57 protein-coding genes and 1 pseudogene (1 of these 58 running past the window's edge) are annotated in these 57,671 nt (G+C 38.9%); 42 read left to right on the forward strand and 16 right to left on the reverse strand.

Translation table 11 applies throughout. The annotated features are described in order from the left end of the window. The 13 genes from DS031_RS19110 to DS031_RS19170 form a co-directional block, all read left to right on the forward strand. On the forward strand, positions 1-287 hold a 287-nt coding region (locus DS031_RS19110), incomplete at its 5' end, for a transposase (protein ID WP_245947550.1). Between the two features lie 379 nt (positions 288-666). Further along, positions 667-1,503 carry a YitT family protein gene (locus tag DS031_RS19115; RefSeq protein WP_113807678.1) on the forward strand — a complete coding sequence of 279 codons (837 nt, stop codon included), beginning with the start codon at positions 667-669 and terminating at the stop codon, positions 1,501-1,503. A gap of 96 nt (positions 1,504-1,599) precedes the next feature. Beyond that, positions 1,600-1,788 carry an alpha/beta-type small acid-soluble spore protein gene (locus DS031_RS19120; RefSeq protein ID WP_113807680.1) on the forward strand — a complete coding sequence of 63 codons (189 nt, stop codon included), beginning with the start codon at positions 1,600-1,602 and terminating at the stop codon, positions 1,786-1,788. 176 nt (positions 1,789-1,964) lie between these two features. Next, a complete protein-coding gene (locus tag DS031_RS19125; protein ID WP_142675802.1) occupies positions 1,965-2,288 on the forward strand; it encodes a DUF2680 domain-containing protein in 324 nt (107 codons plus the stop codon). A 344-nt stretch (positions 2,289-2,632) separates the two neighbouring features. Continuing rightward, entirely contained in the window at positions 2,633-3,679 is a 1,047-nt protein-coding gene (locus tag DS031_RS19130; protein WP_113807683.1) for a LacI family DNA-binding transcriptional regulator, read from the forward strand. 335 nt (positions 3,680-4,014) lie between these two features. Next, complete coding sequence (locus DS031_RS19135; protein ID WP_113807685.1) at positions 4,015-5,253, forward strand: ABC transporter substrate-binding protein; 1,239 nt, start codon at positions 4,015-4,017, stop codon at positions 5,251-5,253. Positions 5,254-5,418: 165 nt separating this feature from the next. Beyond that, the gene (locus DS031_RS19140; RefSeq protein WP_245947556.1) at positions 5,419-6,255 is read left to right on the forward strand and encodes a carbohydrate ABC transporter permease; all 837 of its coding nucleotides are present in this window, start codon (positions 5,419-5,421) and stop codon (positions 6,253-6,255) included. After that, a complete protein-coding gene (locus tag DS031_RS19145) occupies positions 6,255-7,076 on the forward strand; it encodes a carbohydrate ABC transporter permease (protein ID WP_113807687.1) in 822 nt (273 codons plus the stop codon). The genes DS031_RS19140 and DS031_RS19145 overlap by 1 nt, the downstream gene beginning before the upstream one ends. 98 nt (positions 7,077-7,174) lie before the next feature. Beyond that, on the forward strand, positions 7,175-9,364 hold the full coding sequence (locus DS031_RS19150; RefSeq protein WP_113807689.1) for an alpha-galactosidase: 2,190 nt from the start codon (positions 7,175-7,177) through the stop codon (positions 9,362-9,364). Between the two features lie 100 nt (positions 9,365-9,464). Next, positions 9,465-10,463 carry an L-glyceraldehyde 3-phosphate reductase gene (gene mgrA / locus DS031_RS19155; RefSeq protein WP_113807691.1) on the forward strand — a complete coding sequence of 333 codons (999 nt, stop codon included), beginning with the start codon at positions 9,465-9,467 and terminating at the stop codon, positions 10,461-10,463. 70 nt (positions 10,464-10,533) lie between these two features. Then, positions 10,534-11,487, forward strand: coding sequence for a sugar ABC transporter substrate-binding protein (locus DS031_RS19160; protein WP_113807693.1), 954 nt, complete (start codon positions 10,534-10,536; stop codon positions 11,485-11,487). 813 nt (positions 11,488-12,300) lie between these two features. Beyond that, complete coding sequence (locus tag DS031_RS19165; RefSeq protein WP_245947551.1) at positions 12,301-13,956, forward strand: GMC oxidoreductase; 1,656 nt, start codon at positions 12,301-12,303, stop codon at positions 13,954-13,956. 39 nt (positions 13,957-13,995) lie between these two features. Beyond that, the gene (locus tag DS031_RS19170) at positions 13,996-14,769 is read left to right on the forward strand and encodes a hydroxypyruvate isomerase family protein (protein ID WP_113807697.1); all 774 of its coding nucleotides are present in this window, start codon (positions 13,996-13,998) and stop codon (positions 14,767-14,769) included. 138 nt (positions 14,770-14,907) lie between these two features. Here the strand turns inward: DS031_RS19170 and DS031_RS19175 are convergent, their stop codons facing one another. Both DS031_RS19175 and DS031_RS19180 read right to left on the reverse strand, forming a co-directional pair. Next, positions 14,908-16,527: a GMC oxidoreductase gene (locus tag DS031_RS19175; RefSeq protein ID WP_113807699.1), complete on the reverse strand. Its 1,620-nt coding sequence runs from the start codon at positions 16,525-16,527 to the stop codon at positions 14,908-14,910. 18 nt (positions 16,528-16,545) lie between these two features. Then, the gene (locus DS031_RS19180; RefSeq protein ID WP_113807701.1) at positions 16,546-17,316 is read right to left on the reverse strand and encodes a ThuA domain-containing protein; all 771 of its coding nucleotides are present in this window, start codon (positions 17,314-17,316) and stop codon (positions 16,546-16,548) included. Positions 17,317-17,498: 182 nt separating this feature from the next. On the opposite strand from DS031_RS19180, the gene DS031_RS19185 reads away from it, so the two are divergent. From DS031_RS19185 to DS031_RS19200, 4 genes are all read left to right on the forward strand, one after another. After that, positions 17,499-18,986 (forward strand): spore germination protein, encoded by a 1,488-nt coding sequence (locus DS031_RS19185; RefSeq protein WP_113807703.1) that lies wholly within the window; start codon positions 17,499-17,501, stop codon positions 18,984-18,986. Between the two features lie 25 nt (positions 18,987-19,011). Beyond that, complete coding sequence (locus tag DS031_RS19190) at positions 19,012-20,169, forward strand: Ger(x)C family spore germination protein (RefSeq protein WP_113807706.1); 1,158 nt, start codon at positions 19,012-19,014, stop codon at positions 20,167-20,169. A gap of 3 nt (positions 20,170-20,172) precedes the next feature. Next, positions 20,173-20,415, forward strand: coding sequence for a hypothetical protein (locus DS031_RS19195; RefSeq protein ID WP_113807708.1), 243 nt, complete (start codon positions 20,173-20,175; stop codon positions 20,413-20,415). Positions 20,416-20,502: 87 nt separating this feature from the next. Then, the gene (locus tag DS031_RS19200; protein ID WP_181833252.1) at positions 20,503-21,618 is read left to right on the forward strand and encodes a GerAB/ArcD/ProY family transporter; all 1,116 of its coding nucleotides are present in this window, start codon (positions 20,503-20,505) and stop codon (positions 21,616-21,618) included. A 194-nt stretch (positions 21,619-21,812) separates the two neighbouring features. On the opposite strand, the gene DS031_RS19205 is transcribed toward DS031_RS19200, so the two are convergent. The 5 genes from DS031_RS19205 to DS031_RS19215 form a co-directional block, all read right to left on the reverse strand. Next, positions 21,813-21,995 carry a YolD-like family protein gene (locus DS031_RS19205; RefSeq protein ID WP_113807713.1) on the reverse strand — a complete coding sequence of 61 codons (183 nt, stop codon included), beginning with the start codon at positions 21,993-21,995 and terminating at the stop codon, positions 21,813-21,815. A 263-nt stretch (positions 21,996-22,258) separates the two neighbouring features. Beyond that, on the reverse strand, positions 22,259-22,393 hold the full coding sequence (locus DS031_RS24520) for a hypothetical protein (RefSeq protein WP_281269147.1): 135 nt from the start codon (positions 22,391-22,393) through the stop codon (positions 22,259-22,261). A gap of 342 nt (positions 22,394-22,735) precedes the next feature. Then, positions 22,736-22,984, reverse strand: a complete 249-nt coding sequence (locus tag DS031_RS19210) for an HPr family phosphocarrier protein (RefSeq protein WP_113807715.1) — start codon at positions 22,982-22,984, stop codon at positions 22,736-22,738. A gap of 41 nt (positions 22,985-23,025) precedes the next feature. After that, on the reverse strand, positions 23,026-23,172 hold the full coding sequence (locus DS031_RS23880) for a hypothetical protein (protein ID WP_181833253.1): 147 nt from the start codon (positions 23,170-23,172) through the stop codon (positions 23,026-23,028). Positions 23,173-23,175: 3 nt separating this feature from the next. Then, positions 23,176-23,424 (reverse strand): hypothetical protein, encoded by a 249-nt coding sequence (locus tag DS031_RS19215; protein WP_113807717.1) that lies wholly within the window; start codon positions 23,422-23,424, stop codon positions 23,176-23,178. Positions 23,425-24,011: 587 nt separating this feature from the next. On the opposite strand from DS031_RS19215, the gene DS031_RS19220 reads away from it, so the two are divergent. The 5 genes from DS031_RS19220 (at position 24,012) to DS031_RS19240 (ending at position 30,450) form a co-directional block, all read left to right on the forward strand. Continuing rightward, positions 24,012-25,667: a BCCT family transporter gene (locus DS031_RS19220; RefSeq protein WP_113807719.1), complete on the forward strand. Its 1,656-nt coding sequence runs from the start codon at positions 24,012-24,014 to the stop codon at positions 25,665-25,667. A 613-nt stretch (positions 25,668-26,280) separates the two neighbouring features. Further along, a complete protein-coding gene (locus DS031_RS19225; RefSeq protein ID WP_113807721.1) occupies positions 26,281-27,372 on the forward strand; it encodes a GerAB/ArcD/ProY family transporter in 1,092 nt (363 codons plus the stop codon). Between the two features lie 199 nt (positions 27,373-27,571). Continuing rightward, positions 27,572-28,336, forward strand: coding sequence for a hypothetical protein (locus tag DS031_RS19230; protein WP_113807723.1), 765 nt, complete (start codon positions 27,572-27,574; stop codon positions 28,334-28,336). Between the two features lie 137 nt (positions 28,337-28,473). Continuing rightward, complete coding sequence (locus DS031_RS19235; protein WP_113807725.1) at positions 28,474-28,968, forward strand: hypothetical protein; 495 nt, start codon at positions 28,474-28,476, stop codon at positions 28,966-28,968. A gap of 384 nt (positions 28,969-29,352) precedes the next feature. Continuing rightward, positions 29,353-30,450, forward strand: coding sequence for a GerAB/ArcD/ProY family transporter (locus DS031_RS19240; RefSeq protein WP_245947554.1), 1,098 nt, complete (start codon positions 29,353-29,355; stop codon positions 30,448-30,450). Between the two features lie 182 nt (positions 30,451-30,632). Here the strand turns inward: DS031_RS19240 and DS031_RS19245 are convergent, their stop codons facing one another. Further along, entirely contained in the window at positions 30,633-31,637 is a 1,005-nt protein-coding gene (locus DS031_RS19245) for a DUF3231 family protein (RefSeq protein ID WP_113807727.1), read from the reverse strand. 419 nt (positions 31,638-32,056) lie between these two features. Here DS031_RS19245 and DS031_RS19250 point away from each other — a divergent pair, with 419 nt between their 5' ends. Then, positions 32,057-32,518, forward strand: coding sequence for a CBO0543 family protein (locus DS031_RS19250; RefSeq protein WP_113807729.1), 462 nt, complete (start codon positions 32,057-32,059; stop codon positions 32,516-32,518). Positions 32,519-32,711: 193 nt separating this feature from the next. Here the strand turns inward: DS031_RS19250 and DS031_RS19255 are convergent, their stop codons facing one another. The 3 genes from DS031_RS19255 to htpX all read right to left on the reverse strand — a co-directional run bounded on the left by DS031_RS19255 (position 32,712) and on the right by htpX (position 35,650). Next, positions 32,712-33,440: a ZIP family metal transporter gene (locus tag DS031_RS19255; RefSeq protein WP_113807731.1), complete on the reverse strand. Its 729-nt coding sequence runs from the start codon at positions 33,438-33,440 to the stop codon at positions 32,712-32,714. A gap of 96 nt (positions 33,441-33,536) precedes the next feature. Then, the gene (locus DS031_RS19260) at positions 33,537-34,583 is read right to left on the reverse strand and encodes a M14 family zinc carboxypeptidase (protein WP_181833254.1); all 1,047 of its coding nucleotides are present in this window, start codon (positions 34,581-34,583) and stop codon (positions 33,537-33,539) included. 185 nt (positions 34,584-34,768) lie between these two features. Then, positions 34,769-35,650, reverse strand: coding sequence for a protease HtpX (htpX, locus tag DS031_RS19265; protein WP_113807735.1), 882 nt, complete (start codon positions 35,648-35,650; stop codon positions 34,769-34,771). A gap of 259 nt (positions 35,651-35,909) precedes the next feature. Between htpX and DS031_RS19270 the strand changes: the two genes are divergently transcribed. Continuing rightward, complete coding sequence (locus tag DS031_RS19270) at positions 35,910-36,254, forward strand: DUF3291 domain-containing protein (RefSeq protein WP_113807737.1); 345 nt, start codon at positions 35,910-35,912, stop codon at positions 36,252-36,254. 41 nt (positions 36,255-36,295) lie between these two features. Here DS031_RS19270 and DS031_RS19275 read toward each other — a convergent pair whose 3' ends face one another. Beyond that, entirely contained in the window at positions 36,296-36,628 is a 333-nt protein-coding gene (locus DS031_RS19275) for a hypothetical protein (RefSeq protein WP_113807739.1), read from the reverse strand. A 334-nt stretch (positions 36,629-36,962) separates the two neighbouring features. Between DS031_RS19275 and larE the strand changes: the two genes are divergently transcribed. The 18 genes and pseudogenes from larE (at position 36,963) to DS031_RS19365 (ending at position 55,866) form a co-directional block, all read left to right on the forward strand. Continuing rightward, positions 36,963-37,784 (forward strand): ATP-dependent sacrificial sulfur transferase LarE, encoded by an 822-nt coding sequence (larE, locus tag DS031_RS19280; protein ID WP_113807741.1) that lies wholly within the window; start codon positions 36,963-36,965, stop codon positions 37,782-37,784. Between the two features lie 17 nt (positions 37,785-37,801). Next, on the forward strand, positions 37,802-38,569 hold the full coding sequence (gene larB / locus DS031_RS19285) for a nickel pincer cofactor biosynthesis protein LarB (RefSeq protein ID WP_113807743.1): 768 nt from the start codon (positions 37,802-37,804) through the stop codon (positions 38,567-38,569). A gap of 14 nt (positions 38,570-38,583) precedes the next feature. Continuing rightward, positions 38,584-39,840 (forward strand): annotated as a pseudogene (gene larC, locus DS031_RS24295) (nickel pincer cofactor biosynthesis protein LarC). A gap of 227 nt (positions 39,841-40,067) precedes the next feature. Continuing rightward, on the forward strand, positions 40,068-41,843 hold the full coding sequence (locus tag DS031_RS19300) for a sigma-54-dependent Fis family transcriptional regulator (protein WP_113807747.1): 1,776 nt from the start codon (positions 40,068-40,070) through the stop codon (positions 41,841-41,843). Positions 41,844-42,229: 386 nt separating this feature from the next. After that, positions 42,230-43,537 carry a four-carbon acid sugar kinase family protein gene (locus tag DS031_RS19305; protein ID WP_113807749.1) on the forward strand — a complete coding sequence of 436 codons (1,308 nt, stop codon included), beginning with the start codon at positions 42,230-42,232 and terminating at the stop codon, positions 43,535-43,537. Positions 43,538-43,569: 32 nt separating this feature from the next. Beyond that, positions 43,570-44,604: a TRAP transporter substrate-binding protein gene (locus tag DS031_RS19310; RefSeq protein ID WP_113807751.1), complete on the forward strand. Its 1,035-nt coding sequence runs from the start codon at positions 43,570-43,572 to the stop codon at positions 44,602-44,604. A 65-nt stretch (positions 44,605-44,669) separates the two neighbouring features. Continuing rightward, complete coding sequence (locus DS031_RS19315) at positions 44,670-45,161, forward strand: TRAP transporter small permease (RefSeq protein WP_113807753.1); 492 nt, start codon at positions 44,670-44,672, stop codon at positions 45,159-45,161. Further along, positions 45,158-46,435, forward strand: a complete 1,278-nt coding sequence (locus tag DS031_RS19320) for a TRAP transporter large permease (RefSeq protein WP_113807755.1) — start codon at positions 45,158-45,160, stop codon at positions 46,433-46,435. Before DS031_RS19315 ends, DS031_RS19320 begins: the two co-directional genes overlap by 4 nt. Positions 46,436-46,459: 24 nt before the next feature. Then, entirely contained in the window at positions 46,460-47,458 is a 999-nt protein-coding gene (gene pdxA, locus DS031_RS19325) for a 4-hydroxythreonine-4-phosphate dehydrogenase PdxA (protein ID WP_113807757.1), read from the forward strand. A 99-nt stretch (positions 47,459-47,557) separates the two neighbouring features. Continuing rightward, positions 47,558-47,689 carry a sporulation histidine kinase inhibitor Sda gene (gene sda, locus DS031_RS19330; protein WP_342767267.1) on the forward strand — a complete coding sequence of 44 codons (132 nt, stop codon included), beginning with the start codon at positions 47,558-47,560 and terminating at the stop codon, positions 47,687-47,689. A 39-nt stretch (positions 47,690-47,728) separates the two neighbouring features. Then, on the forward strand, positions 47,729-48,976 hold the full coding sequence (locus DS031_RS19335; RefSeq protein WP_113807761.1) for a nickel pincer cofactor-dependent isomerase, group 22: 1,248 nt from the start codon (positions 47,729-47,731) through the stop codon (positions 48,974-48,976). 131 nt (positions 48,977-49,107) lie between these two features. Then, positions 49,108-50,268, forward strand: a complete 1,161-nt coding sequence (locus tag DS031_RS19340) for a CapA family protein (protein WP_113807763.1) — start codon at positions 49,108-49,110, stop codon at positions 50,266-50,268. A 510-nt stretch (positions 50,269-50,778) separates the two neighbouring features. Beyond that, the gene (locus DS031_RS19345; protein WP_113807765.1) at positions 50,779-51,639 is read left to right on the forward strand and encodes an STAS domain-containing protein; all 861 of its coding nucleotides are present in this window, start codon (positions 50,779-50,781) and stop codon (positions 51,637-51,639) included. A gap of 188 nt (positions 51,640-51,827) precedes the next feature. Continuing rightward, positions 51,828-51,971 carry a hypothetical protein gene (locus DS031_RS23885; protein ID WP_181833255.1) on the forward strand — a complete coding sequence of 48 codons (144 nt, stop codon included), beginning with the start codon at positions 51,828-51,830 and terminating at the stop codon, positions 51,969-51,971. 138 nt (positions 51,972-52,109) lie between these two features. Further along, entirely contained in the window at positions 52,110-53,540 is a 1,431-nt protein-coding gene (locus tag DS031_RS19350) for a SulP family inorganic anion transporter (protein ID WP_113807767.1), read from the forward strand. 52 nt (positions 53,541-53,592) lie between these two features. After that, positions 53,593-54,012 (forward strand): universal stress protein, encoded by a 420-nt coding sequence (locus DS031_RS19355; RefSeq protein WP_113807769.1) that lies wholly within the window; start codon positions 53,593-53,595, stop codon positions 54,010-54,012. 210 nt (positions 54,013-54,222) lie between these two features. Continuing rightward, positions 54,223-54,870: a hypothetical protein gene (locus DS031_RS19360; protein WP_113807771.1), complete on the forward strand. Its 648-nt coding sequence runs from the start codon at positions 54,223-54,225 to the stop codon at positions 54,868-54,870. Between the two features lie 237 nt (positions 54,871-55,107). Next, complete coding sequence (locus DS031_RS19365; protein WP_113807773.1) at positions 55,108-55,866, forward strand: STAS domain-containing protein; 759 nt, start codon at positions 55,108-55,110, stop codon at positions 55,864-55,866. A 46-nt stretch (positions 55,867-55,912) separates the two neighbouring features. Here the strand turns inward: DS031_RS19365 and DS031_RS19370 are convergent, their stop codons facing one another. The 4 genes from DS031_RS19370 to DS031_RS19385 all read right to left on the reverse strand — a co-directional run. Beyond that, on the reverse strand, positions 55,913-56,155 hold the full coding sequence (locus DS031_RS19370) for a hypothetical protein (RefSeq protein ID WP_113807774.1): 243 nt from the start codon (positions 56,153-56,155) through the stop codon (positions 55,913-55,915). A gap of 89 nt (positions 56,156-56,244) precedes the next feature. Next, positions 56,245-56,499: a hypothetical protein gene (locus DS031_RS19375; RefSeq protein WP_113807776.1), complete on the reverse strand. Its 255-nt coding sequence runs from the start codon at positions 56,497-56,499 to the stop codon at positions 56,245-56,247. A 103-nt stretch (positions 56,500-56,602) separates the two neighbouring features. After that, positions 56,603-56,881 carry a hypothetical protein gene (locus DS031_RS19380; RefSeq protein WP_113807778.1) on the reverse strand — a complete coding sequence of 93 codons (279 nt, stop codon included), beginning with the start codon at positions 56,879-56,881 and terminating at the stop codon, positions 56,603-56,605. A 139-nt stretch (positions 56,882-57,020) separates the two neighbouring features. Further along, on the reverse strand, positions 57,021-57,671 hold the 3' portion of the coding sequence (locus tag DS031_RS19385; protein WP_113807780.1) for an ArgE/DapE family deacylase. The gene runs 648 nt beyond the window's last position; only the last 651 of its 1,299 coding nucleotides appear in the window; the start codon falls outside the window, past its right edge — the gene reads right to left on this strand; the stop codon is at positions 57,021-57,023.

Here is a 57,671-nt window from a genome sequence, read left to right on the forward strand (position 1 = left end):
CGTTTGGAAAGCTGTCTGCCCTTCTTGTCTATAAACTAAAAGCAAGAGGCATTACGATTGAAAAAGTTGACGAGCATTTTACGTCCCAAACATGTGCTGTTTGTGGAAACCGCAAAAAAGTCAGTGAGCGAACGTATCAGTGTCCATGCGGGTATAAAGAACATCGGGATCTTCATGGGGCAAGGAACATTCTCACCAAACAGCTGTATGGGAAGATGATCGATTATCCGCTCCATGATCCCATGTATGTAAGACCCACGTATCTACGACCTGCAGTTTCAGCTTAAGAAGAACTTTTTCTGCTGAAAGGAAGTAGTAGACGGGCAGAACCGCCCCTTGTTCGTTGTGAAACGCACAAGTTGCCTACGGTGGCAGTTTTCTGTCGGGAGACACGAAACGGAAAAACCACTATCCTGAAAAGGGATGTTTGGTTCTAAGAACAAAGGCAGTGTTGATGACACTTGTTCCAGCTGGGACGGCTTTTGGACTTGGGAACTTCAAACAGGAAACCCCTTCCTCAAGCGCGAAGCGGTAGGGAGGGGAGGTTCATATGAAAGCCGATCTTGTAAAATAGTTTAGATGCTTCATTGGATTAAGTTTGCTAAAATAAAGAAAGTGAAAAATTAGCAAGCGAACTTATATAAATGATACATAGTTGGAGGACATATGAGTAAAATAGTTGATTATTTCTTTTTAACAATCGGATCGATTATTGTCGCAGGAGCACTGGAATTAATTCTTGCGCCAAACGGCTTAGTAGACGGAGGGGTAACCGCACTTGCGATTATGTCGAATTCGTTATTTGATGTACCGATTTGGATGGTGTTTCTCGGCTTGAACATTCCGATTTTACTGTTTACGGCGCGCGATGTTGGCAAACAGTTTGTGTTTCGGACGCTGTATGCGAATGTGGTCACTTCGATTGGGTTAATTGTTTTTAAGCCAATTCCGGCGATTACAACGTCAGAGCTGTTAATTGTGTTATACGGCGGTTTGATTTTAGGGCTTGGCATTGGGATTGTTGTGAAATTTGGCGGTGCGATTGATGGCACAGAAATGCTTGCGATTTGGTTTAACGGTCATTTTCGGATTCCAATTACAACCTTTCTTTTAGCCGTTAATTTAGTGATTTTCACTGTTGCTGCGTTTGTTTATACGATTGAACATGCGATGTTTTCGCTTGCCGTCTTTTATATTGTCACGAAAATGATTGATTTTGTAATCGACGGCTTAAATCAAGGGAAATCGGTAATGATTATTTCGAACACACCTGAAAAAATTGGGGAGAAGATTATTAACGATTTAAACCTGAGTGTGACGTATCTGCACGGAGAAGGCGGCTATTTAAAAGAAAACAAAAAAATTATTTACTGCATTACAAACCGCTTTACATATCCAAAATTACGAGAAATTGTTCTTGAAGTGGATCCAACCGCGATTTTGGAAGCTTCTTATGTAACCGAAACATCAGGGTTAAAGAAGCAAAAGGGAGCAAACGCTTAGGTGCAATTTTCCACGTGTAAAAGAACGCTTTAAAACGCATTGTAAGAAAGAACAGCTTTTTTGCTGTTCAAAACCCGATAAGGAAGTGAGTCGGTCATGGCAAACAGAAACAAGTTGTTAGTACCGGGTGCAGAAAATGCGATGAACAAAATGAAAGAGGAAATCGCAAATGAGTTTGGTGTTGAACTAGGCGCTGACACAACGGCACGGGCAAACGGCTCTGTAGGCGGCGAGATGGTGAAGCGGATGATCAAACTCGCCGAACAAAGCATGACTGAAAAATAGGTTGGGTTTAGAAGAGGTCCTTTAAAGGGCCTCTTTATTTTTTGAAAGATAAGAAAGTATAGATGGTGGTGAGCAAGGCGCTTTCGCTTTTCTTATGGAAAAGTTTGTTGTATGAAACACTTCCAATCCACAAACACTAAAGCGAAAATTAGTGAAAGGAGGGATTTCATTTGAAGATGTCTTGGAAGAGCGCAGCAGCGGCACTCGTATTAGCGGTGTCATTACTCGGTGTTACGCCTGCTTTTGCAGAGGAACCGCCTGCTAAAGCAGAAGAAAAAGCGGTACAGCTCACAGAGGAGCAAAAGCAGGAACTCGCTGAAATGCACAAAAACATGATTGAAGGAAAGCGCGCGTTAATCGCTAAGTATGTCGAGTACGGGATGATCACAAAGGAAAAAGGCGACAAAATCATGGCTCACATGGAAGAACGCTACACGAAAATGGAAGAAAATAATTTCATTCCAAAATGGGATCATCATAAAAAGCGCGACTGCAAATAGTGCAAATTGGGGTCAGACCCCGCAAAAAGACATCCACCCTATTTTGTCCATATAGAGAGGACATGATAGGGTGGATCGTTTATTTTACTTTGTTTTACTATTTATTTTACTAAAAAAGGAGGCTGTGAATGATTTCAGTTGGATTAAATTGCACTTAAATGAATGATTTTTAGATTTTTACAAAAAAATTATAAAAATTCATGAAAAGTATTGCGCTTTCATCTAACTTTTGATATATTTTACTTAGATATTTTAGTAAAATTTTTACTAGGAAAACAAACAAATAAAGTGAAAAAAGAGTAAAAAAATTATTTTACTTAAAACCAAGATGGACTGGTGATTAGATGGCAACGATTAAAGATATAGCAAAGGAAGCAAATGTATCAATTGCAACTGTTTCGAGGATTTTAAATAATGATGAAACACTCTCTGTTTCAGAGGATACGAGAAAGCGCGTTTTTTTAGTTGCAAAAGAGCTTCAGTATAAGCCTTTACGAAAGCGCAATCAAAAGCAGCAAACAATTCATAAAAAGGATGACCATTTTAAGATCGGTTTGTTGTTAGCATATTCACAGCAGGAAGAAGTGAATGATCCTTATTATTTATCGATTCGCCAAAGCATTGAGAAGAAGTGCAGTGATGAATCAATTACAATTTCAAAGATGATCCGCGTTCCAGATCATTTAACAGCAAAAAGTTTAGCTGGATTAGATGGTGTAATCGTTGTTGGCGGAATTTTATCGGAAGAATTAAACATGATTTATGAAGAGACAAATAATATTGTGTTTGTTAGTTATGCACCTAAAGGGGAGGAACTTGATTTTGTTGTGTCCGATCTTAGGAAAGCGACAGAAGCGGTAATTGATCATTTGCTGGCACTCGGTCATCAAAAAATTGGTTTTGTTGGCGGTGAAACGATTATTAAAAAAATTAACTCTGATGAAATTGTTCGCATTAAAGATGGCCGTCACGAAGCATACGAAAAAAAACTGAAAGAACTAGGTTTATATAACCGAGACTCTGTGTTTATTACAGACAGTGATTGGAGTACAGCGAACGGCTATGATTTAATGAAACAAGCGATAGAAGCAGGGGATCTCCCGAGCGCTTTCATTATCGCAAGCGATCCGATGAGTATCGGTGCCCTGCATGCATTAAATGAAGCAAACATTCGTGTTCCAGAAGAGGTGGCAATTGTAAGCTTTGATGATATTGACGCAGCAGCCTTTTTAAATCCGCCCCTTTCAACTGTAAGAGTTCATACAGAAGAAATGGGAAGAATGGGTGTAAACTGCTTGTTAGACCGAATGAAAGGCAGAAAGGTTCCGGTTCAAGTGATTATTCCGACAAAGGTGATTGTACGTAAGAGCTGCGGTGGCAACACTGCGTAAGTCTCAAATCATGGACTTTGTTAATTAAATAAATTAATTTGGGGAATCTATAACTTTAAGGAGGTGGTTTCACGGCTTCTAGTTATACCGAAATCAAACAAGGGGATTACTTTTCATTGTACAGCGCGAAAGAAAAAAAGAAAAAGTCTCCAAAGCAGCCACTCTGGAGACAACGGAAGTAAAAAAATTGTTTCATTTCTATTATACACAAAAAAGTAACGAAAACACATTGTTATTTACAAAAAGCTGCTTTAGAAAGTCATATTCCTATTGATTTGTTTTTGTAAGCGTTAACGGGTAAATCTTTTACTTTAATGAAACTGGGGGAATTTTAGATGAAAAAAGCATTATCACTTGTCTTATCAGGGACATTAGCATTATCAGCATTAAGCGCGTGTGCAGGCGGCGGTGAAGAGTCTGCCGGCGGTTCTGGCGATAAAGTAAAAATTGAATTTTTACAATATAAATCAGAAGCAAAAGATACATTTGATGATTTAATCGCAAAGTTTGAAGAAGAAAATCCAACTATTGATGTGGTACAAACGAATCCACCTGATTCAGAAACGGTTTTAAAAACGCGTGTTGCAAAACGTGATATTCCAGATGTAATGGGAACTGGATTAAACGCAGTCTTTTCAGAGCTTACAGATGCTGGTGTATTCCAAGATGTAACGGGAGATCCTGCGCTTGATAACATTCAGCCGGCATATGTAGAGATGATGAAAGATGTAACAGGAAAAGAAGAAGTGTATGGCTTCCCATATGCGGCAAACGCGGATGCGGTGATTTACAACAAAGCCATTTTTGAAGAACTTGGTCTTGAAGTACCAAAAACATGGGACGAGTTTATTGCCGCTGCTGAAACGGTAAAAGAAGCGGGCAAAATTCCATTTTACTTTACATTTAAAGATTCTTGGACAACGCTACCTGCCTTTAACGCACTTGCTGTGAATACAACAGAAGAAGATTTCTTTAAAAGGTTACATGCAGATAAGACAAGCTTTACAGAAGATTATCAAGAGGCGACAGAAAAATTTGTGAAGCTGTTAGACTATGGTCACAGTGAAAACTCTGGTAAAGCATATCCAGATGGAAACGTAGCATTTGCCAATGGTGAATCTGCAATGTATTTACAAGGAATTTGGGCGATTACGGAAATTAAAAAAGCAAATCCTGATATTGATCTAGGTGTATTCCCGTATCCTGCGGAAAATCCTGAAAATACGAAATTAGTATCTGGTGTTGACCTGCTTCTTTCCATCTCATCACAAACAGAGCACCCAGAGGAAGCGAAAAAGTTTATTGAGTTTTTATTAGATCCTGAAACAGCACAGCAATATATTGAAGAGCAAAAAGCCTTTTCAGCAGTACAAGGGGTAGAACAAAATGATGCCGCATTTGAAGGATTAAATGAAATGTTTGAAAAAGGTGCCCTTGTGGACTTCCCGGATCACTATATCCCGCCTGCAGTTGGTCTTGATAAACTTCTTCAAGAATTAACACAGAAAAAAGATGTGGATGCATTCTTGAAAAACTTAGATACAGAATGGGAAAAAGTACAAAGTCGTAATTAAGTTTTGGAATGTTGAAAGAAATTGGGTATATGCTCAATTTCTTTCTCCCTAGTTAAAGGAGGCTCCAACATGAAAGAAAGCACAGTTGGTACGATGAAGAAAAGCGGTACACGATCAAACAGCAAAAAAACAAAGAAAAAGAAAATTAGTTCAGCATTTTATTTAATGACTCTACCGGCAGTTTTATTATTTGCACTGTTTCACACGTTTCCGGCATTACAAGGGATTTATTATTCATTTACAAACTGGAACGGTTTAAGTCTTACGTATGATTTTATCGGGTTTAAAAACTATATTGCTCTTTTCCAAGATGCAAATGTATTTAACGCCTATTGGTTTACTTTTAAGTTTGCGATTGTTTCTACCATTTTAGTCAATGTGCTCAGCTTAGCGATTGCACTTGGCTTAAATTCAAAAATTAAATTTAAAAACTTTTTTCGAGGGGTTTACTTTTTACCGAACGTTTTAAGTATTTTAATTGTCAGCTTTATTTTTAATTATTTATTTGGCAATGTATTTCCGATGTTAGCTGAAAACGTTGGCATTGAGTTTTTAGCAAAAAATATTCTTGGTAATGAAAACTTAGCTTGGCTTGGAGTCGTGATTGTTGCGGTATGGCAGGCTTGTGCGTTTAACGTGATTTTATATTTAGCGGGTCTACAAACCGTTCCGGGCGAGCTTTATGAAGCATCAAGTTTGGATGGTGCGAATAAATGGCAGGAGTTTTGGCATATTACGTTTCCGATTATTGCGCCGTTTTTTACAATTAACATGGTGCTTGCGATGAAAAACTTCTTAATGGTATTTGATCATGTGATTGCCTTAACAGGCGGTGGTCCGGGTCGTGCGACAGAATCGATTTCACTATTAATTTATACAGGCGGATTTCAAGGCGGAGAATTTGCGTATCAATCGGCAAACTCTGTGATCTACTTTATCGTCATTGTCATTATTTCAGTGACCCAAATTAAATTTTTACAAAAACGGGAGATGGATATGTAATGAGTAAAAAAGTAAATTGGACATCAACAGCGTTTATTGCCGCAGGTTCGTTATTTGTCTTTTTCCCTTTGTATATTGCGATCGCGATTGCTTTAAAATCACCGCAGGAGCTCGCAAACTCTGTACTGGCGCTGCCGACAGGGCTGCATTTTGAAAACTTTACACGGGCGATTGAAGCAACGAATTTCTTTAATGCCTTTAAAAACAGTGCATTTATTACGACAGCGGCTGTTGTCTTTACGGTGCTAACGAATTCAATGGTTGCCTATGCCATTACACGGAATATGAAGAACAGCAAATTTTTTAAGTTTCTTTACTTTTACTTTGTGAGCGCCTTGTTTATTCCATTTCCGATTATTATGCTTCCAATCGTGAAGCAAACGACGATGTTTGGGATGAACAACCCGCTTGGACTTGTGTTTTTATATATCGTTTATGGAGTTGCCTTTAACACATTTATTTATGTTGGTTACATTCGCTCGATTCCAAAAGAGCTTGAAGAAGCAGCCATTGTTGATGGATGTACAACATGGGGCGTGTTTTGGAGAATTATTTTCCCGCTTTTAAAACCAATTAATGCAACGGTTGGGATTTTAACATGCTTATGGGTATGGAACGATTTTATGCTTCCGTTAATTATTTTAAACGACCAAGACCATATGACGCTGCCGCTTGTGCAGTATGTGTTTCAATCGGAATTTGGCACAGATTATAACTTAGCGTTCGCATCTTATTTAATGGCACTTGCACCGATGGTCATTGTGTATTTATTCGCGCAAAAATGGATCATCAGCGGTGTGACACGCGGTGCGGTGAAATAAGAGGGGGTCATTTTTTAGGGGTCTGACCCCGCAAAAAGACATTTACCCCAAAATGTCCGTATGGAGAGGACAATATAGATGGAGTGGAGGAAACTACTATGGGAATAAGATTTGATAAAGAAAAAGAGATTTTTCACCTGCAAGCAAAAAATACGAGCTACGTAATCAAGCTTCTTCATTCAAAGTATGTGTGTCATATGTATTGGGGAAGAAAGGTTCGTGACTATCATGAGCCGGATGCACTAAGATTTTTAGACCGGGCGTTTTCAGGAAATCCAAATCCAGAAGACCGCACGTTTTCATTAGATACACAGCCGTTTGAATACCCGGCATACGGAAATACCGATTACCGTGCGCCTGCGTATCAAATTCAGCTTGAAAACGGCTCAACGATTACCGATTTACAGTACAAATCACACCGCATTACAAAGGGGAAGCCGAAATTAGAAGGGCTTCCGGCGACATATGTTGAAAGCGATGAAGAAGCAGAAACACTAGAAATCGAATTAGAAGATTCATTGATTGGGTTAAAAGTATTTTTATCGTATACCGTGTTTGAAAACTTTAACGCGGTTACAAGATCAGTACGTTTTGTGAATGAAGGCGATAAAAACTTAAAAATTTTACGAGCGCTCAGTACGAATGTTGATTTTCGTGATGATGAGTTTGATCTTTTAACACTTCCCGGTGCATGGGGAAGAGAGCGTTATATTGAAAGGCGTGCCCTGCAGTCAGGCGTGCAGTCGGTTGAAAGCCGCAGAGGCTCAAGCAGTCACCAGCAAAATCCATTTATTGCCCTGCTTCGTAAAGACACAACAGAGGATCACGGCGAAGTGTACGGTTTTAACCTTGTTTACAGCGGCAGTTTCTTAGCGCAGGCTGAAGTTGATCAGTTTCATACAACGCGCGTTTCAATCGGCATTAATCCGTTTGATTTTAGCTGGCAGCTCGGGTGCGGGGAAGCGTTTCAAACGCCGGAAGTTGTTCAAGTATATGCTGCAAATGGTTTAGGTGAGATGTCAAGAACGTATCATAAGCTGTACCGCACGCGCTTATGCCGCGGCGAGCACCGCGATAAAGAGCGTCCAATTCTTATTAATAACTGGGAAGCCACATACTTTGATTTTAATGCTGAGAAAATTGAAGAAATCGCTTCTGCCGGTAAGGAGCTTGGCATTGAGCTGTTTGTGCTTGATGACGGCTGGTTCGGAAAGCGTGATGATGATAACACCTCACTTGGCGACTGGTTTGTTGACCGCAATAAACTGCCAAATGGGTTAGAAGATTTAGTCGGTCGTGTTCGCAAGATGGACATGCAGTTTGGCTTATGGTTTGAACCGGAAATGATTTCTGTTGAAAGTGAATTATATAAAAAGCATCCAGATTGGTGCCTGCACGTACCAAACCGCACTCGTTCAGGATCACGAAATCAATTAGTGCTTGATTACTCACGCCCGGAAGTATGCGCGGCCATTACAAAAATGGTATCTGACATTTTAGCGAGTGCCCCGATTACGTATGTAAAGTGGGATATGAACCGCAATATGACAGAAATCGGTTCAGCGGCGCTTCCTCCAGAACGCCAGCGTGAAACGGCACACCGCTATATGCTTGGACTATATGGCGTGCTTGAAGAAATCACATCAAAATTTCCACACATCTTATTTGAAAGCTGCTCAGGCGGGGGCGGACGTTTTGATCCAGGCATGCTTCATTATATGCCGCAAACATGGACGAGTGATAACACGGATGCGATTTCACGTTTGAAAATTCAGCACGGCACAAGCATCGTGTATCCGGTAAGTGCAATGGGGGCGCACGTATCTGATGTACCGAACCATCAAGTCCACCGCTATACATCACTTGATATTCGCGGTGATGCGGCGATGTCAGGGAACCTTGGCTATGAGCTTGATTTAACGAAATTAACGAATGAAGAAAAAGAAGTGGTTAAAAAGCAGGTTGCTTCCTATAAAGAAATTCGCAGTCTTGTTCAGTTCGGCGAGTTTTACCGAATTTTAAGTCCGTTTGAAGGAAATGAAACAGCATGGATGTTTGTGTCTGAAGATCAAGAGGAAGCCTTTGTATCATACTTCAGAGTGCTCGCCGAACCGCAGGCACCGCTTAAAGTAGTGAAGCTTAAAGGTCTTGATCCAGAGAAACAATACGAAGTTGTAGAGCTTGGTAAAACATACGGCGGTGATGAGCTGATGCATATTGGCATTAATGTCCCTGACTTCCAAGGTGATTTCCAAAGCTTTGGTTGGTGTTTAAAAGAAGTGCATTAATAGGGGGCTGACCCCGCAAAAAGACATTCACCCCAAAATGTCCATCTGGAGAGGACGTTTTGGGGTGAATCCATCTATATTGTAAAAAGGGGAGAGAAGAATGAATTGGATAGCAAATGAAAACCGATATGAGAAGATGACGTATAACAGGTGCGGTCATTCAGGGTTATTACTTCCGGCGATATCATTAGGGTTATGGCATAATTTCGGCGGTGTAGATAGTTTTGAAAATGGGCGTGCAATGCTTCGAAAAGCGTTTGACCTTGGGATTACTCATTTTGATCTTGCCAATAATTACGGTCCGCCGCCAGGTTCTGCGGAAGAGATGTTTGGCGAGATGTTAAAGAAAGATTTCGCATCATACCGCGACGAAATGATTATTTCAAGTAAAGCAGGCTACCGGATGTGGGACGGGCCTTATGGTGAATGGGGTTCAAAGAAGAACTTAATCGCAAGCTTAAATCAAAGCTTGAAGCGAATGAACTTGGATTATGTTGATATTTTTTATTCACACCGTCCCGATCCGGACACGCCAATTGAAGAAACAATCGGTGCCCTTGATTTAATTGTGCGGCAGGGAAAAGCATTATATGTTGGAATTTCAAGCTATAATGCTGAGCAAACTGAAGCTGCCGTTAAAGTGGCGAAAACCCTCGGCACACCGCTCGTCATTCATCAGCCGAATTATTCGATGTTTAACCGCTGGATTGAAGACGGCCTCCAGGATGTGCTCGTGGAGAATGGAATGGGCTCGATCGTCTTTTGTCCATTAGAGCAGGGGCTTTTAACGAATAAATATTTAAACGGTATTCCTGAAGGATCACGAGCTTCGAAAGCAGGGAGCTTCTTAAGTAAAGAGCAGGTTACAGAAGAAGCTGTTCAAAAAGTGAAAAAATTAAATGAAATCGCCAAAGAGCGCGGTCAAAGCATTACCCAGCTTGCTCTATCATGGGTATTAAGAGAAGGGCGCGTGACTTCCGCATTAATTGGTGCAAGCCGTGCGAGTCAAATTGAAGAAAATGCTGCCGCCCTACAAAATCTTACTTTTACAAAAAAAGAGCTCGACCGCATTGAAGCGATTTTAGCTGGTAAATGGTAGTACATCTTTTCGCTTCATTGTATTCCCGTTATAATATACCTAGCATCTAAAGAGAAAGAAGCGATAAATGATGAAACGGAAATGGCTGCTTTTAGTGCTTAGCATCATACTTCTTGGAGCAGTGGCCGCATCATGGCTGTATAAGAAAGAAGAGGAGTCCCCGAAAGTTGTTGTTGTGTTAAAGTCATTAGATTCGGAATATTGGAAGGTTGTTCAGGCAGGAGCGGAAAAGGCGTTCCATGACTTTCACGTTGATGGAGAAGTGATCGCACCTCAGTCTTTATATTCAATCTCAGACCAAAATCATCTATTAAGAAGTGTGCTCAAGCAAAATCCTGATGCCCTTCTTTTTGCACCGACTCATCCTTCTGAATCTATACCGGTATTAGAAGAATATAAGAAAAGAAACATTCCTGTCCTATTTGTGGATACAGCTGCTGATTGGGGCGGAGAAACAACATTTATTGGGACAGAGAATACGGTTTTAGGCTACAAAGCAGGAGCATTATTAGGAACAATGCTGCACCCAGGAGAGAAAGCAGCCCTTCTTCATGGCGACTTATCCGATCCTGTGAGTAGGGATCGAATTAGCGGTGCAGAAAGGGCATTAAAGAATGTCGGAATTGAAATAACCGTCAATCAGCGGGCATATGATGTTTTTTGGAGAAGGCTGCCCGTTATGGAAAGTATTTTAGAATGGCATCCTGATGTGAAAGGTGTATTTGCGACAGATGATTCGTTAGCGCTTGATGCCTTAAAAGCGATCGAGAAAAAAGGATTAAACATTCCAGTAATCGGAACAGACGGCATGAAGGAAATAGTTCATTATGTAAAAGATGAAACACTCGGTGCAGCGTTAGCACAAAATCCTTATGATATGGGCTATATCGGTGTGCAGCAAGCACTAAAGGCAATCAATGGAGAAGTCGTTTCAAAACGGATTGACAGCGGTGTTGATATTATTACGAAAGACAATGCAGAAGATAAATTAGAGTTTCTAAAAAAAGTATTGCATTTAAAGTAAGGAATTTTACCAAAGTTTTGATCTTGTTATTGAGGTTAGGCAGCCTGTTTCTTTATTTAAAAAAACAGGCTTTTTGTATTTCAAAAATGCTCAATTTTTTAAAGGCTTAAAGTGTAAGGAGATGAAGTCAAGCGCTTAGGATAACACGAAAGCATAAGATTTAAACAACAAAACTACGGTTGTCAAAATCTCTTTAACGAAAATCTAAATTTCTCTAATCTCCAAAAGATTTATTGGCTTAATAAGTTATTTTCCCGATAAATGGAACATATAAGAAAATAATTCATTTTATGAATACTCCCGCCACTTAATTTTCTAACGAAAATTTGAAGTGGGGGTTTCTAACGTATCGAATATTTCTGAACGCTTAACGCTAGTGGAGTTGACACATTGGCGATCTAAATACGCCCAACTCCTCTATCCCATCGGTCTTGCCTTTGGGACTTCTTTTAATAAGCCTACTGCACCATTTTCACACGTTGTGCTAGTCATGTATCACGCATCTTCGGCTTCTCTAGGCTTGAACATTTTACGCAGCAGAGCGTCTTTTCCTGCTACAACCTTATATGTTCAGTTTTCAATGAGCATGTACAAGGATGTACAAGGATGTACAACTATTATTATATCATTTATTACGTACTTGTGTTCGTAATAAATGATGGAAATTCACCCCTCCCTACTGATTGGGCTATCGCCCTTCACATTCCTTGAGGAAGGGGTACTCTTTCCAAAAACGATAGACTGCATCATTATGAGATGAGAAGAGAATTTTCAAAACGACTAAAACTGCCATTGAAAGGATAGATGAACAGGATGAGAATTTATATTGCTCATAATGAGGATACACTGCGAACGATTGCGCAAAAATTCACCATTTCTGTAGATGATCTGCTTGCATGTAATCCGACGATTGAACATCCAGACCTTAACGTGGCAGGCAGGCAAGTTCGTTTTCCATCGTCTTCTTTACAACAAGCGATTCCTTCTTGCGATGTCACTGATATTTTAAACCCTGGAGAGTATTTGGATCATTGGATTCCGCTCACTCCGATCGAGGAGATGGCTCAAAAAGACTATGATGTAATTATTGTGGGTACAGGAGCTGGAGGGAGTGCAGTTCTTTGGAGATTATGTGAACAATGGCAAAAAAGCGGTAAGCGAATTGCAGTTGTTGAAGCTGGTGATCTGTTTCTTCCAACTCATGCGCAAAATATCCCAACCTTAAACGGTAATCGCAGAGATCGTTTTTTTAGGAACCGTAAGTTTTGGAAACCTGTACCCACAGCAAATGCGAACATTATGGGTGATCTTTCTCTTCTTCCATCAGCCCCTCACTATTTTGAAGAATTTATTGCTTTAGGCGGAAGAGGGATGATTTGGGGCAATGCTGTTCCTGAGATGCATCCCGTTGATATTGCGAAGTGGCCCGTTTCTTTGAAAGAGATGACCCGCTACTATACGATTGCTAAACAGGTAATGAATGTTTCATCAGATTACGGCAAAGATTCTTCCTTAACAGAAGTGATCTTAAACCGCCTCGTCAATAACGGTTTTCCTGAAGCTGTGCCTCTTCCACTTGCAGTTGATTTGCAGCCAACAAAGTACGGCTATATTCATTCCAATGTTTTTTTTAGTTCGATGGATTTTTTTGCATGGGCGTTAAGCTTTGGCAGCTTCGATCTTGCCGTGAAAGCTCGAGCGATTAAAGTGCGTACTGAAAAAAATAAGGCTGTTGGCGTAGAGGTCATGACTCGAGATAAAAAGACATATCATCTGAGGGGTAAAACCGTCGTATTATCCACAAGCACATTTGAGACACCGAGAATTTTACTATCTTCCGGCATCCCTGGAAAAGCGATTGGCCATTATTTAACAACACATTCTAGAATTGATAGTCAAGCAGCCTTTGAAACCACTGATTTCCCAGAAATATTGGGAACAGCTGATGTATTGGTCCCCCGCACGGCAGAAAGGGACTATCAAATTCAGATTGGCTATTCTCACTATTTGTATGAGTTAAAGCCTATACGTAACAATGTGCTCGTATGGTTTGGGGCTTCCGGTCTCGTCGAATCACGTTATGAGAATTATGTCGCGTTAAATCGAGAAAACATTGATGAATATGGTGTTCCTAGACTAGAAGTTCATTTTTCCTATAGTGTTAAAGACGAGAAGCTGCTCCACAAAATGACAGAAGGAGTAAAGCAGGCGGCAGGGGCCGCACAAGGAGTGATCACATCGCTTTGTTCACTCCCTCCTGGTCTTGTCTATCATGAGATGGGAACGTGCCGCATGGGAACTGATCCTGAGACATCTGTTACAAATCCGTACGGTCGCGTGCACGGTGTTCAAGGCCTTTATATAGCTGACAACAGCGTAATCCCGACGAGCGGCGCGGCCAACCCTACGCTTACAACAATTGCTTTAGCGATCCGAACTGCAGATTATTTAATGAAACAATTTCAATAAATACAAATCAAAAATTTTTCTTAGAAGGAGAGCATCACCATGAACTTTTCTGTCAATATTGAGTCGGTGTACTCAAATCAACCTTTTATTCGAAGCATGGAAGAGATTAAACGTTTAGGGTTTCATGCCTTTGAATTTTGGAGCTGGTGGGATAAAGATTTATATGCCATTAAAAGGGCAAAGGATATCCTTCAGCTTCAAGTGTCAAGCATTGTTACAAAATTTATTAGTTTAACAGACCCTTCAAAAAGACAGGAATATGTGCAGGGTGTGAAAGAAACAATTGCTGCAGCTAAACTTCTCGGTTGTCATATTATCGTGTCTCAAGTAGGTCAAGAAATTGAGGGAGTACCTCGCGAAAAACAGCATCAAAGTATTGTCGAAGGATTAAAAGCGTGTGTCCCTTTTTTAAAGCAGGCAGGAATCATGTTAGTGATTGAACCGCTTAATACACTTGTTGATCATAAAGGCTACTACTTATACAGCGCGAAAGAAGGCTTTCAAATTGTTAAAGAAGTTGGTAGTCCTTATGTAAAAGTGCTGTATGATATTTATCATATGCAAATTATGGAAGGTAATATTATTTCAACGATTACTGAAAACATTGATAAAATTGGTCACTTTCATGCCGCTGGGGTGCCGGGCAGACATGAACCGTATACGGGCGAGCTTTACTATTTAAATATTTTTAAAGCAATTCAGTCAACAGGGTTTAACGGCTATATAGGCCTTGAATATTGGCCGCTTGAAAATCCAAGCTTAAGTTTAATGAAATTTTTAAACTGGGGTCTGACCCCGCAAAAAGACAAATAACCTATTTTGTCCACGTGAAACGGACATTGGCAGCAGAAAGAACCACGTTAAAAAATAAGCATCTACCTCTTAGAGGTAGATGCTTATTAAAAGGGGGAATACATAATTAGCTTTACCAGTTAACTAGATTGATATTCATTATGAATCTAAATTTCTGGTAATATAATCTGCCGTTCGAATGGCAAGCGCAACAGTCGTTAAGGTTGGATTGGCGGCGCCTGTGTTCGGTAAAATGCTGTTGTCGGCTGCATAAAGGCCGAGTATGCTGTGAATTTGCCCATAGCGGTTCGTTGATGATGTGAGGGGATCATCGCCCATACGGCACGTGCCCATTGTGTGATAATCACTTCCAGGCGCGCTTAAACAAAGTTCAGGCGGCTTTTCTGCACCTAATATTCGGGCAGCTTTAATAAATCGCTTCGTTAAGCTGTTTAGTATTGACAGGTCTTTCGGACTAAAGGAAAAATCAACTTGTATTTCCGGCACCCCGTATTCATCTTTCTTATTTGGATCTAGAAAAAGCTTATTTTCATAACGGCCTTCCACTCTGCCAAATGAGTATGTTTCAACATGACGTTCAGTACCTTGCTCGATTGTTTTATATCTCTCAGAAATTTCAATTTGAATTTGAGATGGCTCGCTGTCGGTTTGCGGAATGGATAGGTCAATTAGTCCTAAGCTGCTTCCACCACCGTTTGTCGGCTGCTGAATTTCAAAACTTGATCGTAAAAAAGAATGAAGGGTTAAATAATGACCAATTGCTTCTCCTTTAATTCCAGAAGCAAGCAGCAGTCTTGGTGTTTCATAAGCGTTTGCTGATAAAATCACATTTTTTGCTGTTAACTCATATGCTTTTTTGTCAGGCGTCATCACTTTAATGCCGGTCACTTTTTTTCCATCGTTAAGAATTTGGACGGCTCGCGCGTTAACGGCTAAATCAAATGAACGGTGCAGTAATGCGGAACCTAAAAACGAAATGGAACTAAAATTAACAACCGGACCAAATTTAGCAGGCTCAACATTTGTTGCTCTTGGGATTACGGATGCTTCAGGAAAACCTCCCTGCCATAGGCGGGTAAGAAAGGAGTAGGAAAGCGGATAAAACGGCTTTTGGACGGTCATCATCTGTTCAGCAATATTATAATAAAGATCCAATTCTCTCTTTTCAATCGGATAATTGCTCCATTCAGACATGTGCATGCGTGGGCAGGCCCGGCCCCAAAACAAAGTCAGTCCGCCAAGAGCAATCACTTCTCTCGCCCCCGGTAAGTCGGGAAGGAATTTACCAATTGGTGTTGATATTTTAGGGTTTAAAAAATAATTATTGAATTTACCTGCTAAAGTTGGAAGGTTGGCTGCATGGGTTTGAAGCAGAATCGGACCTGCTTCAACCACACCAATTTTTTTGTTCGTATTCTTGAGCTGTTCACATAACCTCCAAACCGCTGCCCCGCCTCCTGCTCCTGTTCCAACAACAAGCACGTCATAATCCGTTTCCGCCATTTCATCCAGCGAAGTGAGTGGAATAAAATGATCTTGGAATTGTTCTGGGATTTGCGGCGCACAGGGGGGAAGGCTTGGAACAGGTCTTTTAGAAGTGTTTTGAGAGGAAGAAGGAAGCTTTACTTTTTGCCCGCCGATGTTTCGATTGGTGCTTGAGAGGTGTGGATTGAGAGAGACAAGCTTTTCAACTGCAACACGATGCTTTTTTGCAATTGTACGAAGTGTTTCGCCAGCAGCCGCCGTGAAAATTTTCATGGTCTTTTCACCCCTTTTTTACAGCGTGTCTTTCTTGCGGTTAATAAGTGGTTTTAACTCACCAAAAGTTGGTGCTGCACCATGCGGAGAGGCCGCCCACTTTACCGCATTTGCGATGACTTGTAAAATCTCTTTATGATAATAAGTAGGATGTGTTTCATGTCCCGGTTGAAAATAAAAGATTTTTCCGAGCCGCCGGTAAAACGTACAGCCGCTCCTGAAAACTTCCCCACCGTCAAACCAGCCGATAAACACGAGTTCATCCGGCTCTGGAATATCAAAAAATTCGCCATACATTTCTTCTTCTGGGAGATTGATATAAGGACCGATATCCGCTGTAATCGGATGTGCGGGATTGACAACCCATAATATTTCCTGATCACCAGATTCCCGCCAGTTTAATGCACACGTTGTCCCCATTAACTTCTTAAATATTTTTGAAAAATGTCCAGAATGAAGCACAATCAACCCCATTCCATTAAGCACTCGCTCATATACTCTTTCCACAACGGCATCTTCCACTTCCTCGTGCACTTCATGTCCCCACCAAATTAACACATCCGTATCATTTAGTACGTTTTCTGTTAAGCCATGCTCAGGCTGATCGAATGTAGCGGTTTGAATTTGGAAACCATATGGCTTAAGACCGTCAGCGAGCGCTTTGTGTATGCCGTTTGGATAAACGGCAGCGACTTCAGGATTTTTCCGTTCCGCAATATATTCATTCCAAAGCGTTACCTTAATTGTTTTTAGTTCAAAAGATTGCTCTCCAATTGTAATTTTGACCATTGTACCCTCCTTTCATTTTCAATAAAATATTCATGTTTTAAGACAATATATGTGTTGTGCTTTAAAAAAATAATCGTGGGTTTAGCAGATTTAAAAGGCAGGGTTCGAAATCGAATGACCGATCACGAATATGTCTTTAACTTTGATCCATACTAAATCAAAAGAGAAAAGAGGTCATCGTCATGTTTACATATCAAACTGCAAAGATTTCAAAAACGTTATCCGAAAACCGCAAACGGTTAGAAGACGTTTTTTCTAATTGTGAAGATCTCAACATCTTTCCTTGGCAATATGGACCAGATTTGACACATACCGCTCTTTCTATTTTTTTTGGGACATTAGTACAGGATAAAAAGTTAAATTTCATGAAAGAATCGATGCAGGATTTGGTTCCGCATGAAGTTGGCCCAGCAACGATTGTTACACCAGAAGATGTGATAAAATTTTTCGGACGCCATGGTGTATCTGCTCAAAACGCTGTTCTTGTTGATAGCTTTAATCAGGCTGTGGACAATATTTTAAAAGGACATATTGTAATTTTTTTTGATGGTTGGGACAAAGTTTTATCCTATGCCCAAGCGCATCAAGTTGAAATGCGGCCAGTTAGTGAACCTGTAACAGAATCCGTTGTGAAAGGTCCGCGCGAAGGGACTGTTGAACAGCTGGAGAGAAATATTGGGCTGCTGCGGTCACGATTAGCGAATCCCCATTTTAAAATTGAGAAATTTAGAGGCGGGGGAGCTACAAAGGCGGAGATTGCCGTTGGTTATCTTGAGGGAACGGTTGATGCGGAAACCTTAACTGAATTCAAAAAAAGAATGAATGCTGCTAAAGAAGGAGACATTTTAGAAACAGCATATATTGAAGAATTGATTGAAGACTCAACCTATTCACCATTTCCTCAATATCGCTCTACTGAACGTCCCGATGTAGCGGTTGCCAGCTTATTGGAAGGGAAAATTATCGTCATGGTCCAAGGTACGGGAACGATTTTAATCTGTCCTGGATTATTCATTGAATTTTTTCAAGCAAGTGAAGATTATTATCATCGTGTCATCTTTTCATCATTTATTCGTTTGTTAAGAATAGCAGGTTTTTTCATATCCTTAACATTACCGAGTGTTTTTATTGCGTTAACTACTTTTCATCCTGAACTGATTCCTACGAACCTTTTAATGACTGTTCTTGACACGAGAGAAGGTCTCCCTTTCCCGGCTTTTATTGAAACATTAATTATGATTTTTTTCTTTGAATTACTTCGAGAAGCAGGAATTCGATTACCAAGGCCAGTTGGATCTGCGGTAAGTATTGTTGGAGCATTAATTATTGGTGATGCTGCCATTAATGCTAATATCGCATCTCCGGCTATTGTGATTTTAGTTGCATTAACTGGGATTGCTTCTTTTGCGATGCCTCAATATAGTATCTCCATCAGCATACGTCTTCTTCAATTTCCATTGATGATTTTAGCTGCTGTATTGGGTGGGTTTGGGATCATGATTGGTTTCCTGCTCATTATGTTACATCTAACGAATTTAAGATCATTAGGACAGCCTTATTTTAGTCCGCTGACTCCGTTCAGGCCGAAGCAGTTACTTGATGTTTTCGTTCGGGCACCAATTAAAACATTGTGGCATTCCTTACGAAAACGAGAGATGCGTAAAATCTAAATTTTTTAAGAAAGTATGGTAGATCATGAAGTGGATCGTCATGAAAGCTCTGCTCCTTATTTGTTTATTAATTGGTTTAACAGGATGTTGGAACAGTAGGGAATTAACCGATTTTGGTTTTATAATGGGCGTGAGTTTAGATCAAACAGAAGAAGGAAGCATTGAAATAAACGCGCAAGTCTATTCACCATTAGAAACGATAGGAGGAACAGGGAGCAGCGATAAACCGGCATATACCAATGTTAAAACGGTAAGTAAAAGTGTTTTTGACGGAATTCGTGATTTAACTAAATATTTAGGACGTAAAGCCCAGTGGAGCCATATGAGGGTTATTTTAATTGAGGAACAGTTTGCTAAGGAACACGATATAGGAGAAATTCTTGACTTCTTTTATCGTGATCATGAAGTACGGCTTACTTCGCTTGTTATCATTACGGAGGGAAAAGCTGCTGATTACTGGAAGTATGAACCGTTTATCGAGCGAACAATGAGCCAGCAATTAAGGACGATGATAGAAAGCGCGTTTAATGCTTCTGGAAAGACAATAAGTGCCCTTCTGTTAGATATCGCGATGCAGTTAAACAGTAAGGTAAAAGCTACATTGATTCCGTATATTAAAACAACGGATGAACAACCAACAATGACATATAGCAGTGGTACTGCTGTTATTAGTCAAGGGAAAATGGTTGATTATCTAACACCAAGCGATGTTCAGAGCGTTTTGATGTTAACAGATAAATTTAAAGGAGGGACTATTGAGTTTTCCTGTATGGATAAAGAAATTGAAAAAAAGGAATCATTAGAAACGTTATCTGTTCAAACGAAAGTATCTCCTAAATTTACCGATAATCCCCCAACTATTAAAATGTTGACCAAAATAGAGGGGATGGCTGGTGAACTAAGCTGTACTTCAATAACAACTAAAGAAGACCTAAAACAATTGGAAAAACATATTGAGCAGCAAGTAAAAGAGAAGCTGGAAGAAGTAATCAAACGTTTACAGGAAAAGAAAGTTGATATAATCGGTATCGGAAACAAACTTTATCAACAGGATCCTGCCTTGTGGAAAAATTGGGAGAAAGATTGGGATAACATTTTTGCTAATATTCAATTTGGAATAGATGTTGAAGTTACTGTTAAAGGGACAGGCATGCTGCTTGGTGAAAAAGTAACGGAGGAATAACTGTTGTTTGAAAAAGTGCTTTTTCTCGTTATCTTATACTTTGGAATGTTGTGCTATGATCTTCCGAAATTAAAACAAAAAAATCGTCCGGAACGTATCGTTTATGCCATGCTGATGGTTCCGTTACTTTACTTAAGTCTCATTTATGTGCTCGATTTAGCATGGCCAACACCTAATAAGCTCGTGGACTTCTTTTTTTCAAAGCCGGCACAGAAAATTGTTGAAATCATAAAAGTCACGATGTAAGCAAGCTGGATACGTCAATAACGTGGAAACGAAGAAGTAAGTGAGATGTGGAAGCTATGGTTTCTTATCCAAAAGGAGCGGTTAAAAATGAAGAAGGAAAAAACGATAAGTTCTGGACAAATGGCCTGTTTATTTCTCTCTTTTATACTTGGCTCAGCAATTATTAATATTCCACAACCTTTAGTACAGGCGGCTAATAATGGAGCATGGCTGTCCGTCATTATAGCAAATGGACTTGCAATGTTTTTATTAGCATGTGTCTTTTATTTGTATCACAAAAACCCTAATTTTAATTTAATTGATTGCAGTCAAAAGATGCTTGGAAAATGGATCACTTTAGGTATTTTCATTCCAATTTTATTCTTACTTTTTTTAAACCTTTCTTATATTGTTATTGATATAGGGGGTTTTTTTGCAAATGCAATGATGAGGGAAACACCTGTTTATGTTTTTCATGTTCTCATTTTATTCGTTGCAGCGCTAACAGCAAAAGCTGGTATCGAAGTAATGGCTAGAATGTTTGTTGTGCTTTTATCTTATGTCATTCTTTTTTCAGTTATAGTACTAGTATTGGCTCTGCCATATTATCATGTGGAGAATCTCCTGCCTGTTTTTCCAGAAGGAGTGAAACCAGTTGTTCACGGTACATATATCACGTTTAGTTTCCCGTATTCTGAACTAGTTCTTTTTTCGCTTTTGCTGCCATTTGTACACAAGGAAAAGGAAAAATCATTGAAAAAAAAGATGTTTTTAGTTCTTGTGATCCACGAGTTTTTGTTAATTAGTGCTATTCTTTGTACGATTATGGCTTTAGGATCGCTCGCAGGTACTCTTAAATTTTCACTGTTTCAACTAGCGCGTTTAATTAATATAAGGGAGATTATTACAAGAATTGAGTCTTTTATTGGAATTGCCTTAATTGTTGGTTCCTATATGAAAACGACCATTATGCTGTTCATATTGAAAGAGACACTAGTGAAAGTGTTCAAATTGAAGGATGACCGGATTATTATTTTTCCTGTTGCGTTTACATCCCTGCTTCTTACACTGACGATGTATGAGACTGACATCGAGTTTGGGGAAGCTGTATTCATTGTTTGGCCGCTGTTTATTATGACTGTTGTTGTTCTTCCTTTTCTTATTATTACAGCTATCGCCCTTTTCAGAGGGAAGAAGATCGAAACAAATCATGATAGCTATTAGCTAAGCTAGTGTTTCTTATTAAAATGATGCAAGTTTTTAATAGTGCTTTTCTTTTTCAGAGAGTTAAATATTTGTTTTCTAACTTACAGTTATATTATGGTGAATATTGCCATTATAAGGGCAACTGCGGCACCATCTTTGCTGACAGTTCGACAGCCGCCGCTGCTCCTTATTTTCTCTACATACGAATATAGCTAGGAAATCTCTAGAATTCCAGATAAGCTGATCGATAATATCTTTTCTTGTTGATCTTTTAAAAAGATAGTTTGTTCGGCTAAATTAAGTTTAAGAATATGGCCTTTACATTTTTGTGAGATACCATCTTTATAATAGTTAATTGTAACTAAGCGTTTTTCTGTTAATCCTTTTAAAATCATAGCGTGTTTCTCCTTTGATGAAATGATTTATTTTTAAATGAATTTTTTTATAAATTGATAAGACTGGCTTTTTATCTTTCATAAAGTTAAAAATTTATTTAAGTTAAGCGCTTACCCTTTTGTTATTAAGGATAGTATACGCTTACATTTGCAGTTATGTCAATATAAAAAAGGGGTCTGACCCCACAAAAAGACATTAACCCTAAAATGTCCACATGAAGAGGACGTTTTGGGAAAGCGGTAAATCACTTCGTACCACGGCATTAAGGTGTTAAATAGTCTTTCATTTCCCCTGTTTTCGGGTTTACAACATACCAGCCTCGGGTTGCGGTTTGGTTGTCGACGATATCATAGACATGGATTAAATACTCCCCATTGACGCTGTGATCGTATTCCACATGAACGCTCTTGTTGTTCGTTAGCCCCAGCTTATAGCGGACAAGCTGCTCAGCTTCTATTTTTGTAAGTGTTCTTCCTTGGTCGCCATTGCCGAGATTGATTAATTTTAAATGTTTGTAATCCTTCCAAACATTTTTGTGAGGCGTTTGTCATCCAATTCCCCTTTTTACTATTACATTATTCAGGAAGGATTTCGATATTCAATGGCGATTAAAAGCTTTTTTTGGTCTAAGTGTAAGGATCAGTTTTAGCTGTTTTAAAATAAGTAAAAATAAAAATGCTTGGGATTCGTACGATCCCAAGCATCATGTCATCCTTTTATAAAAAATTTGAAGTAGGTCCTAACATTCAATACAAATTTGTTTTAACGTTTCTAACGCTTGTTCAGAATCTGTTCCTTTTGCGCGTAAACGAATTTGTCCAGTTATACCGTTTAACGCAGCGGCACTTAAGATACTTTTCGCATTAATTAATTTTTGGTCCAGCACAATTAAAATATAGCTGTCAAACTGATTTGCTTTTGAAACAAGTTTTAAGATTTTCTGATGATCAAAATGTTTCGTCATTAAACACGGGGTCGTTAATTCCATTACAATCGCCTTCCTTTACGATTTAATTAAATGGGATTAAACTATTTTCCGATATATTTTGTTAAAGCGATAATGAGCATCCATTTTTCTTCACAATGTTCATCTTGAAACTCGCTTATTAATTTTCTAATTTTCTTAATTAACCATTCTTGATCAATTGGTGAATCTAATTTAATGAAATAACTCATTGTTTAGATGAATCCTTTCTCACAGTCTCTATGGTGAAGATAGCTTATTCCGCATGCAGTGCAGTAAACTTCTTTCCGCCAAAAGTCACTAAAGGAATATCTGTGTTTGGGCTGTTTCATATTGAAAATTTCATCAGCAATTACCTGCATTTTCAAAAATGAAGCAAGAGGAGAGAGGTTGGAAGGGACGTCAGTAATGGTGACTTTCGTGCCGCTTCCATGATGAATTTCATAAGAAGTTAAACTTTCCATCATAAAGCACTCCTTTTAATCGTAATGGTTTCACCTTACATTTTACACCTTTAATGTAAATCCATCGTTAAGGTTGTGTTACAAATAAATATTAAAAATTTGGATAGGAAGGATGTTCGGTGCTTAGAAGAAATGTTAAAAGGATTTTTAGTTTTTTATGAAAAGGACTAGACAAATGAATAAGGGAATAATAACGAGGGGGTTTGATGTATTTTTTTGGAGGAAATCTAACAAAATATAGGTATTTAGAGTAAAAATGGAATTTATTTTGGTGATGTAAGTTTATTTTAACAGAAAAACATCCTCATAAACGTACTCAATGGAATGTTTTATAACATGTAAATGATTTGAATGTTATCTTCTTTTAAAAACGTGAGCACTTCTACTTTTACCAAAGAGGCGTCTGACCCCGCAAAAAGACATTCACCCGAAAATGTCCACGTGGAAAGGACGTTTATTCGTAATGGCCGCTTATAGAGTGAAAATCGCTTCTTCTCGCATAATATCTTCTTTAATCGCTTAACATAAAACTGTCTTTTATGATCATTTATTTTATCAGTATACAAGCGATGAAGGAGTAGGTAAAAATGGATAAACAGCGATTAATTGATTGGCCGACGTTTTTAGGGGCGGTTATTTTACTATTAGCGGTAACGGTTCCACTTGTCGTATTTCCTGAACGAGGCAAGGAAGTTGTGGATGCCGCCAATGTGTTTGTGACAACAAATTTTGGTGTTCTTTATTTGCTTGTAGGACTAGGGATTTTCTTTTTTCTCGTGTATGTGGCGTTTAGTGATAACGGCAGAGTAAAGTTAGGGGAAAAAGGTGAGCGTCCGCAGTTTAATAATTTTTCTTGGGCAGGGATGCTGTTTTGCGCAGGAATCGGTTCTAGTATTTTATATTGGGGAACAATTGAGTGGGCGTATTATTTTCAAGGTCCGCCGTTTGGGATTCAGCCGGGGACAAGAGAGGCGATTGCGTGGGCAAGTACGTACGGTATTTTTCACTGGGGTCCGATTGCGTGGGCGATTTATACCCTGCCGGCGCTTCCGATCGCTTATTTTTACTATGTAAGAAAAAAGCCAGTTCTCAAAGTAAGTGAAGCAACACGTCCGTTAATTGGCCGTCTTGCTGATGGACCGCTCGGAACGATTATTGATGTTTTATTTATGTTTGGCTTAATCGGCGGTGCTGGTACGACGCTTGCGCTTGGAACGCCGATGATCGCAGAAGGTGTCCACAGCTTAACAGGCATTGAACCGAACATGGTACTAAAAACAGTTATTTTAGCGATCGTCACAGCTGTTTTTGCGATTAGCGCATATTCAGGACTTAAAAAAGGAATTAAAGTGTTAAGTGATGTGAATTTATGGCTGTCGATTTTCCTATTAGCATTTGTGTTTATATTAGGACCAACCCGCTTTATTACCGAAACAACGACAAACAGCATCGGGCTTTTGTTAGATAACTTTTTTCATATGAGTACGTGGACAGAGCCGTTTAATGCGCTCGGACCGTATGAGCGGACTGGTTTTCCGGAATCATGGACTGTTTTCTATTGGGCATGGTGGCTTGTATATGCCCCGTTTGTTGGCTTGTTTATCGCAAAAATTTCACGCGGCCGCACGATTCGGCAAATGATTATCGGCACGATGTTTTACGGGACATTTGGATGCTTATTGTTCTTTGGAATTATGGGCAACTACGGTATGCACCTGCAGTTAACCGGGCAGTATGATGTCATTAATGTATTAAATACAACCGGAGCACCGCAGGCCATTATCGGAATTATTAGCCAGCTCCCGCTTGGAGCGTTAATGATCTTTATTTTTACAATTTTAGCGATTATTTTCCTAGCGACAACGTTTGATTCCAGTTCCTATATTTTAGCGTCGGTTGTTCAAAAAACGGTTGAAGATGAACCACAGCGCTGGAATCGTTTATTTTGGGCATTTGCACTTTGCTTAATGCCGCTCGTCTTAATGTTTATCGGCGGACTGGGAACACTGCAAACCGCAAGTATTGTCGGCGGCTTTCCGCTTTTATTCATTATGATTATGCTCGGCTGGTCATTTATGAAAGCATCAACAAGTGATATTCAAGCATCTGAGCAGTACAAACCAAAAACGATTAACTTAAATTACAAAAAAATTCTTGAACGCTTGAAACGACGAAAGCGGGAAGAAAAAGATCATCAATTAGGACCGGTTGATGCTCACTTTGAAGGCAATAAAAATAAATAAGTATAAGAGGTTGTCTTAACAGGGTAGAACCTAGCGAGACAGCCTCTTATCTGTATAACTGATTTAGAATAGGAAAGAATGAAGGAATATGTAAGGTTTTCTAATCTATCATTTTTGGAAAGAGTACCCCTTCCTCAAGGAATGTGAAGGGCGATAGCCCAATAAGTAGGGAGGGGGTGAATTTCCATCATTTATTACGAACACAAGTACGTAATAAATGATATAATAATAGTTGTACATCCTTGTACATCCTTGTACATGCTCATTGAAAACTGAACATATAAGGTTGTAGCAGGAAAAGACGCTCTGCTGCGTAAAATGTTCAAGCCTAGAGAAGCCGAAGATGCGTGATACATGACTAGCACAACGTGTGAAAATGGTGCAGTAGGCTTATTAAAAGAAGTCCCAAAGGCAAGAACGATGGGATAGAGGAGTTGGGCGTATTTAGACCGCCAATGTGTCAACTCCACTAACGTTAAGCGTTCAGAAATGTTCGATACGTTAGAAACCCCCACTTCAAATTTTCGCTAGAAAATTAAGTGGCGGGAGTATTCATAAAGATAGCCCTCAGTAACTCATAAAAGCATATAAATGAGGGAGAGATCATGAAAAAATGCAAACCGCAAAAATATCTCCTTTTCAATTATTTACATTAATCGTCTTTTTTGAAATCGGTACAACCGTGATGTTTCCGTTAGGAGCAGGCGCAAAACAAGCGGCATGGATCACAATTTTACTTGGAATGGCAGGCGGCGTGCCGCTTCTTTTCATGTATCATTATTTATTTCAAAACTATCCTAATATGCCGCTTACTGAATATATGAAAGACATTTTCGGGAAATTTGTTGGGACGTTTGTTGGCATTCTTTATATGCTTTATTTTTTATACGGTGCGGCTCGAGATGTGAGAGATGGGATGGAATTATTAACACTCTACTATATGGGAACACCTATTTCGGTACTGGGTTTTCTCTTAATGGCCGTCATTTTATATGGAATCTATAAAGGAATTGAAGTGTTGTGCCGTACGAGTGAAGCGTTTTTTATTTATTTAATTGGTACAGGCGTGCTGTTTGTCATTCTTGTTATGGGTTCAGGAATTGTCCATACAGATCGGCTTTTTCCTATTTTAGAACCTGATTGGAAGACAATTATTGGTACAGCTTTTAAAGAAACATGGATGGCGCCGTTTGGGGAAATGATTTGTTTTACAATGATTTTTCATTATTTAACAAACAAAAAATTACAGCTGCAAGTTTCAATGAGTGCTGTGATTCTGAGCGGTTTGGTTTTAGCATTTATTCACGGTCTGACAATTACGGTTTTAGGGGCAAACATAAGAGGGGAAAAAATTTCGCCGCTTTTAGAAATGAATAAATTGATTGATATTGGCGATTTTATTCAGCGGTTAGACTCGTTTTTTATGGTCTGGCTCATTGTGAACGATTTTTTTAAAATTAGTGTCTTTATGTATGCAGCAATTCTTGCGGGAAGCACGATTTTTCATGTCTCAAAAAAAATTCTTATTCTTCCATTTGGAGCAGCTGTGGTCATCACTTCTATTTATTTCGCCCCAAACTACGGCGCACACATGAAGCAAAGTTTTGTTGTTCTTCAATATGTGTATCCTGTCTTTGCGGCTTATATCCCTTTTTTATTATGTATTGTCTTGTTTATCCGAAAAAAAGTAAATAAAAAGCGGTAAGAAGCAGTTCTTATCGTTTTTTGTTTTTTTTCTGTCATTATTCGTATAAAACGAAAAACCTTTTGTTTAAAAGTAATCAAAATGTAAATAATAGTAATTAAAGATAAAAGAAAATGATAAGCAGGGGGAAGACTGTGAAACATCTAAGAAGACAGGCTAACACGAACAGATTTCATCAGAAAAGTGATGGAAAGATAAAATGAATCAACTGCCACCGTATCGAAGACGGCGCGCGCATATCTCACAATTTTCTACAGCACAGCTTCATTTAAAAAATCCTTTAGTTGTTGCTTTTTTTTCATTTTCTTATCCTGGTTTTGGTCATCTTCTCCTTCATCGTTATGCGGCTGCATTAATGCTAATTTCATGGGAATTGTTTATTAATAATTTAGCGAATGTGAATTTAGGAGTTCTGTATTCATTATTAGGTGATTTTGACAAAGCAAAAGAAGTTCTCGATGAAAGATGGTTAATTCTTTATGTTGGCATTTATATGTTTGGGATTTGGGACGGTTATCGCACCGCCGTTGATTTAAATAAGCAGTACCTTCTAGCAGATTGGGAGGATTTTCCGCTATCTCCGCTGAAATTAGGTGCTTGGGATCTTAATTATTTAGATAAACGCAAGCCGTGGGTAGCCCTTAGTTGGTCTACGTTAATTCCTGGTCTTGGTCATCTTTATTTACATAAAGTGATGGTCGGTTTTTTTATTTTTGGATATACGATCGCGATTATGTATTATTCACATATTCCGATTGCGATTCAATATTCATTAATTGGTGAGTTTGCAAAAGTGAGTGAAGTGCTGGATATGCAGTGGACTCTTTACCTTCCTTCTATTCACTTATTTATTATTTATGATGCTTACGTTTCAGCGGTTGAGTACAACAAACTATGCGAAAAAGAGCTTTCGAACTATTTGCGGCGAACCTATCAAAATCCTAATTTTAAGCTGCCTATATAGCTTCAGTGCCATTTGTAGAGAGTGTGTTGATTTTGCTGACTGGGTGCCTTCTTTCGAATAAATGAATCAAAATCAACACGTCTATCTTTTAAAATCGCATCTTACCGTGCATCTATCTGTAAAGGGAGTTGGGTGACATGCTTGTTATTGCTACCTTTGAGAATTCCATTTTTATTGAACTTGCGATTACAGCGCTTCAACAAAAAGGAATTTCAAAAGAAAATATATTGGCGGCGCCTTTAGATAAGCGAACAGAGCCAAGGCAGCTGTTTGATACAATTCACCAAGCAGATGGATTCAGCATGTTTGATGGTGCGACGATATTAGGCACATGTTTTATGCTTTTAGGTGCGATTTATGGATATGTATTAAAATGGGGTCCAATTATATGGGGAATTATCGGAGCTCTCTTTGGTATTCTTTTAGGTTTTCTTATTAAATATTTTATGCTGAAAAGATCAAAAATGGGTAAAAAAAACATTACTTCTGAAATCGTCCTCATGATCCGCTGCGGGGAACACCAGTGGGAAGCTGTTGAAAAAATTTTATGGGAAAATACCGCATTAGGAATGACAAGAGTAAAGAACAACCAACGAGAAAACAAGGTAAAAAGTGAATCAACTCATCAATAAAACTGAACGGGCAGCATCGTTCAGTTTTTTATTTAGACTGTCATAATTAAAGAATGGAAAATTAGTAATAACCTCTACTTGATCTATAAAAAACCGATTCATTCTTTGATACAATAGTGTTATGATGGGTTTTGTGTAAAATAGACAGTTTTTCATACTTCCCCTTTCTTTTTCTTTGCTTTTCGCTGTTCTTCTTCGCTTTCTTCTTTTTAGATTAGGCAAACCTCCTATTTTTTATCCATTTGATTATTTCGCGAAGGAAGATAAACTTTAGCGTCTACTGTTATTCTCTTCTTTTTTGCACATAATAGTGTTAAGGATACGTTTACTGTGATAGAACAAATGGTCAATGATTAGCTTGAATTGTAAGGAGCTAAAGAGAGAATGATGTTTAAGAACGGGAAAATATCAGTAGACCAATTTAGAATATTAGTTATTTTATTTTCTATTGGAACAACGATTTTGCTTGTCCCTGGTGCTTTTGCAAAAGATGCGAAACAAGATGCTTGGATAGCCAGTATCCTCGGGTTAGGGATAGGTTTATTGCTTGTTTTTTTATACAGTGCTTTGGGACAAATATATCCAAAGTTAACTTTATTCCAACTGTGCGAAAGAATTCTAGGAAAATGGTTTGGAAAAACTATTTCTTTTTTATTTTTTTCTTATTTTTTTATTACTTGTCCATTTTTGCTTAGGCAAATTGCTGATTTTATGACAATACAGTTTATGATAGAAACTCCTGTTCAAGCGATAATGCTTATTTTTATGTTCGTTATTATTATGGGGACACGTCTTGGGTTAGAAAGCTTTGCACGGTCAGCAGAAATTTTTTTCCCATGGATTATTTTACTTTTAACTTTTATAACTTTAGGTAATCTTAATCAGATAGAGTTAAAAAACATCCAGCCCATATTGGAAGTAGATTTTAAAAGTTTATTACGCGCCAATAACATATATATCGGAATACTTTTTTTAGAATTGATTATTTTTCTAACGTTAATCCCTTACGTAGATAAACCAGAAAAAGCGGGGAGAGCTTTGCTAACAGGTACATTCATTGCGGGACTAATTACTACTTTCATTACACTTTTATCAATTGGTGTTTTAGGGGCTGACTTTACAGCTCGAAATATTTATCCAACCTATATATTAGCGAAAAAAATTGATATTGGTGAGTTCATTCAAAGGTTTGAGGCGGTACTAGCTATAGCTTGGTTTTTAAGTATTTTCTACAAATTACTTATTTGTTTTTATGCTTCTACTTTAGGGCTTATACAAATATTCAATTTAAAAAGTAATCGTCCATTAATTTTCCCTCTAGGAATCATTACAGTTGTTCTCTCCATTTCTATGCTGCCGAATACAGCTTATTTTAGAACATTTACAGCAAAAACATGGCTGCCTTTCTCTTTAACCATTGGTTTTATCTTACCTATATTTCTGCTACTCGCAGCAAAGTTACGAAAGAAAACCGAATCATAGCTTTCGATCATAAACAATCTTTTTTTAGAAGTTAAAGGAAATGAATTTAAGAGTAGATTCAGTTAATAATTGCAAAAAAAATGTGCAGACAGAAAAATGTGCTTTTCTGTCTGCACATTTGAATATATAACAAGAAAAAAGACTATTCTTCCTATTAAGACTCCCTGCCTCTCTCTATTTAGTTAACTCTTCACTAATGCTTTTCGATCGGGCGCTGAAGGAGGTTTTTCCAACCAGCCGTTTTTGATCATAAGATTTGCACCATCTGCGGAATATTCGCCAGCTTCGATCATTAAGCGGCTGTAGGAAGCAGAAATATCTTTTCTTGCGGTTCCTGCTAAAGAGGCACCGTAATAACCTATTCCCAGCGCATTAATGGCGGTTGTATGAAACATTAACAATTTATCAGAAAATGGTGGTTCTGTTGAAGCGGTCGGCATAATATTCCACGTCATTGGTGTTTCAACATTGCTTTCAGTTAAATATTTGTGGAATATCTCCATATGGTGCTTTGAGATTTCTGCTCCTCTTGTCATATAATGCTTTACTTCTTTTGACTGTGCAATTTGACTGAATCCAGTTAATAATGCATGTCCAAACATATTGCGCTGTAAGTTAGCAAATAAAAGTAAAATTTCATTTGAAGTAAGCGGTCGTTGGTCGCCAATCCAACCAGAGAGAAAATGCTGTTTTTCCACAAATTCTACTTTCTCGTTATATGGAATGTACGGCGCCCGAATAAATACGCCTTTTTGCTGCATTAAATCAGATGTTCTGTTATAAAGCTCTGAAGAAGAATGAAGACAACTTGTATAATAATCACGAATATCTTTTCGAGCCGCATTTGGCAGTGCGGTACTATAAGTATTTAAGCCCATCGCGCCCATACCTTGAATATAATAAAGCATAAATGTATCAGAAAAAAGTTTCGGTGCATTCAAATTAATATCTGCTTTCGTAAAGCCGATTGGAATCGGATGCTTTTCTTCTTTGAAAATCGCTGTAAGTTTTCGTAAATGCTGTTTAGCGATGTCTAATGCAAATTGTAAGAGAGGACGAATTTCTTCATCTTCCACTGTTTGTAAAAAATGTGAAATCATACAGACCCCGAGTGTATCGTTTTGATACGACCCCCACAACAAGGCCGTTTCAGAAGCAGTTAATTTTGGATGATGATTGTTTGCCATTTTATTCCCTCCAGTAGCGATGTTTATTACAAATACTTTGTCCAAAAAATATATGAAGTATGAAACTAGCAGTTTTAAGAAAAATTAAATTGAGCGAGACATAAAGTTTTTAAAAAAATCTTTAAAATGTTTCTTGCTAACAATTTTGCCGCCAAAATAGCCGTAACGGGATGAAATCAAGACCATTTTAGGTTTATTAAATGTGAATCGTTTTGTTGTTTGTTCTGCTTGAAGTTCGCATTTCTCTTTTATATTAATGTTTAGTATGGCGAAATTTATGGAAGGTGATGCATAGACGTAAAAAGTTAAAATGTTCGGTTAGCAGTTTTTTTCTTATATGTCTGTCAATACTTATGTGAGGGACTTATTTTGGTTAACCTGCTAATACGGTATTTTAAATGAAGAGTGAGGGCTTTAATATGGAGCAAATTATTCTATGGGCACTGCTTATAATCGGAATTTCTCTCTTCTTCTTCAGCTTACGCAAGCCGCCGCTTAAAGATTGGCTGCTTATGTTTTTGTTAAGCGCTAATATTACAACATTTCTTGGAGTACTTGTAGAAGGGGAAGAGATGCTTCATTATCCGGTGAAATTTTTAAGTGATCATTTTGATACGAGCATTCTTTATGAGTATGTATTGTTTCCAGTTATATGTATTTATTTTTATCAAACAACTTATCACGCCGCATATCGTGGGATTGTCGGACAGGCCTTGGTTTATACAGCGGCTTTAACAATTGTCGAAGTGGGAGTGGAGCGGTATACAAATTTACTTCATTACCATACATGGACATGGGTGCATACGTTTATAAGCGTTTTCTTATTAATGCTTTTTCTTCGGTTCATGATGAAGTTGATCAATTGGAAAAGCAGGATGTAAAAAAGCTGTTACATGAAAGAACATGTAACAGCTTTTTAAAAGATAAGAAAGGATAAGTTTTGGTGTCTAGCTCCAGCGCCTACCCCCTCGAATCAAATAACCTTACGCCGTAAAGGCAAAAAGCGCCTTTTCACCGTAAGAACATTTGCTTGTGGGGGGTGAACAAGGCACTTGCGCTTTTCTTAAGAAAATATTAAAAAGCATTAATCATAAACAGCATCGTAATAAGTCCTAGTATAAACGCATAGGTGGAATAGCGCTCATTGCCGTCGCCATGGCTTTCTGGGATAAGTTCTTTATAAATAATAAACAGCATCGCTCCTGCCGCAAAGCTTAATCCATAAGGAACAAGACCGTCAACGCTCGCAGATAACAGATAACCGATTAGAGCGGTAAAAATTTCAACAGTTCCGGTTAGTGTCGCAATAAGCAGTGCCTTCCATTTTGAAATGTTTTGATTGACAAGAAACAAGGCAACAAGAAAGCCCTCGGGCGCGTTTTGCAGACCGATCGCAAACGCAATAAGACCGCCGAGACTATCGTCACCGCTTGCGTAACTGACCCCAACCGATAATCCTTCAGGTAAGTTATGAAGCGTAATTGCGGTAATAATAAGAATGGCTTTTTGTTCAATTTTAAGATTATATTTCGTATGTTCTAAATCAATGTGTGGAATATATTTTTCTAAAAAATTAAGAACAAACGTCCCAAGCAGCAGGCCGACTGTTAATACGTATAAGTTTGATGAGCCTAACGCTTCAGGTATTAAACTAAACGTAGAGGCCGCCATCATAATCCCAGCCGTATAAGCGAGAAGAATGTCGCGCCACCTGTGAGTAACCCCTTTAAAAAATAAGATAGGTACAGCGCCAAGACCTGTTGCCATTGCTGAAAGAACGCTTCCGATGATTGCCTCCTGCATGATTTTTCTCCTTTATCTCTCTAAAAAAATAATGTTCAAACGGTTTCTAACTCTTTCATTGTACGCCTTTGCTGCTGAAATTTTCAATAAAATAGTTTACTTCATTGATGGACGGGGTGAAGGAGCCGCCTTTTTCATGTTTTGAAGATGCAGTGCTTGTTCAGCAATTATGAGACCGATGAGGTGATTTCGTTTCCATACTTCAGGAAAAGCGCTGAGAGGAAGGCTTTGTTCTTCAACGAGTTCACCGATTTCTAGTGTAAAGGCAGGTTTTTGAAAGGAACTTGCAAACCAATCGGTATAGCCGCCGCCCTGCTCGGTTGGACCAGGTTGAGCGAGCTTGTAGTGAGTTACTGCCGAAAGTTTATCAACGATGCTGTGTTCTCTCTCAGCAGCATCGGTCGTATGAGTAAGCCGCCACGCATCGATTCCCCAAAAAATGACCTGTCCAGATGAATGATAGGAAACGGCAATTTCAGGCTGAATGTTCTTTGTTAAATGCACGAGGGCTTGGGCTTCTTTGGCCTGAAGCGGACGCGTACCTTTAAACATTTTATAGCTTGGTGAGGAAGTCACGCCTTTTAATTGTTCCCAGCCGACAGGATATTGGCGGTTTAAATCGATTCCGTCTCCATTTGCTTTCCAGCGGTTGAAATTTTCTATGCCTTTGTTCATTTGAAGAAACTGTTCATGTGCGAAAAAAGGAACAGCTTCGAGGCCAAACTGCTGAAGGGTAACTCCGTCTGGGTTTACCATCGGCACAAACCAAAGGGATACATCATCTAAAATGGCTGGAGATAATCCGCTGATAGGTGTGTTTGTTTTGTGAGCTTCCGCATATGTTTCGATCATCTTCATTAACAGCATACTTGTCATCCATTCTCTCGCATGATGGGCACCGTTTAGTAAAACGGACGTTTCACCGTTTCCGAGCTTCACTGCCCAAATCTTCCGGCCGTAGTCGGTTTCTGTGAGTGCGGTTAGTTGAATGATGTTCGGATAAGTGTTTGCTAGTTCATAGAGGTCGTTTGTTAAGTTTTCATAAGTATAGACGTGATCGGTTTGAACGATGTTTGCCGCACAGGCAGAATGATAGTTATTTATATAGAGGAATGGCAGGAAAAAGAGAATGGTTTTTTTCATAAAGCACCTCTTTATTTTTAAAAGTATTGTTTTTAGTAGTGTGTACAGTTTCTGCTGTTCATTCTCTTTTTTTTTTGCAGGGGTCTGACCCCGCAAAAAGACACTCACCCTATTTTGTCCACTTGAGAAGGACATTTTTAACCTAAAAAAAAAGCAGGAAGCATGATGCTCCTGCTCGATGATGATTATTTTGCCTCAAGACGGCGAATTCGTTCAGTTAAATCCGGGTGACTTGAAAACAGTTTTAACATGCCGCTTTTATTGTTAATTTTTAAAGTGGAAAGGGAAGTATGTCCACCCTGCACGCGGTTTGTATAGTGTTGAAGGGACTGCAGTGCGTGAATCATCTTATCTTTTCCGGCAAGATCTGCGCCGCCGCGGTCAGCATGAAACTCACGATATCTTGAGTAAGCAAGTACAACAAGACTTCCGAGAATCGAGAATAAAATTTCAAAAAGAATCACGGCAATAAAATGGACGATTGGCGCTAACTCTTCTTTTACAAAACGTGAAGCAGCCCAGGCAGCAATTCGGGCAAAGAAGACAACAAACGTATTCACAACTCCCTGCAGAAGCGTCATCGTTACCATGTCACCATTGGCAACATGGGCTACTTCGTGGGCAATAACACCTTCAACTGCATCATCATCCATTTCATATAAAAGCCCGGTTGATACCGCAACAAGTGAACGGCGCTTTGACGGACCTGTCGCAAAAGCATTCACTTCCGGAGAATGATAAATCCCCACTTCAGGCATTTTCATAAGGCCTGCCGCACGAGAAAGGCGGTGCACCTTTTCAACGATCGCACGTTCATCAGAAGAGAGTGCGTCATCAGGGTTTAACACACGTACCCCCATCATTTTCTTCGCCATCCAGCGCGACATCAGAAGTGAAATAAACGCCCCAGAAAAACCAATCACACCACTAAAAATAAGGAGCGCACCAAGATCAATTCCGCCTCCAGCTGTCCGGTATGACCCAACACCTAAAACTGACAACATAATTCCAATTGTAACAATCACCAAAATATTGGTTACAAGAAGTAATCCAATTCGCTTAAACATCGTTAACCTCCAATAATATATTATAAGGTTCATAAGAACTTATTTTATGAACTAATTATATGATCTTTTTAATTGAATTGCAATGTTTTTTTGCGGGGTCTGACCCCACAAAAAGACATTTAACCCCTTTTGTCCACGTAGAAAAGACATGGAGAGAATCGATTTAATTACTATTTTCTACATTCTTTCAACAGAGCAAAGGCTTTTTTACGAAAGAATAGAATATATAATGAGTTCACTTTAAGGAAAGGGTGGTAAGATGTTCATTTCCGTGACGAGGCTTCATTTAAGAGGAAAGCGAAAGTTACCAAGCTTTATATGGCATACACTTCAATCGATGAATCAATTAAAAAAAGCAGAAGGGTTAACGCATTCTTCTTTTAATAAAGAAGGTTGGCTTACATACTGGACGTTAACGGTTTGGGAAAACAAAGAGGATATGAAAAACTACCGAAACAACGGCAGTCATTTAAAAGCAATGAAAATAGCTAGAAAGATTGCAGACGAACTAGAATCCTTTCATTGGGAAGGGGAGACGATTCCCAGCTGGGCTGAAAGTAAAGAGCGGCTTCATAAAAATTATGTCCGCACAAAAAACAGTTAAAGAAAAGGAAAAATAAAAAAGCCCTGCTTCTATCAGCAGGGCTATAAGATGTTTTTAGACATCATAACATTTATCTCAGCATTTTTAGCGGAGTTCTTTAATTTAGCTGATACAACGATGATATAACACAGTCCGCTACCTGATAGAATTAGCCATAACGGAATGCCGAAGCTGCCGTTTCCAAGCAGGATCGCCAGTTTGATAGATAAAAAAAGCGGCGTAAACCATAATGTCGCTAATGAAGCTAAAATATAGGTGAGTACGGAAGAGCTTTTTGTTTGTTCATATTGCACGCTTAGCACGGTAATATGGTGAAGAAGCAAACCACACATTGCAAAGCCTACTAAAATGAAGGATAATGGAAAATCAATCACAACACTTTCCCCCTTTTTCTCTATACTCTTTGCGGGGTCAGACCCCGCAAAAAGACATTCCCCTCTATTTGTCCTTCTGAAAAAGACATGCGCTTTTTTCCTCTCATTTTCTGATTCTCTCTTCTTTTACATTTTACTAAAATTATTTTATAATGAAAAAGTGTTGCAAAATGCGCAAAGTTTAAGACGTGAAATAAGTAATCAGTATTTATAAGGTTTGATTTTGCAACAATATCTTTATGTTTTGATTGTAAGCGGTTACCAGTAACGTTAAAATAGAAAGAAGAGAAAAATTTTACAATAATGGAAGAGTTTAAGTGAGAGGTGAAAGGTTATGTTAAATGAGAAATATGAAAAACTAAACGAAATTTTACGAGAAATGGGCAGTGTGGTTGTTGCATTTTCAGGTGGTGTGGACAGCACGCTTTTATTAAAAGCAGCCGTTGATGTGTTGGGAAGAGAAAATGTGCTTGCGGTTACGGCCGATTCTGAAACCTATCCGAGCAGTGAGTTAGAAGAAGCGAAACAGCTTGCTGAATTAATCGGTGCCGTGCATCAAGTAATTGAAACATCAGAGCTGAATATTCCAGGCTATACAGAAAATGATGAAAACCGCTGCTATTTTTGTAAAAACGGTTTATTTGAAGAAGTGATGCCGATTATGAATGAAAAGGGATTTCAAAATGTTGTCTACGGCTTAATTGCCGATGATATGAGTGAGCATCGTCCCGGCGTGCGTGCGGCAAAAGAACATGGCGTGCGCGGTCCGCTGCAGGAAGCCAATCTTTATAAAGAAGAAATTCGCGCTCTTTCGAAAGAACTGGGATTGCCAACATGGGAAAAGCCGTCATTTGCTTGTTTATCATCGCGAATTGCATATGGGGAAAAAATTACACAGGAAAAATTAACAAAGGTTGAAAAATCAGAGTATTATTTAAAACAGTTAGGCATTAAGCAGGTACGTGTGCGAACACATGGCGATATTGCTAGAATTGAAGTAGAGCAAAAAGACATGGCGATTGTGTTAAACAATCATAACAGCATTATGAATAAGCTTCAGGGGTTTGGCTATCAATATGTCACCCTCGATTTAGGGGGCTACAAAAGCGGCAGTATGAACAAAGTGTTAGAAATCCAAAATTCGCTAACTAATTAGATAAAGGAGCGTTGATGATGAACAACATACAGTTAGAAGACATTTTAAAAAAAGTAAAAGAAGGAAGTTTAGAAGTTAATCAAGCAAAAGAAATGCTCTCTTCATTTGAAGATATTGGTTTTGCGAAAGTTGATTCGAACAGGGAAAAGCGTACCGGCTTTCCTGAAGTTGTTTATGGCGAAGGAAAAACAGCTGAACAAATCATCAGCATTATTTTATCGTTAAAAGAAAAAACAAACCGCGTGCTCGCAACAAGAGTGGATGAAAAAAAAGCGAAAAAAATACTTGCAGCTCTTCCTGATTTAGCTTACAACGAATCAGCCCGCACGCTGTTTTGGAAGCATGAGGACGAGCCTGAGCTTCTTTATAACGGCTATATTGCCATTGTGTGTGCGGGGACGTCTGATCTTGCCGTGGCGGAAGAAGCAGCTGTAACAGCAGAGGCATTTGGCGCTTCAGTAAAACGAATTTATGATGTAGGCGTTGCCGGCATTCACCGCTTGTTTTATCATCTTGAGGATATCGAAAAGGCGACAGTAACGATTGCGGTTGCGGGAATGGAAGGGGCGCTCGCAAGCGTTGTTGGCGGCTTAATTAGCAATCCGATTGTGGCTGTTCCAACGAGCATTGGCTATGGCGCAAACTTTCAAGGTTTATCCTCGCTGCTATCGATGCTGAATGCTTGTTCACCAGGCATTAGCGTCATGAATATTGATAACGGATTTGGCGCTGGTTATTATGCAACATTAATTCATAAAAATCACCGCAGCACAATTTTAGATTAAAGGATGGAAGTATAATGAGAACACTATATTTTGACTGCTTTTCAGGGATTAGCGGTGACATGACGATCGGTGCGCTTCTTGATTTAGGAGGAGACGCAGCGCGTTTAAAAACAGAACTTGCGAAACTAAACATTGAAACAGAATATGAACTAAAATGGGAGAAAGTTGTAAAAAAAGGCGTTTCGGCAACAAAATTTGATGTGATTCTCACAAACCATCAAGAAGATCATCACCATCATCATGACCACCATCGTCATTATTCTGACATTGTCGAGATGATTACGGGTGCTGATTTAAATGAAAACGTAACAAAAATGGCGCTTTCTATTTTTGAAAAAATCGGCAGAGCGGAAGCAAAGATTCATAACATGCCGTTTGAAAAAGTCCATTTTCATGAAGTAGGCGCGGTTGATTCGATCGTTGATATTGTTGGAACATGCATTCTTCTTGATGCACTGGATATTTCACAAATTGCAGCTTCTCCTGTTCCAGTTGGAAATGGCCGAATTCGCATTGCTCATGGGCTCTATCCCGTGCCGGCACCGGCGACGTTAGAAGTATTAAAAGGCATTCCAATTCAACAGACAGATATTAAAGGGGAATTAACAACACCAACCGGCGCAGGAATTTTGTCAGCGCTTGTACATGAGTTTGGATCGCTTCCTTCTTGTACTGCAGAAGCAATCGGATACGGCGCAGGCACAAAAGATTTTCCAGACCATCCAAATGTGCTTCGGGTTATACTCGGAACAGCTTAATTATTCAATGTTGAAATTTAAAAAGCAAAGGCGGTAATAGGTATGTCACAGCAGTTTCCGCATCGCGAGGAGCATATTGATGACGAAATGGTTAAAGTTGAAGTGAACTTAGATGATATGCCTGGAGAATGGCTTGGCTATGTGATGGAACAATTGTTTGAAGCTGGAGCAAATGATGTGTTTTATATCCCAATTTACATGAAGAAAAATCGTCCTGGTGTGATGCTGCAGTTGTTATGCGAAAAAACAAAACTTGATGAAATGAAAACGATTTTGTTTACTGAAACGACGACACTCGGCATTCGCTATTACCCAGTAAGCGTGCATCGCTTAGCGCGAACATTTTACAAAGTGTCTACAGAGTGGGGCGATGTCACAGTAAAAGAAGGCTTATACAAAGGAATCGTCGTTCAAAGTGCTCCTGAGTATGAGGATTGCCGTAAAATTGCTTCAGAAAATAAAATCTCGATCAAAGAAGTTTACAGACAAGTGTGGGAAAAAATTAAGAATTGATGACTAAATCCTTCTTAGAAAGATGCAGAGCAGTCTGCAGCGAAAAGCCTAAGGGGGCTTTTTTATACGTGAGAAAGCAGCATGTGACAGCGGAGAAGCAAGTGATGGTTAGGGATACACTTTTATTTTAGACTTGTTTATCGATTATAGCTTTACTTGAAAAAAATGTTAAGTTATGATTAGAAAAAATAGATGTGTTGATTTTTGCAACAGAAGGTGAATGAATAATGATAAAAGCATTGGTTGTTGCCCCGTATGAGGGTTTATTTGAAATTATGAAAGAGATTGCTCAAGATGTTGAAGATTTTCAGTTTCACATTAAACTTGGTAATTTGTATGAGGGGATTGAGATTGCCAAGGATGCTGAAAAGAACGGCTATAATGTTATTATTAGCCGGGGCGGTACAGCTTCAATGATTCAAGAGGTCGTTTCGATCCCTGTGATTGATATCCAAGTGTCTGGCTATGATGTTTTGCGTATTTTAACACTTGTGAAAGGTTTTCCAGGCAAAGCAGCCATTGTTGGATTTCCAAACATTTCTCACGGTGCTGCAACGATCTGTAACCTTCTCGATCTAGACATTAACACGATGACGATTACAAAAGATATTGAAGTCGAAGAGCGGTTAAAAAACTTAAAAAAACAAGGATATGAAGTTGTTATTGGTGATGTTGTAACCGTTGAAACAGCGAAACAATTAGGTTTAAATGGGGTTCTGATCACGTCTGGAAAAGAGGCAGTGATGGAAGCGCTGGACGAAGCAAGAAGAGTGTATCGGTTATTTTCAAAGCTGCATGAGGAAGTTTCATTATATCAATCGATTATTGACGGTGATGACAGAGCTGTTGCAGTGATCAATAAGGAAGGCAAAATCATTTACAGTAATGCTCTTTTTCATACCGAAATGAACAAGACGAAGCTGGAAAACTTGCCTGATGTCAAGGAAATTGTAAGGCAAACGTTTTTAAAGGGAAAAAAGCAAACAAAAATCCTTACGCTTGATGAGCAGTTGTGGAAGCTCACAACGTGCTGCAGTCAACAAAGTGTTATCTTATATTTTGAAAAAGCCTTTCGCAATCAAACGGAAGAACAAGCTGTGAAGGGGGATGCGTATGCGGTTGAAATTCAAACAGCAATCCCTTATGTAATTATTACAGGGAAAAGTGAGCAAATTCAGCACGTAATCAAGCAAGTTGATAAATATAGTCAAATGGATGAACCGCTCTGGATTATGAGTGAAGCCGGAAATGGAAAAGATGTAGTGGTGCAATCCATTTATTTAAAAAGTAAACGGAGCAGTGAGCCGTTTATTACGCTAAATTGCGACTTATTGAAAAAAGAACAGGTAACGAGTTTAATAAATGAAAACTTCTTCCAAAACTATGCGAATGGCACTGTTTATTTAAAAAGAATTGATTGCTTAGATTCGTATTCTCAAAAAGAGCTTTATCATTTTATAAAAAATGAAAACGGAAAAATGCCGAGATGGCTGATGTCCTCAAACGATACAGTAGAACAAAAAATAAGCGAAGGGACATTTGACCGCGATTTATTTTATTTGTTAACACGATTGGTTATTCATATTCCACCGCTTAGAGAGCGCGGCGAAGATATTGAAAATTTAGTGCATGTGTTTATTTCCGAATTTCATACAAAGTACGGCAAGCAAATTGTCGGCATTAGACAGGATGCTTTACAACAATTAATGGATTATGATTGGCCGGGTAATGTTGATCAGCTCAAACAGGTTATTGAACAGCTTGTCCTGCAGTCCCACTCCTATTATTTAGAAAAAGAAGAAGTGGAATCAGCCCTTTATCGATTAAAGCAGCAATCAAAAGCGAATCGTGCTGCAGTAAACAATATGGATATAAGCGGTACGTTAAAAGAGATTGAAAAAAAGATTATTACAAAAGTACTCGAAGAAGAAGAAATGAACCAATCCAAGGCAGCGAAACGTCTTGGAATTAATCGTTCAACATTGTGGCGCAAGCTTAAATAAAAGCTTGTGTCTTTTTTTGTATTTAAAAAATAAACAAATGATTAAAAACGCAACAGTAATAGATTTAATATTAGGATGATAGGTCGATTTGACCATGTTTTAAAAAAAAAATAAAAAAACCATTGCCAAATGCAACAATATCATTTACCATATAACTTGTAAGCGCTTTTCATACGTTTCAAAATAAAACACATGGAAATGCGGTGAAAAGATAGGTCGATCTAACTTAGCATGCTGCATATGTAGAAAGAAACGAATGACAAACTTAAGAAATTTATAGGGTTAGTCAAAAAGGATTAGGTTAAAAGAAGAAATGGAAATTGTATAAAAAGAGATAAAGCTATTACAGGTATAGGATAACGGATAGCAAAAAGGGGGTGGAGATGATGGTAAAGTTAGCAGTAATTGCAGATGACTTAACAGGCGCAAATGATACAGGGGTACAGTTTGCAAAACAAGGTTTAAATACCACAGTATTGTTTTCTGATACAAGGCTGCAGCCTTCCCATATGAGTGGAGATGTTATTGTATTAAATTCAGACAGCCGTGCACTGCAGGCTGACAATGCTTACGATGTTGTTTACAAGCTATCAACACAATTAAGCAGTTTAGGCGTTTCATCTGTTTTAAAGAAAATTGATTCGACGATGCGAGGCAATGTTGGAGCAGAAATTGATGCCGTAATGGATGTGTTTGAATTTAAAACAGCATTAGTTGTACCGGCCTTTCCAAAAAGTAAACGGGTAACGATTAATGGAAAACATTATGTGCATGGAGTGCCGCTGGCAGAAACAGAAATTGCCAATGACCCCACCTGTCCGGTCAAGGAAAGTTACCTGCCGAAACTGTTACATGATCAAAGCGAGCGGAAAGTGGAGCTCATTTCAATTGAGGATGTTCGAAAAGGAAAAGAACAATTAGCTGAAAAAATGAAAGGGCTATCTTTAGAGAAAGATTCAAAAATTGTTGTCATTGATGCAGAAACAGATAAAGAACTGCAAACAATTGCTGAAGCAGCACAAAGGCTCGAAGAAAATGTGCTTTGGGTAGGTTCAGCGGGTATTGCTTATCATTTATGCAGTACAGTACACCATAATGAGCCATCATATAAAAAATCTAAAGGGAAACAGCTTCCAATACTCGTTGTAGCTGGCAGTATTAGTTCCATTACTCATCGACAAATTCAAGAATTAAAGGAGAAAAATAATATTGAAGAAATTGTGATTTCTCCAGATAAATTTTTCGATGAAAGCGATCGTCAAGCGGAAATTGAACGCGCTGTCAAAATGGGAGAGACATTACTAGACAAAGGTGACTTAGTCGTTTCAACAAATCGTGAGCGTGAGGCAGTTGAGCGGGTAAAGGCGATTCAACAATCACTCGGCTTAACGAACTTAGATGTCGGCAGTACCATTGCCAATGCTCTCGGAGTTATTGCAGGAAAATTAATTGAGAGCAAAAACGTCCAGGGCGCTGTTTTAACAGGCGGAGATATTGCCGGGGCAACATGTAAAGTATTAAATGGAAAAGGCATTCGTGTTGTCGGTGAAGTGGAAGATGGCCTTCCGTATGGACAGTTATTCGGCGGTTTGTTTGATGGTTTACCACTTGTTACGAAAGCGGGTGCGTTTGGTACAGAGCAGGCACTTGTGAAAGCCCTTCAAACGTTAACAGATGTAAATAAGCAAGTTTAAAAAATAGTGAAAACATTGAGGAGGAAAAAGAAATGAAAAGCTTAACTAAAAAAGTTTTAGGTACAGTTTCAGCATTAAGTTTAAGTGTCCTTGTTGCATGCGGCGGCGGTGCTGATCAACAAGCAGAACAAACGGAAGATACAGGTGCTGCAGGCGAAGCGAAAACATTACAAGTAGGGATTACACTTGCTGAAGATTCTCACTACTACAAAGGGTTAGAGCATTTTGCAGACTTAGTTGAAGAAAAAACAGATGGCGAGCTTACAGTCGAAATTTTCCCGAACGGTTCATTAGGCGGGGAACGCGATATGGTTGAAAGTCTGCAGGTTGGAACACTTGATATGGTATTAAGCTCAACAGGTCCACTTGGCGGTTTTGCCCCGGAAATTAACGTTGTTGACCTTCCGTTTCTTTTTGAAAGTCGTGAACACGCATACAACGTATTAGACGGTGAAATTGGTCAAAACTTATTAGCAAACCTTGAAGGACAAAGCTTAAAAGGACTTGCATGGTGGGAAAACGGCTTCCGTCACGTTACAAACAGTAAACAGCCAATTGAAAAGCCGGAAGATTTACAAGGCTTAAAAATTCGTACGATGGAAAACAACGTCCACATGGATTCCTTTAAAGCGCTAGGTGCAGATCCAACGCCAATGTCATTTACAGAGCTATTCACAGCGATGCAGCAGGGCGTAGTGGACGGTCAAGAAAATCCTATTCCAATTATTTCAACGTCTCGTTTTTATGAAGTACAAGACTATTTAACACTTACAGGTCATTTCTATTCACCAGCAGCGCTGTTAGTAAGCACACAAGTATTTGACGGCTTAACAGAAGAGCAGCAGAAAGCGCTTCAAGAAGCAGCTGCTGAAGGTGCGAAATATGAGCGTGAAATCGTTGCAGAAATGGAAGAAGAAATGATTGCTGATTTAAAAGAGCAAGGTATGCAAATTGTTGAAAACGTAGACAAAAAAGCATTCCAAGAAGCAACAAAATCAGTTTACGATCAATATGCAGATCAAGTTGGCGCTGATTTAATTAAACAAATTCAAGATGCAGCGAAATAATTTTAGGTTTTAGAATGGTGCGGGGATATTCTCCCCCATCATCTTGTTGTATGGGGGAGGATATTATGAGTATGATCATGAAAGCAATTGACAAATTCAATAAAGTACTCGGTGTTGTATTAGCCCTGTTATTAATGGTTATGTCAGCTGTTATTTTTTATCAAGTATTTTCAAGATTTGTGCTGAAAGACTCTTTAAGATGGTCGGAAGAATTAGCGAGATATATTATGGTATGGAGCGTTTTTATCGGTTCTGCCCTTGCGATTCGGAAGCTTGAATTAATATCAGTTGATGCCATTAAAGAATTAATGTCTGACAAAGCAAAAGCACTTTTAAATGTCATCGTTTATCTTATTTGTATCGTCTTTTTAGCGGTATTAGTGAATTACGGATTTGAGATGGTAGGTAACGTAACAAAGCAAACATCACCAGCAATGAACATTTCAATGGCATGGGCCTATGCGGCGATTCCGGTTGGTTCGATTTTTATGATTATTAACTGTGCGGCCGTGATTATTGACAATGCCATGAAGCTAAAGGGGGGCGCGAAACAATGACAATGACTTTATTAATTTCAATGCTGATTTTGTTTTTGTTAACCGTTCCCATTGCCCTTTCGATTGGTTTAGCTTCAACGATTGCGGTATGGTCGAGCGGGGACTTACCGCTGTTAGTACTTGTGCAGCGTATTTTTACATCGCTTGATTCGTTTCCATTAATGGCGATTCCATTCTTTATTTTAGCCGGTTCATTAATGGAAACAGGTGGTATTTCAAAGCGTCTCGTTCATTTTGCGAATACACTTGCTGGTTCAATGACAGGCGGTTTAGCCGGTGTAACGGTTATTACATCCATGTTCTTTGCAGCCATTTCTGGATCAAGTCCGGCCACTGTTGCAGCGATTGGTTCGATTATGATTCCAGCAATGGTAGCGCGCCACTATGATGTGAATTTCGCGGCAGCGATTCAATCAGTAGCGGGAGCACTCGGGGTTATTATCCCGCCGAGTATTCCAATGATTCTTTATGGAGTCGTTGTTGGGGTATCAATTGGTGATTTATTTATTGCCGGTATTATTCCTGGCCTTTTAATTGGTTTTTCATTAATTTTAACAGCGTTTATTATTTCAAAACGACGCGGCTATAAAGGGGCCGAACATTTTACATGGCAGCAGCGCTTTGAGGCGTTTAAAAATGCGATTTTCGCTTTGTTAATGCCGATGATTATTCTTGGCGGAATTTACGGCGGAATTTTTACACCAACTGAAGCAGCGGTTGTCGCAGTCGCGTACGCATTAATTATCGGTCTTTTCGTTTATAAAGAAATTAAATTAAAAGACCTTATACCTGCATTTGTCAAATCAGGGATTACAACAGCGATTATTATGTTGATTATTGGTAATGCAGGTCTTTTAGGTTGGTTGTTAACAAAAGAACGAATCCCACAAACAGTGGCCCAGTCGTTTATTAGTTTTTCCGACAATCCATTAGTTTTCTTATTAATCGTCAACATCTTTTTACTTATTGTTGGCATGTTCTTTGAAACATCGGCATCTGTTATTATTCTCGCGCCAATTTTAGCGCCAATTGCGATTCAGCTCGGTGTTGATCCGGTTCATTTCGGAATTATTATGGTTGTCAACTTAGCGATTGGAATGGTAACACCGCCGCTTGGGGTAAACTTGTTCGTTGCCATGCAAATATCAAAAGTAAGACTTGAACAGCTTTCAAAAGCCGTGATTCCATTTTTAATTATTTTAATTGCGGATGTTCTTGTTATTAGTTATATACCAGAAATTTCACTCTTTTTAGTGGAGCTATTAAAGAAGTAAATAGTAAATAGGGGGCATACAATTATGACTGCTAGTAAACCAGTAATTGCAATTACGATGGGAGATCCATCAGGTGTTGGGCCTGAAATTATTGTGAAGTCGTTAAAAGATGAAGCCATTTATGACAAATGCCAGCCGTTTGTGATTGGCGATTTGAAAGTGTTAAAAAAAGCACTTGATGTTACAAATGTTAACCTTACATTAAACAGCATTTCACAGCCTGAAGAAGCGGCATACGAGTACGGAACCATTGATGTGCTTGATTTAGATCTTGTTTCTGAAGATTTACCATGGGGAGAAGTTTCTTCTGAAGCTGGTAATGCGGCGTTTCGTTATTTAGAAAAAGCGATCGCTTATGCAAACGAAGAAAAAATCCAAGGCATCTGTACAGCGCCGTTAAATAAAGAAGCGCTTCATAAAGCAGGTCATATTTACCCGGGTCATACAGAAATTTTAGCAGAACTGACAAACACGAAAGATTTTGCGATGATGTTATCGGCGCCAGGGTTAAGAGTGATTCATGTGACTACACATATTGGTCTGATTGATGCGGTACACAAAATTAATCCAGAGCGTCAATATACGGTGATTAAGCTTGCGCACGAAACCTTGCAAAAAGCAGGAATTGCCGCGCCAAAAATTGCGGTTTGCGGCATTAATCCGCATGCTGGTGAAAACGGCTTGTTTGGAAATGGTGAAGAAGAAGAAAAAATCGTGCCAGCGGTAGAAAAAGCGCAAAGAGAAGGCATTGATGTAGTTGGACCGCTTCCGGCTGATACATTATTTTTTAGAGCGAAACGCGGCGATTTTGATATCGTTGTCGCGCAGTATCATGATCAAGGCCACGGACCTATTAAAGTGCTTGGCCTTGAATCAGGCGTAAATATTACGGTTGGTCTTCCAACCATTCGTACAAGCGTTGACCATGGTACAGCTTTTGATATCGCCGGCAAAAATATTGCTGATGAATTGTCATTAAAAGAAGCGATGCGCATGGCGATTGAATTAGCACCGAGAAAATAGATCAAGCTATGAAAAGAGAAGGATGGTTTAGCAAGAGATCAGCATAGGATTTCTTGCTATCCTTTTTTCGTTTAAAAGAGGTGAAGAGTGCGGATGGAGATGCTTAGTGATCAATTATTGATCAGAAGTTTCCAAAAAGCAGCTGAATTGCAGCTTCATAGTGATTTTGTTAGGCTTCTGACACAGGAAATGAAGAGAAGAAATTTATTTGTTTTATCGAAAGAATCATAATAGGTAGCGGGTGTTTTATTTTGAAAAGGAGTGGAAGAAATGGGTTTTCCGAGGTTTGCAAAAATTAAACAAACGTTTCATGTTGAAAGTCTTACAAATATTCCAGCAGTTATGGCCGAGCAGTTTCAATCAGTCCGAGCAGATGAGAAAATTAAGCCGGGCATGGAAATTGCGATTACAGTGGGGAGCCGCGGCATTGCAAATATTCCGCTGATTGTAAAAAGTACGGCAGAAGAAATTAAAAAGCGCGGTGCAACACCGTTTATTATTCCAGCAATGGGCAGTCACGGCGGAGCAACGGCTGAAGGACAAATTGAAGTGCTTGACGGACTTGGCGTAACAGAGGAATCAACAGGTTGTGAAATTCGTTCTTCAATGGATGTTGTCGAAATTGGCGAAACGTCTGCCGGCATTCCGGTTTATATTGATCAACATGCCTATAATGCAGATGGTATTATCGTCATGGGACGCGTAAAGCCGCACACCGATTTTAAAAAAGAAATTGAAAGTGGCGTTTTAAAGATGGCCTCGATTGGAATGGGCAAACATAAACAAGCGCTTGCTCTTCATACATACGGCATTAAAGGAATTCGCGATATGATGCCTGAAGTTGGAAAAGCAGCGATTAAAAACTCCAATACATTGTTTGGGGTAGCGATTGTTGAAAATGCTCATGAAGAAACCGCGATTATTGAAGCGATTGAACCTGAAGAAATTGAAGCACGCGAAAAAGAGCTTCTTCGCCAAGCATTTGACTTAATGCCGAGTTTACCTGTTAAGGAAATGGACATTTTAATCGTTGATGAAATTGGTAAAAACTACAGCGGTACAGGGATGGATACAAATATTATCGGCCGGATCCGCGTCCTTGGCGTCGAAGAACCGAAAAGTCCTTCTATTAAATACTTAATCGCGTCAAACTTAAGTGAAGCAAGTCACGGCAATGCATTAGGCATTGGTCTTGCCGATCTTACCACAAAGCGCTTATTTGAAAAAATCGATCTAAAAACAATGAATGAAAATGTTGTCACAAGTACCTTCTTAGATCGCGCAAAAATTCCGATCGTTTTAGAAAACGATAGAGAAGCATTAAAAGCGGCACTGCGCGCAAACTGGGGCGTGGAAGACGAAGACGCCCGCATCGTCCGCATTCCAAACACCCTTCATATCGGGGAACTTTATGTATCAGAAGCGATTTATCATGAAGTGAAAAATCAAGAAAACATTGAGATTATTGAAGAATTAACTGAAATGAAATTTGATGAGAATGGTTATCTAGGGGTCTGACCCCGCAAAAAGACAAATTCCTTATTTTTTCCACCTCAAATGGACAAAATAAGGAATTTTTTATTTAAAAATTTCAAATAACAATTACAATAAAAGATAAGGAAGTGTAAAAAAGAGAGGGAGAAGCGGTTATGAAGAAATCATTATTTTATCTTACATTTTTAGTGCTTATTTTAATTCTTTCAAGTTATTCGATTATTACGAATGAGCCGGTTGTTGATGAGACGCCGATTGTCGTAAAAGAAGAAGCATCAGAACAAGAAGCAGAAGAAAAAGGGAGTACCGAGGAAGAAAAGCCTGCTCCTGCTGGGTCAACGGCAACACTCGCTGCGATTGGCGATATTTTAATTCATGACCGTGTTTATGATCTTGCAGAAGTAGGAAATGGAGTCTATGATTTTATGCCGATGCTTGCGCCGGTTCAACCGTATATAGGAGAAGCTGATATTACCGTTGCCAATCAAGAGACGATGATTGGGGGAGTGGACCTAGGTCTTTCCAGTTATCCTTCTTTTAACAGTCCATATGAAGTGGGCGATGCTTTACAGGAAAGCGGCGTTGATCTTGTCACACTTGCAAATAATCATACATTAGACCGTGGTGAAAACGTGATTCAAAGCGCGCTTTCTTATTGGGATACACTCGGTATTCCGTACACAGGTTCATTCGAATCAGCAGAAGATCAACAAACGATTCGAACGATTGAAAAAAATGGGATCGTGTTTTCATTTTTAGCGTATACGTACGGAACAAATGGTATTCCAGTGCCGGCGGACAAGCCTTATTTAGTCAATTTAATTGACTGGCCGAAAATGGAACAGGAGATTATAAAAGCAAAACAGCAATCAGATGTTGTCGTCGTGAGTCTTCATTTTGGACAGGAATATGAAAGAATGCCAAACGAGATGCAAAAAGAACTGGCCCATCAAGCAGCCAATACGGGTGCTGATATTGTAATTGGCCACCACCCACATGTTCTGCAGCCGCTTGAATGGGTAGAAAGAGAAGACGGGACAAGGGCATTTATCGCTTATTCACTTGGTAACTTTTTATCAGGGCAAAAGTGGGATTATAAAGATATTGGCGGAATTATGCAAATAAAAGTAGAGAAAACAGAAGCAAACGGTGAAGAAACAATTGAATTGAAAGAACCGGCATTCGTGCCAACTTTTGTTGAACAAGGATATGTGGTATATCCTCTAAAAGACGTCGAGGGAAAAGAAGCAGTATATGAAGAAATCAAAACACATATGAGTCAGTGGATGCCGGAACTGCAGTTTTCACTCGAATAATTTTTAGGTTTCGCATTTAAAAAACAGGGTATATAAAATGAAATGAACATGTGTGTGCGTTTAAGTTTACATACATGTTCATTTTTAGAAAAACTATATATATTGAAAGCGTTTTCTTAAACTATTTATCATAGCTGGCTAAAATAGAGAACATGCATTTTTATTAGAGAGCAAGAGGAGAGGGTGCTGTGGAGACTCAAGGCGATTTTTTGATTGGATTACTCTGGGGGACTTCTTTAAGCATTCCTTTATGGCTCTCGATTTTTGGCTGGATAAAATTACTTCATAGTATGTTATCTGGGTTAAATATAGGTTTTTAAATTGTAAACGACGGGCAATGCACATTTCGTTTGCTGCATTGCTTTTTTGTTTTTACATAGTGAACAGCGAATCATTTATTTATAAGCGTTTCAGTTGAATGAAAGCCTCTTATAAGTAATAGGTGCTTATTCAACTATGCTATAATTTATTCAAATTTAATAGGAACTTGCAAAAGGAGTGGAACCAAAGGTGGAAGCAATCGATCCATTGGCAGTACTAGGTCAAAAAATTATTGAAAACAGCTATGCAATCGCTGTAAATGCGAAAAAACTTCGAGCAAATGAAGATTTAGACTATCAAAAAATGGCTGCACAGGAAAAATTCCAAACCATTACAGAAAAAGATGCAGAAGAGCTATCCGTTCAGTTTGTTTCTTATCTTGGTGAAGCATTGTTTAAAGAGAAAGATGAAGTATTTGACAAGGTATCGAGCTGGGGAAAACGTGCGGGAGAAATTGCCGTTTCTGAAAAACTGCCGCTCGAGGAATCCTTAAAAGGGACAGGTTTTTTTCGAATGGCCATTTGGGAGTTTATTGATCAAGAAAGTGAATCACTTGATTTGTCCGCTAAAGAGCTGTTAAAAGCAGGGGCGATTATTGATCCGCTTTTAGATCAATGTGTGTACTGTTTTAGCTTAGCTTATGTGAAAAGCTATAACGATAATTTAAAAAAAGCGCAGGATACCATTCTTGAATTAACCGTTCCAATTGTACCGCTTAGCGATGATGTTGCGGTCGTGCCTTTAGTTGGCAATATTGAAGAAGATCGTCTTCAATATTTAATGAGCACAACTCTTCATCGCAGTATTGAGCTGAAGGTTAGTTATTTAATATTAGATGTGTCAGGTGTTCCTGTTGTGGATACGAATACAGCCAAATACATTATGGATGTCATTAAGGCGCTTGAACTTATTGGGGTTGAAGCGAAAATTACAGGCATTCGTCCCACAATTGCACAGACGGTTACAAGTCTTGGCATTGAATTTAAAAATATTGATACATACTCTACCTTAAAGCAGGCATTAAACGACATTGGCTTTATTAAAAACTAACTATTTATGAAGAAATAAGGCTGTTCTTCATTTATTTTAAGTAAGCAATCTCGTTTTTCCCCTCTAAAAGCGGCTTACTAATATTTCTTGTAAGGAATTCTTACAAATATCAAGATTTTTTTGATGGATATTTGTAATATTATTTACAACAAATCGATTTTAATAAAGCCAATTAAGGGGATGAGAAAATGAAACGAGAAGTTCGCAACTATATGGAAAACTTTTTGTCCACAAAAACAACCCTTCATCATCAAAAGATCGTGACGATGACGGATCGAGAAATTGATTATTACTTTTGGCTTTATGGAGATGAAAAGGATACAGCTGTTTAGCGATTAATAAATGAGGTTCAGGCATTTATCCATGATGGATGCCTGAACCTATTCTTTTGTGGGGCGCATGTCTTGATAGTGATTGGACAAATTAAAGAAAAAGAGTCTCAAAGTCAATTCGTCGGGGTGTGAAGGTTTGTGAAACAAGAATGGTTTGGACATATAAAAGGAGATATTTTAGCAGGGATTGTCGTGGCGCTTGCTTTAATTCCAGAGGCGCTTGCGTTTTCGATTATTGCTGGCGTGGATCCAATGGTTGGACTGCATGCCTCGTTTTTAATTGCGGTTATTCTTTCATTTGCCGGCGGACGACCTGCGATGATTTCCGCGGCAACAGGAGCGATGGCGCTTGTGATGGTAACGCTTGTTGCCGATTATGGGGTTGAGTATTTATTTGCGGCAACGATTTTAACAGGTCTTCTACAAATCCTCTTTGGGATTTTTAAATTGGCGCGTTTTATGAAGTTTATTCCACGTTCTGTAATGGTGGGATTTGTCAATGCTTTAGCGATTTTAATTTTCACTTCCCAACTCCCTCATTTTGCGGGAGAGCAGCTTGAAATGTATATCATGGTTGCGGCATCTCTTGCAATTATTTATTTTTTACCATTAGCAACAAAAGCGGTACCATCTCCATTGATTGCGATTATTGTCGTAACGATTTTTGCGATTTCGAGCGGCAGTGAGGTGCGGACAGTAGGAGATATGGGCGCATTAAAACAAGAGCTGCCGCTGTTTTCGCTGCCGGAAGTGCCATTCAATTTTGAAACCCTTTCAATTATTTTTCCGTATTCCCTTGCCTTATCAATTGTTGGGTTATTAGAAAGTCTTCTTACTGCTTCAATTGTTGATGATATGACAGATACAGACAGCGATAAAAATCGAGAAAGCAGCGGCCAAGGAATTGCAAATACTGTCACAGGATTTTTTGGAGGGATGGCAGGATGCGCGATGATTGGACAATCGGTTATTAACGTAAAGTCAGGGGGGCGGGGAAGGCTCTCCACCTTTATCGCAGGGATGTTTTTAATGTTTTTAATTCTTGTTTTAGGGGAATGGGTGGTACAGATTCCGATGGCGGCTTTAGTTGGCGTGATGTTTATGGTTTCCTTCAGTACATTTGATTGGTCCTCTTTAAAAAATTTAGCCCGGATGCCAAGAGCGGATGCTGTTGTAATGGTCGTAACCGTTGTTACTGTTGTGCTTACCCATGACCTTTCAAAAGGTGTTCTTGCCGGGGTAGTATTAAGTGCCCTGTTTTTTGCTAATAATGTATCTAAAATCAAAGTGGAAAACGAATTCATTGAAGAAAGAGACAAAACCGTTTACTACATCTATGGTCAGCTCTTTTTTGCCTCGGTCACTGATTTGTTAGCTTCCTTTGATTTTAAAGAAAACAGCGCATACGTTGAGCTTGATTTAACAGAAGCGCAAATTTGGGATGATTCTGCGGTCGGAGCGATTGATAAAATCATTACAAAATTTAAAGAGCAAGATGCCGCGGTCACGATTACAGGATTGAATAAAAAAAGCTCAAAACTGCTTGAAAAGTTATCAATTTATTATTAAATGTTTTTGCAATGAGTCGGATAAGGATTGTAGTGGATGGGAGGCGTGTCAAATGTTTAAAAAAATATTATTAGCTGCTGATGGATCAGAACATTCTTTAAGAGCGGCTGAAAAGGCGATAATGATCGCCCAGTGCCATGAAGAAGCCAATGTAAAAGTCGTTTATGTTGTAGACGGTGCAGCATCTAAAGAAGACGTGTTACATAATTGGGATTCATTAGGAATCGCAGAAAAGCGAAAAGGAAAAGTAAATACGATTTTAAAAAAGGCCGAAGAAGTGGGGATTTCTTATGAATTAAAATTTCTTCGCGGCGAACCCGGTCCAACAATTGTCGAATATGCGAATTTAAATCATTTTGATCTTGTTGTCATCGGGAGCCGCGGCTTAAACTCCCTGCAGGAAATGATCTTAGGAAGTGTTAGTCATAAAGTTGCCAAACGAGCAAACTGTCCGGTAATGATTGTGAAATAACACACGAGGGGTCAGACCCCTCAAAAAGACAAATCGCTTGTTTTTGTACGCGTGAAAAAGACATAAAAAGCAGCCAATTATTTTAAATTGGCTGCTTTTTTGAAATTGGCAGGAAAATGAGCGATGAGTTGCGAAATCGTTAACACGGACTTAACAGGTTAACGCTAGACGAAGTTTTTAATAAATGGAAATCGTTAAGGGGGAAGTCATATGACAAAAACTTATACGTATCCATGTGTGTTTTATTATGAATCAGATCGGAAACGAAAGAATGAATACCGGATTCATATTTGTTTTCCTGACTTTATACAAGCAGGTATTCCAGCGAGTATAGTTAGTCATAACAAAGATAAGGTTCACATGGCAGCACAGGAGCTTCTTGAAGATACGTTAGAAATTTTAACAGAAGAAAAGGAACAACTTCCTCAAGCGACGCTATCATTAGAAGATATTATGATTGATCGACGCGTCTATTTCGATAAATTAGGAAGCCCTTTTCGCATTGAGATTGAACATATATCTGCTGTATGGGCAAAAAAGCAGAAAAGAGAAGTGGTAGAGAAAGTAGAAGTAGAAGTAGAAGAAGTAATAGAAGCAGGTAAACAGTTAAGCAGCATTCTTTCCGGACGCATTCAAAATAACAAATGTATTATCTCAAGTATTGGCGGAGTGCCAATTCGGGAAGGGGCTTATTCATCTGATAAACTGCGCTCTCTTTACCGAGCTATTAACAGTGAAGGAGAATCAATTGCATTGAATTTCAGCGGCAAACGAATTGAACTCAACCGTGAGCAGTCATTAATGCTTCGCGATGAGCTTGTCATGATTGCGGATGAATTGGATAAAAGCGATGACTAATCTGCTCATAAATGGATGAAATGAAGCTCCCTTTGTTTGTAAAAGGGGGCTAAAAATGCGAGATAAGTTCTTAAAATCCCCTTAAATAGTAATTTATGTTATGATTAGAATAAAATATTAAAAGCTTCATAAGCAAGCCCAATCGCTTGATGATATCCTTGCAAATGAAAGCACTCTTTTTAGAAATACAGCCAGTCTATATAGAAGATAAAAGCTAACAGAAGAGGGGGACTGCAGATGACAGCAATCGGAAAACTGCCTGAAACGATTGAATATAAATGGATTCTAGAAAGCATTGGCGAAAATGTTATTATTGCTGATAAAGAGTATAATGTGGTGTGGATGAATGCGACAGCAAAGCAGCTGTTTGAACAGGTCGCTCATTTATTTGGCGTAGCAGATGTGCAGGAGATGATTGGCAAAAATATGACCGATTTTTATCGAGATCTGCACTATCAACCAGATTTAATGGAACATCTCACCTCTACTCACCGAGCAACCATTAATATTAAAGATCAATATATTGCAGATATTGTCATTACACCGATCCGAAATGATCAAGAAGAATTAGAAGGCTATATCGTCATGCTGATGGATGTAACTGAAAAAGCGAGAAAAGAGACAGAGCGTGAGCAGTTAATTAGAGAATTATCTGTTCCGATTTTACAGGTGTGGGATCGTGTTCTTGCCCTTCCGATCATTGGAATATTAGATGAAGATCGTTATAATACACTGCTTGAACGTGTTTTAGATGAATGCGTCAAAAGAAGAGCGCGTTATATTTTAATTGATTTAAGCGGCTTACGAAAAATGGACGATATGAGCGGCTATCAAATTAATAAAATGTGTCAAGCATTAGCGCTTCTCGGGGTAACATGTTTTATTGTAGGGGTTTCTCCTCATTTAGCACTTTCGTTAACAAACTTTGATTATACGTGGTCAACCTTCAGTTCGACGGAAGAAGGTTTAAAACATATTATTAGTAAAGAAAACTAAAAATCTGGATTAGAAAAAGATCTGACTGTTCATAAGTCAGATCTTTTTATTTGAAACAACTCGATTTTTTTGCTGAACGAAGCCTCATATACAGTTTCCCATTTTCACTGCATTCTTCGAAATAAATGCCAAACGCCTCAAGCGGCGTCCAAATCGCACGAAAGGAAGGATATAAAAAGGCTAACTGCTCTTCATCTTCTTTTTCATTAAAGATTCTTAATAAAACAATTCCAGTTACTAGTCCTAACAGAGAGCCGCTGAAAAAAGCAGTGATTAAACGGCCATTCATCGTGCTGCCAACTAGAAAGCTGACGGAAAAACTAATACATACAGCAAGCGCCATGACGATATATGAAAAACAGCCGAGCCGTAAAAGAATTAAAAAAATGTTACGACAAAACTAATGTAGCAGGTGACGATAAATAAAATAAGCGGCTTATGAGCATCAAAAAAGGAAGCAGGAGATTTAGTGTTTTTAAATGGCTTCTTAAGATGACTAACAGTGGTTATTTCTCTTTCTTCTGATGTTAAAGCGGCATCCTCTTCATTGATGTGTTTATAAATTGTCACCCACGAATAGCCGTTTATGCTGATTACAATAATAAATAGGAGAATAAGAATTGAGTACTTCATTATTATTACTACCTTTCTATGGAAAATAAGGCGGTTTTCTCCTGTTTATTATAATATATTTCCTAATGTTTACAAATGTTTTTTAGACTGTTCTACTTTATTTTCAAAGCAAAAAGCCGAGTGAAAAAAAGCCGAATGTAATTAGAATAAGAGCTAAAATCGTACAAATTAATGTAAAAAGCCACCATGGAACCATATCCATTGCATTTTTTTCAATTGTAAAGAAAAGTTTGGATGGCAGATGCTTCTTTCTTGAAGTACGCGCTTTTTGTTCAACTTCGCCTCTCTCATGAACAAACTTACGAAATAAAATGCCGGGACTTCCAGCGATAAGAAGACCAGTGAGCCAAAAGCTTAGCGGAATTAACCATTTTATTGACATGTTCTCACCTCACCGGTAGTATGTGCTGAAGTGCTTATCATTATGAGGGGTCAGACCCCGCAAAAAGACAGATCGCCCTTTTTGTCCACGTGAAAAAGACATATAAAAAGCAGCGCCAAGTAGAGACGCTGCTTTTGCATTAAGAAGGAAGCGTATGGATGCCGCACCATTCTAGAAGAAAGACGGCATAGGTTTTGGTAACGGTCTTCACACTGTTTAAATCAACCCATTCATCAGCACCGTGCATGTTTGCGCCAACTGGTCCATAACAGGTTGCCGGGATGCCGTAATATAAGTTATAAAACCGAATATCAGTTGTCGCGGTGGTTGAGATGGAGTGAAGCGGTTTTTCAGTTACAGCATGATGGGCGCGGGCTAATGTGTGGAAAAGCGGTTGATCACGATCAAGAGATACACCTTCTGCATGAAAGCCATAAAACGTAATTTCCGGCGGCACTTCTTTCAGCCAGTCATCTTCTTTAGCAGCATCAAAAAGCCATTCGGTTACTTCTGCTTTTATATCGTCAGGATGTTGACCCGGGTAAAAACCAATTCGCACTTCAAAAGTACACAAGGAAGGCACATTTGAAGGCCAGTCTCCAGAATGAATCATGCCAATGTTTACATTGAGAGGATGCTCAATATGAGCAAAGTCCTGATGCTTCGGGCGTTTATTAATAAGCTTTCGGTATTCACTAAGCGCTCCGATAAGATGATACGCTTTTTCAATCGCATTAACTGCCTGTGAAGCGCGTTCCACGTGGGCGCCGGCTCCTTTTACTTTTACTCT

Origin of the sequence: Bacillus taeanensis, assembly GCF_003318295.1 — a bacterium.
Lineage (GTDB): Bacteria > Bacillota > Bacilli > Bacillales > UBA6769 > Maribacillus > Maribacillus taeanensis.

What these genes read in the sequence shown, in the direction of transcription:
- DS031_RS19115 (WP_113807678.1), top strand. Translation starts at nt 667, where the DNA reads ATGAGTAAAATAGTTGATTATTTCTTTTTAACAATCGGATCGATTATT.
- DS031_RS19120 (WP_113807680.1), top strand. Translation starts at nt 1,600, where the DNA reads ATGGCAAACAGAAACAAGTTGTTAGTACCGGGTGCAGAAAATGCGATG.
- DS031_RS19125 (WP_142675802.1), top strand. Translation starts at nt 1,965, where the DNA reads ATGTCTTGGAAGAGCGCAGCAGCGGCACTCGTATTAGCGGTGTCATTA.
- DS031_RS19130 (WP_113807683.1), top strand. Translation starts at nt 2,633, where the DNA reads ATGGCAACGATTAAAGATATAGCAAAGGAAGCAAATGTATCAATTGCA.
- DS031_RS19135 (WP_113807685.1), top strand. Translation starts at nt 4,015, where the DNA reads ATGAAAAAAGCATTATCACTTGTCTTATCAGGGACATTAGCATTATCA.
- DS031_RS19140 (WP_245947556.1), top strand. Translation starts at nt 5,419, where the DNA reads ATGACTCTACCGGCAGTTTTATTATTTGCACTGTTTCACACGTTTCCG.
- DS031_RS19145 (WP_113807687.1), top strand. Translation starts at nt 6,255, where the DNA reads ATGAGTAAAAAAGTAAATTGGACATCAACAGCGTTTATTGCCGCAGGT.
- DS031_RS19150 (WP_113807689.1), top strand. Translation starts at nt 7,175, where the DNA reads ATGGGAATAAGATTTGATAAAGAAAAAGAGATTTTTCACCTGCAAGCA.
- mgrA (WP_113807691.1), top strand. Translation starts at nt 9,465, where the DNA reads ATGAATTGGATAGCAAATGAAAACCGATATGAGAAGATGACGTATAAC.
- DS031_RS19160 (WP_113807693.1), top strand. Translation starts at nt 10,534, where the DNA reads ATGAAACGGAAATGGCTGCTTTTAGTGCTTAGCATCATACTTCTTGGA.
- DS031_RS19165 (WP_245947551.1), top strand. Translation starts at nt 12,301, where the DNA reads ATGAGAATTTATATTGCTCATAATGAGGATACACTGCGAACGATTGCG.
- DS031_RS19170 (WP_113807697.1), top strand. Translation starts at nt 13,996, where the DNA reads ATGAACTTTTCTGTCAATATTGAGTCGGTGTACTCAAATCAACCTTTT.
- DS031_RS19175 (WP_113807699.1), bottom strand. Translation starts at nt 16,527, where the DNA reads ATGAAAATTTTCACGGCGGCTGCTGGCGAAACACTTCGTACAATTGCA.
- DS031_RS19180 (WP_113807701.1), bottom strand. Translation starts at nt 17,316, where the DNA reads ATGGTCAAAATTACAATTGGAGAGCAATCTTTTGAACTAAAAACAATT.
- DS031_RS19185 (WP_113807703.1), top strand. Translation starts at nt 17,499, where the DNA reads ATGTTTACATATCAAACTGCAAAGATTTCAAAAACGTTATCCGAAAAC.
- DS031_RS19190 (WP_113807706.1), top strand. Translation starts at nt 19,012, where the DNA reads ATGAAGTGGATCGTCATGAAAGCTCTGCTCCTTATTTGTTTATTAATT.
- DS031_RS19200 (WP_181833252.1), top strand. Translation starts at nt 20,503, where the DNA reads ATGAAGAAGGAAAAAACGATAAGTTCTGGACAAATGGCCTGTTTATTT.
- DS031_RS19205 (WP_113807713.1), bottom strand. Translation starts at nt 21,995, where the DNA reads ATGATTTTAAAAGGATTAACAGAAAAACGCTTAGTTACAATTAACTAT.
- DS031_RS19210 (WP_113807715.1), bottom strand. Translation starts at nt 22,984, where the DNA reads ATGGAATTAACGACCCCGTGTTTAATGACGAAACATTTTGATCATCAG.
- DS031_RS23880 (WP_181833253.1), bottom strand. Translation starts at nt 23,172, where the DNA reads ATGAGTTATTTCATTAAATTAGATTCACCAATTGATCAAGAATGGTTA.
- DS031_RS19215 (WP_113807717.1), bottom strand. Translation starts at nt 23,424, where the DNA reads ATGGAAAGTTTAACTTCTTATGAAATTCATCATGGAAGCGGCACGAAA.
- DS031_RS19220 (WP_113807719.1), top strand. Translation starts at nt 24,012, where the DNA reads ATGGATAAACAGCGATTAATTGATTGGCCGACGTTTTTAGGGGCGGTT.
- DS031_RS19225 (WP_113807721.1), top strand. Translation starts at nt 26,281, where the DNA reads ATGCAAACCGCAAAAATATCTCCTTTTCAATTATTTACATTAATCGTC.
- DS031_RS19230 (WP_113807723.1), top strand. Translation starts at nt 27,572, where the DNA reads ATGAATCAACTGCCACCGTATCGAAGACGGCGCGCGCATATCTCACAA.
- DS031_RS19235 (WP_113807725.1), top strand. Translation starts at nt 28,474, where the DNA reads ATGCTTGTTATTGCTACCTTTGAGAATTCCATTTTTATTGAACTTGCG.
- DS031_RS19240 (WP_245947554.1), top strand. Translation starts at nt 29,353, where the DNA reads ATGATGTTTAAGAACGGGAAAATATCAGTAGACCAATTTAGAATATTA.
- DS031_RS19245 (WP_113807727.1), bottom strand. Translation starts at nt 31,637, where the DNA reads ATGGCAAACAATCATCATCCAAAATTAACTGCTTCTGAAACGGCCTTG.
- DS031_RS19250 (WP_113807729.1), top strand. Translation starts at nt 32,057, where the DNA reads ATGGAGCAAATTATTCTATGGGCACTGCTTATAATCGGAATTTCTCTC.
- DS031_RS19255 (WP_113807731.1), bottom strand. Translation starts at nt 33,440, where the DNA reads ATGCAGGAGGCAATCATCGGAAGCGTTCTTTCAGCAATGGCAACAGGT.
- DS031_RS19260 (WP_181833254.1), bottom strand. Translation starts at nt 34,583, where the DNA reads ATGAAAAAAACCATTCTCTTTTTCCTGCCATTCCTCTATATAAATAAC.
- htpX (WP_113807735.1), bottom strand. Translation starts at nt 35,650, where the DNA reads ATGTTTAAGCGAATTGGATTACTTCTTGTAACCAATATTTTGGTGATT.
- DS031_RS19270 (WP_113807737.1), top strand. Translation starts at nt 35,910, where the DNA reads ATGTTCATTTCCGTGACGAGGCTTCATTTAAGAGGAAAGCGAAAGTTA.
- larE (WP_113807741.1), top strand. Translation starts at nt 36,963, where the DNA reads ATGTTAAATGAGAAATATGAAAAACTAAACGAAATTTTACGAGAAATG.
- larB (WP_113807743.1), top strand. Translation starts at nt 37,802, where the DNA reads ATGAACAACATACAGTTAGAAGACATTTTAAAAAAAGTAAAAGAAGGA.
- DS031_RS19300 (WP_113807747.1), top strand. Translation starts at nt 40,068, where the DNA reads ATGATAAAAGCATTGGTTGTTGCCCCGTATGAGGGTTTATTTGAAATT.
- DS031_RS19305 (WP_113807749.1), top strand. Translation starts at nt 42,230, where the DNA reads ATGGTAAAGTTAGCAGTAATTGCAGATGACTTAACAGGCGCAAATGAT.
- DS031_RS19310 (WP_113807751.1), top strand. Translation starts at nt 43,570, where the DNA reads ATGAAAAGCTTAACTAAAAAAGTTTTAGGTACAGTTTCAGCATTAAGT.
- DS031_RS19315 (WP_113807753.1), top strand. Translation starts at nt 44,670, where the DNA reads ATGAGTATGATCATGAAAGCAATTGACAAATTCAATAAAGTACTCGGT.
- DS031_RS19320 (WP_113807755.1), top strand. Translation starts at nt 45,158, where the DNA reads ATGACAATGACTTTATTAATTTCAATGCTGATTTTGTTTTTGTTAACC.
- pdxA (WP_113807757.1), top strand. Translation starts at nt 46,460, where the DNA reads ATGACTGCTAGTAAACCAGTAATTGCAATTACGATGGGAGATCCATCA.
- sda (WP_342767267.1), top strand. Translation starts at nt 47,558, where the DNA reads ATGCTTAGTGATCAATTATTGATCAGAAGTTTCCAAAAAGCAGCTGAA.
- DS031_RS19335 (WP_113807761.1), top strand. Translation starts at nt 47,729, where the DNA reads ATGGGTTTTCCGAGGTTTGCAAAAATTAAACAAACGTTTCATGTTGAA.
- DS031_RS19340 (WP_113807763.1), top strand. Translation starts at nt 49,108, where the DNA reads ATGAAGAAATCATTATTTTATCTTACATTTTTAGTGCTTATTTTAATT.
- DS031_RS23885 (WP_181833255.1), top strand. Translation starts at nt 51,828, where the DNA reads ATGAAACGAGAAGTTCGCAACTATATGGAAAACTTTTTGTCCACAAAA.
- DS031_RS19355 (WP_113807769.1), top strand. Translation starts at nt 53,593, where the DNA reads ATGTTTAAAAAAATATTATTAGCTGCTGATGGATCAGAACATTCTTTA.
- DS031_RS19360 (WP_113807771.1), top strand. Translation starts at nt 54,223, where the DNA reads ATGACAAAAACTTATACGTATCCATGTGTGTTTTATTATGAATCAGAT.
- DS031_RS19365 (WP_113807773.1), top strand. Translation starts at nt 55,108, where the DNA reads ATGACAGCAATCGGAAAACTGCCTGAAACGATTGAATATAAATGGATT.
- DS031_RS19370 (WP_113807774.1), bottom strand. Translation starts at nt 56,155, where the DNA reads ATGAATGGCCGTTTAATCACTGCTTTTTTCAGCGGCTCTCTGTTAGGA.
- DS031_RS19375 (WP_113807776.1), bottom strand. Translation starts at nt 56,499, where the DNA reads ATGAAGTACTCAATTCTTATTCTCCTATTTATTATTGTAATCAGCATA.
- DS031_RS19380 (WP_113807778.1), bottom strand. Translation starts at nt 56,881, where the DNA reads ATGTCAATAAAATGGTTAATTCCGCTAAGCTTTTGGCTCACTGGTCTT.